This is a genomic window from Okeania sp. SIO2C9 (genome assembly GCF_010672455.1).
In the GTDB taxonomy this organism is placed as follows: Bacteria; Cyanobacteriota; Cyanobacteriia; order Cyanobacteriales; family Microcoleaceae; genus Okeania.
The window spans coordinates 1-40,810 of record NZ_JAAHGO010000080.1; the positions used below are offsets into that span (position 1 = coordinate 1).

The 40,810-nt window shown below is 37.3% G+C and carries 25 protein-coding genes; 15 read left to right on the forward strand and 10 right to left on the reverse strand.

The genetic code is table 11. From position 1 onward, the window contains the following. Positions 1-391 precede the first annotated feature (391 nt). On the forward strand, positions 392-607 hold the full coding sequence (locus F6K23_RS33575; RefSeq protein WP_293164417.1) for a hypothetical protein: 216 nt from the start codon (positions 392-394) through the stop codon (positions 605-607). A gap of 379 nt (positions 608-986) precedes the next feature. Here the strand turns inward: F6K23_RS33575 and F6K23_RS33580 are convergent, their stop codons facing one another. Both F6K23_RS33580 and F6K23_RS33585 read right to left on the reverse strand, forming a co-directional pair. Then, entirely contained in the window at positions 987-1,112 is a 126-nt protein-coding gene (locus F6K23_RS33580) for a hypothetical protein (RefSeq protein ID WP_293164420.1), read from the reverse strand. 73 nt (positions 1,113-1,185) lie between these two features. Further along, positions 1,186-1,452, reverse strand: coding sequence for a hypothetical protein (locus tag F6K23_RS33585; RefSeq protein WP_293164423.1), 267 nt, complete (start codon positions 1,450-1,452; stop codon positions 1,186-1,188). A 314-nt stretch (positions 1,453-1,766) separates the two neighbouring features. On the opposite strand from F6K23_RS33585, the gene F6K23_RS33590 reads away from it, so the two are divergent. Further along, a complete protein-coding gene (locus F6K23_RS33590) occupies positions 1,767-3,035 on the forward strand; it encodes a ribulose bisphosphate carboxylase small subunit (RefSeq protein WP_293164426.1) in 1,269 nt (422 codons plus the stop codon). An 871-nt stretch (positions 3,036-3,906) separates the two neighbouring features. On the opposite strand, the gene F6K23_RS33595 is transcribed toward F6K23_RS33590, so the two are convergent. After that, complete coding sequence (locus F6K23_RS33595; protein ID WP_293164429.1) at positions 3,907-4,767, reverse strand: ABC transporter permease; 861 nt, start codon at positions 4,765-4,767, stop codon at positions 3,907-3,909. Between the two features lie 1,269 nt (positions 4,768-6,036). On the opposite strand from F6K23_RS33595, the gene F6K23_RS33600 reads away from it, so the two are divergent. After that, positions 6,037-7,248 (forward strand): HhoA/HhoB/HtrA family serine endopeptidase, encoded by a 1,212-nt coding sequence (locus tag F6K23_RS33600; RefSeq protein ID WP_293164432.1) that lies wholly within the window; start codon positions 6,037-6,039, stop codon positions 7,246-7,248. A gap of 1,127 nt (positions 7,249-8,375) precedes the next feature. Beyond that, the gene (locus tag F6K23_RS33605) at positions 8,376-10,001 is read left to right on the forward strand and encodes a calcium-binding protein (RefSeq protein WP_293164435.1); all 1,626 of its coding nucleotides are present in this window, start codon (positions 8,376-8,378) and stop codon (positions 9,999-10,001) included. A 324-nt stretch (positions 10,002-10,325) separates the two neighbouring features. On the opposite strand, the gene F6K23_RS33610 is transcribed toward F6K23_RS33605, so the two are convergent. The 3 genes from F6K23_RS33610 to rd all read right to left on the reverse strand — a co-directional run bounded on the left by F6K23_RS33610 (position 10,326) and on the right by rd (position 12,176). After that, positions 10,326-10,463 (reverse strand): hypothetical protein, encoded by a 138-nt coding sequence (locus F6K23_RS33610; RefSeq protein WP_293164438.1) that lies wholly within the window; start codon positions 10,461-10,463, stop codon positions 10,326-10,328. A gap of 13 nt (positions 10,464-10,476) precedes the next feature. After that, on the reverse strand, positions 10,477-11,712 hold the full coding sequence (locus F6K23_RS33615; protein ID WP_293164440.1) for an NAD(P)/FAD-dependent oxidoreductase: 1,236 nt from the start codon (positions 11,710-11,712) through the stop codon (positions 10,477-10,479). Between the two features lie 299 nt (positions 11,713-12,011). Further along, positions 12,012-12,176 (reverse strand): rubredoxin, encoded by a 165-nt coding sequence (gene rd, locus F6K23_RS33620; RefSeq protein WP_293164442.1) that lies wholly within the window; start codon positions 12,174-12,176, stop codon positions 12,012-12,014. Positions 12,177-13,416: 1,240 nt separating this feature from the next. On the opposite strand from rd, the gene F6K23_RS33625 reads away from it, so the two are divergent. From F6K23_RS33625 to F6K23_RS33655, 7 genes are all read left to right on the forward strand, one after another. Further along, positions 13,417-14,523: a CAP domain-containing protein gene (locus F6K23_RS33625; RefSeq protein ID WP_293164445.1), complete on the forward strand. Its 1,107-nt coding sequence runs from the start codon at positions 13,417-13,419 to the stop codon at positions 14,521-14,523. Between the two features lie 25 nt (positions 14,524-14,548). Next, positions 14,549-14,674, forward strand: coding sequence for a hypothetical protein (locus F6K23_RS33630; RefSeq protein ID WP_293164448.1), 126 nt, complete (start codon positions 14,549-14,551; stop codon positions 14,672-14,674). 393 nt (positions 14,675-15,067) lie between these two features. Further along, on the forward strand, positions 15,068-15,754 hold the full coding sequence (locus F6K23_RS33635) for a polysaccharide deacetylase family protein (RefSeq protein ID WP_293164451.1): 687 nt from the start codon (positions 15,068-15,070) through the stop codon (positions 15,752-15,754). A 1,698-nt stretch (positions 15,755-17,452) separates the two neighbouring features. After that, positions 17,453-20,314: an S-layer homology domain-containing protein gene (locus tag F6K23_RS33640; RefSeq protein ID WP_293164454.1), complete on the forward strand. Its 2,862-nt coding sequence runs from the start codon at positions 17,453-17,455 to the stop codon at positions 20,312-20,314. A 596-nt stretch (positions 20,315-20,910) separates the two neighbouring features. Next, positions 20,911-21,804, forward strand: coding sequence for a PhnD/SsuA/transferrin family substrate-binding protein (locus tag F6K23_RS33645; protein WP_293164457.1), 894 nt, complete (start codon positions 20,911-20,913; stop codon positions 21,802-21,804). 35 nt (positions 21,805-21,839) lie between these two features. Beyond that, on the forward strand, positions 21,840-23,618 hold the full coding sequence (locus F6K23_RS33650; RefSeq protein WP_293164460.1) for a sensor histidine kinase: 1,779 nt from the start codon (positions 21,840-21,842) through the stop codon (positions 23,616-23,618). Positions 23,619-23,837: 219 nt separating this feature from the next. Further along, the gene (locus tag F6K23_RS33655; protein ID WP_293164463.1) at positions 23,838-24,017 is read left to right on the forward strand and encodes a hypothetical protein; all 180 of its coding nucleotides are present in this window, start codon (positions 23,838-23,840) and stop codon (positions 24,015-24,017) included. 78 nt (positions 24,018-24,095) lie between these two features. Here the strand turns inward: F6K23_RS33655 and F6K23_RS33660 are convergent, their stop codons facing one another. The 4 genes from F6K23_RS33660 to F6K23_RS33675 all read right to left on the reverse strand — a co-directional run bounded on the left by F6K23_RS33660 (position 24,096) and on the right by F6K23_RS33675 (position 31,642). After that, positions 24,096-26,306 (reverse strand): molybdopterin oxidoreductase family protein, encoded by a 2,211-nt coding sequence (locus F6K23_RS33660; protein ID WP_293164466.1) that lies wholly within the window; start codon positions 26,304-26,306, stop codon positions 24,096-24,098. A 934-nt stretch (positions 26,307-27,240) separates the two neighbouring features. Then, positions 27,241-28,758 carry an MFS transporter gene (locus tag F6K23_RS33665; protein WP_293164469.1) on the reverse strand — a complete coding sequence of 506 codons (1,518 nt, stop codon included), beginning with the start codon at positions 28,756-28,758 and terminating at the stop codon, positions 27,241-27,243. A 478-nt stretch (positions 28,759-29,236) separates the two neighbouring features. Further along, a complete protein-coding gene (locus F6K23_RS33670; protein WP_293164472.1) occupies positions 29,237-29,920 on the reverse strand; it encodes a hypothetical protein in 684 nt (227 codons plus the stop codon). Positions 29,921-30,109: 189 nt separating this feature from the next. After that, complete coding sequence (locus F6K23_RS33675; RefSeq protein ID WP_293164475.1) at positions 30,110-31,642, reverse strand: ferredoxin--nitrite reductase; 1,533 nt, start codon at positions 31,640-31,642, stop codon at positions 30,110-30,112. Between the two features lie 633 nt (positions 31,643-32,275). Here F6K23_RS33675 and F6K23_RS33680 point away from each other — a divergent pair. The 4 genes from F6K23_RS33680 to F6K23_RS33695 all read left to right on the forward strand — a co-directional run bounded on the left by F6K23_RS33680 (position 32,276) and on the right by F6K23_RS33695 (position 39,785). Next, positions 32,276-34,198 carry a PAS domain S-box protein gene (locus F6K23_RS33680; protein ID WP_293164478.1) on the forward strand — a complete coding sequence of 641 codons (1,923 nt, stop codon included), beginning with the start codon at positions 32,276-32,278 and terminating at the stop codon, positions 34,196-34,198. A gap of 2 nt (positions 34,199-34,200) precedes the next feature. Beyond that, entirely contained in the window at positions 34,201-34,650 is a 450-nt protein-coding gene (locus F6K23_RS33685) for a response regulator (protein ID WP_293164481.1), read from the forward strand. 408 nt (positions 34,651-35,058) lie between these two features. Further along, positions 35,059-37,719: a GGDEF domain-containing response regulator gene (locus F6K23_RS33690; protein ID WP_293164484.1), complete on the forward strand. Its 2,661-nt coding sequence runs from the start codon at positions 35,059-35,061 to the stop codon at positions 37,717-37,719. Positions 37,720-38,366: 647 nt separating this feature from the next. Continuing rightward, positions 38,367-39,785 carry a pentapeptide repeat-containing protein gene (locus F6K23_RS33695; RefSeq protein WP_293164486.1) on the forward strand — a complete coding sequence of 473 codons (1,419 nt, stop codon included), beginning with the start codon at positions 38,367-38,369 and terminating at the stop codon, positions 39,783-39,785. Positions 39,786-40,810 lie beyond the last annotated feature (1,025 nt).

Consider the following 40,810-nt stretch of genomic DNA (forward strand, 5'->3'; position numbering starts at 1 on the left):
TCACATGAAGCAATGATACTCACTCCCCTGAGTGATGTACAGATTGTCGGGAGCCGGATGCACGGAAACGGGCACGTCCGGATCTAACTGGGAGTTGCCCTGGGTAATACCAGGCTTCGACCCAACCATACTCACACCATCAAAGCACCAGAACAATTATCATCCTGTAAAGCACTCGGAAAACAACTAGCGACAGGAAAAATTTTCATCCCCATCAATAGATTGATATTACATATTCACAAATCCAGCAAATTATCATCCTGTGAAGCTCAAAAAAAAGGCAAGGATATTCCTCTTGCATCCCCAAAAAAATTATAATAGTATGTAATCATTGGTTGCTATTCGCCCCTGTGCATGACTTTTTATTCAACGCAAAAACAGCATTTCGTTATTGAATATATATATAGAAGAGATACTCACACCATCAAAGCACCAGAAAAATTATCATTGTGTGAAGCACTTGGAGAAAAAAGTAAGCATCGGAAAATTTGCCCGCCCCATCAACAATACCGATATTATTCATGTAGAAGCGATCGCTATATTCACAAATCCAGAAAATCATCATCCTGTGAAGCTTAAAAAAAAGCGACAAGGTATTTCCCCTTGAATTCCCAAAAAAATTATGAGACAATTTAATCATTGGGTGTAGCTCGCCCCTGTACATGACTTTTTATTCAACGCAAAAACAGCATTTCGTTACTGAATATATATAGAAGAGATACTCACACCATCAAAGCAACAGAAAAATTATCATTGTGTGAAGCTCAAAAAAAAGGCAAGGATTTTCCTCTTGCATCCTCAAAAAAATTATAGTAGTATGTAATTATTGGGTGCAATTCGCCCCTGCGCATGACTTTTTATTCAACGCAAAAACGGCATTTCGTTACTGAATATATATAGAAGAGATACTCACACCATCAAAGCACCAGAAAAATTATCATTGTGTGAAGCACTACTAGAAAAAGAACTGGCAACAGGAAAAATTTTTACCCCATCAACAGATTGATATTACTTATGCACAAATCCAGAAAATAATCATCCTGTGAAGCACCAAAAAACGGCAAGGTATTTCTCGTTGCATCTCCAAAAAAGTTATGATATGATGTAATCATTAGGTACTGCTCGCCCCATGTATGACTTTTTATTCAACAAAGAAAAAGCTTATATTTTACGTTGATACTTAATCTAAAAATCATTACCACTCAGCAACGCCAAAAAATCTACTAATACCCAGTATTGCTCTTTGACAAATTCCTTTAATTCTAATAATTCCGATTTACGCCAAATCTCTTGTGAACTATTCTCTTTCTTATAAACATGACGGCTAACAAACTTTTTCTCTGTTTTTGAAGGAGGGTAAACACCAAATCTAACTTCTGGCTGAACTAAAGTTGTATCTTTATACTGATAAACTAATTTAAAGTCACTACAAAGTAATTTAGAGGGTAACATCGAATTTGTTCCTTTAACTTGACACTTGCTAGAGTGTTTTTCAAGCAAGCGTTAGACACTCAAAACATAACTATTAATTATATCGCAGTTACTGTAGAATCTCCTGTATTAGACAAAAACCCTACATCCACAGAAAATTTCAAATTCTTCTTAAAGCTTAAACGAAGGAAATTCAATTCCCAAGAGTAATCTTAAACCTCAACAAATATTAACTCGATAAATATTGCCATAAAAATGATATGGTGACTAAGAAATAAGGTTTGAAACCTACGCTTTAAAGCTGAGTTGCTAATAACTAATAACTAATAACTGAAATGTCATATTACATATCACCCAGATTTATAGATAAACTAGCAGTTCACATTACCAAAAATTTCTTAGACTTACCTAGAGTAAGAGTACCTTTAATATTAGGAATACACGGACGAAAAGGAGAAGGAAAAACTTTTCAATGCCAATTAGTATTTGAAAAAATGGGAATAGAACCTGTCACAATATCTGGTGGAGAATTAGAAAGTAAAGATGCGGGAGACCCAGCACGTTTATTACGTTTACGTTATCGAGAAGCGTCGGAAAAAATCAAAGTTCAAGGTCGAATGTGCGTCTTATTTATTAATGACTTAGATGCAGGTGCTGGTAGATTTGATGGGGGTACTCAATATACGGTAAATACTCAATTAGTAAATGCTACTTTGATGAATATTGCTGATAATCCTACTAATGTACAATTGCCTGGTAGTTATGATGAAACTCCCCTACATCGAATACCGATTATTGTGACTGGAAATGATTTTTCTACCCTCTATGCACCTTTAATTAGAGATGGTCGAATGGAGAAATTTTATTGGGAGCCAAATAGAGAAGATAGAATTGGTATAGTGGGTGGTATTTTTAAAACTGATGAACTTTCTGCGGGAGATATTGAAAATTTAGTAGATGAATTTTCTGACCAAGCTATAGATTTTTTCAGTGCTTTACGCAGTCGGATATATGATGAACAGATTCGTGATTTTATTCATCAAGTAGGAATAGAAAATATTTCCAAGCGGGTAGTTAATTCTGTAGAAAAAGTTCCAGATTTTCCCAAACCTAATTTTAATCTCTCCCATCTTCTAGAATATGGAAAATTTATGGTTAGGGAACAACAAAGAATTCGAGAATTACGATTAGTTGAAGAATATAATCAATCTCGATTATTCGGTGGTAATCATGTAGAGCGCTCGGAAAAAGTTGCGCCAAATTCTAACTATTTATCTCCAGAAACAGCTACATCTAATCAGTTAATAGAAAATAGGATTAATCATAACGTTAAAAATAATAATCTCAGTTCAGAAGTTAGACAAAAAGTGCAACAAATTCTCCAAGATGGTTTGAAAATTGGAATGGAATATGCAGATAAACGTAGATATAAAACTGGCTCATGGAAAAGTTGTGGAACAATAGATAGTCAGGGAGAAAAAGAAGTCATAAATGCTGTAGAAAATTGTTTAGCTGAACATCAAAATGATTATGTGAGGTTGATTGGAATTGACTCTAATATAAAGCGCAGATTAGTTGAGAAAATAATTCATAAACCAAATTAGATATTTGAAGGAAGAAGGAAGAAGGAAGAAAAAAGAGGGAAGAAAAAAGAGGGAAGAAGGAAGAAGGAAGAGGGAAGAAAAAAGAGGGAAGAAAAAAGAGGAAAGAAGGAAGACGGGGTAAATATTAAAAACAAGGGATAAACGATAGAAATAAATATCTAAAATGAACTGGATAGACTATTTTTAAGCATATCCTCCTGACTCATGACTCCTGACCAAAAAATAAGGTCTCAACCCTCCCCTTTCAAGCTATCCCTTATAAGGAACTCCTGAAAACCTTTTGGAGAGGAGGGGAGAAGGGAGAAAGAATCATAGTAGATAGGAAAAACTACTTAAGTTATCAAAAAAAATGTACTTTGTTAATACACTTTTTCTCTGACAAAAATCTTTTCAAAGCTTGTACATAACTTGTCTATTTTGTCAATTTTTATGTTAAGTAAAGATGTTTATAAAGCATAGTCTTTCAAGGGGATGAAAAAGCGGTCAAGGGATGGCGAGGTCTCCTCGCCATATCCAATCGACCAAGATAAAATAAAGTTCAATATTTAAGCCTTCTGACTTTAACTAGAGGTACTGATAACTGATAACTGTTAACGAAGTTCCTCCGGAGGAGGCTAACTCAAATGACTCCTCCTAAATTTTAACTAGAGCTTGCTGAATAAACCTGAAAGTATTGACTGATACTGGTTTTAGCATTTTAGATTTGAAAAAAGTATCAGCTTTTCGGCGGAAAAAGCTCAAAAAGCTAGTATTTTGAGATGATTATGACAGAAAAATTGAGAGACAATTCTTACTCTTACCTCCCCTCTCATTCCCATTTCTCCTGTCTCCTGTCTCCTACAAAGAGCAAAAAGACTTTATTCAGAAAACTCTAACTATCTTTCTGTACAGAACTTTCATGCCAATCTTTTAATAGAAAATCTGATAAAACTGTAAACAAAACAAAAATAACTATTCCTAAACCTGTAGTTAAAAATAAAGCAGCAAACATTCTGGGAATTTCTAAGTTGTAACTAGACATTAAAATTTGATAAGCAATACCGGAACGAGTACCTCCTGTACCTGCAACAAATTCTGCTACTACAGCTCCAATTAATGCTAAACCGCCACTAATTCTTAACCCACCTAAAAAATAAGGTAAAGCACTAGGAAATCTCAAATAAATTAGAGTTTGCCAACGAGATGCTCCATATAGCTTAAACATATCGCTCAAGTTTTTATCAACACTATTTAATCCCAAAGTAGTATTAGAAATAATCGGAAAAAATGCGACAATCCAAGCACAGAGAATTAAAGCTGCAAAAGTATTATTTTTGAGCCAGATAATAATTAGAGGAGCAATAGCAACAATAGGAGTAGTTTGTAAAACTACCGCATAGGGAAACAAACTTCTTTCAATTAATTTATTCTGAGCAAATAACATGGAAATGAACACCCCTGAAACTACTGCCACTGCTAAGGCCACAACTGTAATTTTGATGGTAATTAGCAGAGAACCAAATAATTGATTCCATTCCTGAATCATTGCCTGAAATACTAATATTGGGCTTGGTAATAAATAGGGAGGAATATTCATTACTCTCACGGAAATTTCCCAGGTTAGCAGTACGATAATTCCTAAGATGACTGGAGCAATTATCTCAAGAGAAAGGAGCTTATTCAGAATTTTATTTTGTGGTTTGGTTTGTGTTAATAGTTGTTTTTTGTTCTTAGTAATTTCAGTAGGTATCATCAAAGACTAAATTCTATTCTGTATCTGTAGTTTTTTTTGTATAATACCAATTTATCTAAAAGAAGGCTACAAAAAGGACATTGAAAAATTACAGCGTATTTCATCAAGGGTGAGGTACACCCGTCGCGGGCAAGATGTCCGTACTACAAACACTCGATAGTTCATATTTGTACCTTATGTACCTGCAAAAGGAAAGATAAAAATGAAACCTTATTATTTACTAAATGCTGTTACTTTACCAATTAGTCGTGCAAAGGGCTGTAATTTTGTTTTTATGCGAAAGATATGATCGTAAAAAAATCAAAATTAATTTATTATTGTGCTTCTTCCCAGAAAATGTTTACCTGATTATGTATAAGTATAATGATATTAGTAGACTAAGATGAGTTGTCACTAAACTTTATGGCCAAAAACTCAAGTGTAAGTATCATTAAGCATCTTAAGCTAGTATCTAGATTTTGTTACCTTCCATCCAAGTGCAACAAAGCCTAAAATAACTCTGATGATAGCTGAATTATCAAAATTACAGATATAAAATACACTCACTTTAACAAAAACTTTCATCTGAAAGACATATTAATCAGAGAACTGTATGAATGTGGTGCTTTGGAGAAAAAACTGAAAATTAATGAACCTATCCCACTATTTTTAACAGGCTTATTGATTTAAGTAAAATGTGTTTGAAAAGCTTAATTTTTCGTTTTTAACTCTCAAAATATTTAGGGTTTTTAGCAAAAATCTTATTACTGGGATAAGTCCATATCTTTTAATATGCTTTAAACCAATTAACAAGAAATCAGGTGAAAATCTTACATTTTGTTTTGACAACAATCTGATGCACTAACCTCAATATTAAGTAACTTAAAATCTTATAAAATAGTAGGACATTACAAACTTTTATTTATCTTTAAAATATCGGGAGAAGACCTGCGCCATAAGGTAAATTAGTGTGACTGTTGAATCCCGACCAGCAAAAAAATTAATTAGGAGGTTCTTGCTGTTCAATATATTCTTTGAGTTTTTCAAGTGGTGCGCCACTACAACTAGAAATTTAATATCTGCTGGTCTAAAGCACTTTTTTAATCCAATAAACCTTGTTAATGGAACTTAGACAAAAATTATGCAAAAAAAGTCCTTTGGTGTTGGGTACTTCACAAGTCCTTAAATTACATAAACAATCGAATTACAGTTATTAGCCTGAAAGAGGCCAATTCCACTCCTCTTCTCTCTGAAAATGTCTACTCTATCAGATTATCTAGTAGGAAAAAAATGACTTTATCCTTCAAGCAATTGACTTTATATTTTTCTCTATTATCTATTGGTGGTGGTACAGGATGGTTAGGTCATCGTTATGTCCAAACCAAAGGTTTGACTATAGACTCTAATGTAATACCTGTAGTTAAGCAGCAACCGACAGATTACCCGTCACATTCAAACTCTGAAAATGCTTTACTCGAACCGACTAACTATAACTTTATTGCTCAAGCAGTAGAAAAAGTTGGTCCAGCAGTAGTCCGTATAGATGCAGCTAAAAAATTAACAACTCAAGTTCCAGAAGCTTTTCAAAATCCCTTATTTAAACGTTTCTTTGGAGAAAATTTACCTATTCCAGAAGAACGCGTTAAACGTGGTACTGGTTCTGGGGTAATTATTAACTCTAATGGTCGCTTAATTACAAATGCTCATGTAGTTAGTGGAGCTGATACAGTTCAGGTAACACTCAAAGATGGCCGAGTTTTTGAAGGTCAGGTTAAAGGTGTAGACTCACTAACAGATGTGGCTGTAATTGAAATTGAGGCCACAGGTCTACCAGAAGTGTCCATTGGTAAATCAGAAAAATTAATTCCGGGACAATGGGCGATCGCTATTGGCAATCCTCTCGGTTTAGACAATACTGTAACGGTAGGAATTATCAGTGCTATTGGTCGTAGTAGTTCTCAAGTAGGTATTCCAGACAAACGAGTCCGTTTTATTCAAACAGATGCCGCAATTAATCCTGGCAACTCTGGTGGACCACTTTTGAATAGTCGTGGTCAAGTAATTGGCATCAATACAGCTATTAGAGCTGACGCCCAAGGATTAGGATTTGCTATTCCCATAGAAACTGCAAAAAGAATTGCGGATGAGTTATTTGATAATGGAAAAGTAGAGCATCCATTTTTAGGTATTTCAATGGTCGATTTAACTCCAGAAGTCAGACATGAAATTAATAAACGACTAGAGACGAATATTCAGCAAAATCAGGGTGTTGTGATTATGCGAATTATAGAAGATTCTCCGGCAGCTAAAGCTGGTTTACGTCAAGGAGATGTAATTCAAAAAGTAGGTGGAGTAGCAGTTAAAAGTCCAGTAGAAGTTCAGCAACAGGTAGAACAAAGTTTAGTTGGAAAAGATTTAGCAGTAGAAGTAATTCGTAATCGTAAAATTGCTAAAATTCTCGTGAAACCCGATACTTTTCCCCTCTCAGTCGAATCTGAATAAATAGACATCTCCATAAAATAGGGAATAGGGAGTAGGCAGTAGGGAGAAATAATTGATAATTTCTGTGTGAGAATTGATTTTATTTTTGATTTTTGGAGATGTCTAATAAACATCTCCAAAAAAGAATAGACTTTTTGCAGAAGTAGGCAAAAGCTTATCTGGAAACAGGGAAGAAAATTTATGAAAAAAGTACATAAAACATAATCCATAAGTGTAATTTTCACTCCTATATCTAATGTTGATTTAATTAATAATAATAGAGTTTGTCTTACATTTAATCTTAACTTAATACTTAAGTAGGTAGGTGCAATTAAATGTAGGATTTATGATCATAAAAATAGTAGGGACGTTCCATGGAGCGTCCCTACAAAGGTTTCAGAAGAAGTTTCTTTTGGAGATATAGCACAAGGAAGAAGGTAAAATTAGGCGTTATTTGAGTTTTAAGCTTTTGATATGTCTTAACCTTTCCTTAGACTTCTATATCTATGTTTGACTATTATAGAAATACAGAAACTAAGTATTTTTTAAGTTTAACATTAGCTATTTATCAATATTTATCTTTTTTTTTGGTTTAATACCAAGCGTGAAAAAAGAATGTTACGAATAATAATAGGAATAAAAATACTTTACCGAATTATTAATAATTAATTCTTAATAATTAAATAATTCTGGTTTAAAGCCTCCCCTTTTAAGGGGAAAAAAGCGGTCGATCTTCGCAGCTTCCCGAAGGGTGGGATGGATGGGTTTCCTAACCATATCCAATCGACCAAGAGAAGAAATAATATTTCCTTATATTAAATTCCGTAACGGTTAAAACCCGAGGTAATTATCAATTATCCATTAATGAAAGGATATTCGATTTGACAAAAAAAATGATTTTTGACCTTAAAAATGGTATTGAAGCCATTCCCATACAAATCCTGACTCCTGACTCCTAAGAAATATCCTAGTTATTTGTAGCAAAAATTTATCAATTTGGTTTAATACCCCGCTGTCTACACGGTGTTTATAATTGGTTGGGGTTTGAGTCTCCATCCACTTTTTCCTCCCCCCTTTCAAAGGGGAGCAAGGGGGAATGCCTTCTTCCTTATTCCTTCTTCAGCAAATATCAACTAAAACCATAAATTATGACAACAATTATTACCAGCTCCCAGTTAGAATTAACATTAACAGAAGTCGCAGGAACAATATTTTCTATTACTGGTAATGATACTTTTATTTTGACCGCTGACAATGGTCAAAACTTTTTTGTTGACCTCATAGATGAACTAAATACTTCAATCTTAGGCTTACAAATTGGTCAATCAATCACAGTAACAGGGTTTATAAACTTAGAAGATAACCGATTAAATCTAATAAATACTATTCTGATTAATGATGATTCAACCAGACCTCCACCACCAATTGTCGGACTACAAACTATATTTGGAACTGTTGGTTTTGTAGTTGACGATCGCCAATTTATTTTAAATTCTAATGGTCAAATATACTTTGTTAACTTATTAGATGAATTTAATGCCATAGCTTTAAATTTACAGCCAAATCAACCCATCGCAATTTCTGGAACTGTAACTCTAGAAAATGGCAGAATAGATGTTAATAGTACCAGTATTATTGATGGTGTAAATATTCCTACTCCACCTCCTTTTATACCAGACGGTCAATTTCCACCAGGTTCCATTATTGGCAATAATACTCCTCAGTTTATTCAAGGCACCCCTAACAATGACACCGTTTTTGGACTAGGTGGTAATGATACAATTGATGGGCAAGCAGGTCAAGATAGTTTGTTTGGTAGTCCCGGGAGCGATAGTATCTTTGCGGGTATAGGCAATGACACCATTTTTGGCAATGAAGGAGCTGATACCATTAATGGCGAAATAGGAGATGATAGTATTCTGGGCAACCAAGATAACGATCTTCTAGGTGGTGGTGAGGGCAATGATACTGTCGTAGGTAATGAAGGTAGTGATGAGATAGATGGGGGTGGGGGTGATGATAGTCTGGTCGGTAATGTTGGTAGTGATAGTATATTTGGTAATGTCGGCAATGATAGTATTGGTGGGAATGAAGATAGCGATCGCCTGGATGGTGGAATAGGGAATGATAGTGTTGCTGGAAATGAAGGAAATGATAGTATTTTTGGCAATGATGGTAACGATAGTATTTTTGGTAATCAAGATAATGACCGTCTGGAGGGAAATTCAGGTAATGATACTATTCGTGGAGGTAAGGGTAACGATATAGTTGATGGTGGTTTTGATTCTGATTTCATTTTAGGAGAGTTGGGTAATGATGAATTGAGTGGTGGAGAATCTGAAGATTTGATATTTGGTGGTAAAGATAATGATTTTCTTGATGGTGGTGGAGGAAATGATACCCTCAGTGGAGATTTGAGTAATGATACTATTGTTGGTGGTATTGGTGATGATTTTATTATTGGTGCAGGTCGTCAGTCTGGAGAAAATGAGATTGATTTTTTGACGGGTAGTGCAGGTGCTGATACATTTGTTTTGGGTAATAGTGATGTTGCTTTTTACAGTGGTGCAGGTAGTAGTGATTATGGAGTAATTGTTGATTTTAATAATCTCGAAGGTGATGTAATTATTGAATTTGGTGGTGATGGAGTTGTGTTGGGTCCTTCTCCTATAGAGACTCAAGGAGGTACTGGAATTTTTGTGAATGGGGATCTAATTGCGATTTTTATTGGTGTCACGGAATTGGAAGTTCAAAGTGGATTAATTTTGATTTAGCGTAGGGGCGAATGGCCATTCGCCCTTACAGGTTTTTGGTCGCCCTTACAGGTTTTTGGTCGCCCTTACAGGTTTTTGGTTATGACGATGTGGTTCAAAGATCGGTAAAAGTAAGCGAGGGCGAATACCATTCGCCCCTACAGCAGAGACTCTACATATAGGGAGAGAGAGGGCGAATACCATTTACCCCTACAGATGCAAGACTTACGCAGAGATTCTACATATAGGGAGGGCCAATACCATTCGCCCCTACAAATGGTGGTTTCAAAGTCAATTTGCGTAAGTCTTGATTTAAGTTTTTTCAGGCTTTTATATCAAACCCGCTCAATTCAGCAACGCTAAAAAAGGTTCCATCAGAGCGCCATTGCCAAATCTTTCTCCATCTCCCGACATTCCCCATACCTCCCACACCTCCCACACCTCCCACACTCCCCACACTCCCCACACTCCCCTACTCCCCATCTCCCCATCTCCCTCAACCCCTAATCTTCATCCCCTGACCTGCTAACCATCCAGTTGTCCATGCACTTTGAAAATTAAAACCCCCTGTAACTCCATCAATATCTAATATTTCACCAGCAAAATATAACCCCTGACAACAACGACTTTCCATAGTTTTAAAATTAATTTCTTTCAAACTCACCCCACCACAAGTAACAAACTCTTCCTTAAAAACCCCTTTACCCTGAACTTGATATTTACCTTGAGTTAATTCTAGAATCAACTTGTTAATAGCTTTCTTTGATAACTCCCCCCAACGTTTTTGCGGGTCAATATCCGCAGCAATAATTAAACTTTCCCACAAACGACGTGGTAAAGAAAACGGACAACTATTAACGATCGCTTTCTTTTCCTGAGTTTTAAGTGCTAATAACTGTGTTCGTACATCTTCTGGGTTAAGGTGAGATAACCAATTAATCAATAAATTAGCTTGATAGTCATTTTCATGGAGAAATCTTGCACCCCAAGCAGATAATTTCAAAACTGCCGGACCACTTAAACCCCAGTGAGTAACAAGTACAGGTCCGATTTGTTTTAATTTAGCCATCGGCAATTGTAAACAAACATTCTCAACCGAAATACCTGCCAATCCTTGGAAACGTGGGTCAGAAATCTTGAAAGTAAATAGAGAAGGTACAGGTGCTGCAACCTGATGACCCAATGCTTTTGCCCAACGATAACCAAGAGGACTACTGCCAGTTGCTAAGAGTAGGCGATCGCATTCCACAATTTCTCCCGATTTTAATCTGATTTCAAATAAATTATTATCCCCCACCGTTGACTTTCGTGCTACAGAAACCACTGCTGCACCCGTGCGAATATTCACACCTCGGTCTAATGCGACCCTAGTTAAACACTCAACAATTGTAGCAGAATCATTAGTAGTAGGAAACATCCGTCCATCTGCTTCTGTTTTTAACTGTACCCCTCTCGCAGTAAACCATTCCACAGTATCACGAGCCTGAAATTGACTAAATGCACCCCGAAGCGCTTTACTTCCCCTGGGGTAATTTTGAACAAAAATCCCTGGATCGAAGCAAGCGTGAGTAACATTACAACGACCACCGCCAGATATACGCACTTTAGCCAGAGTTTGCCGCCCTGCTTCTAAGATGGTCACATTAGTGTGGGGGGTGCTACAGGCGATTGCTCCAAAAAAACCTGCTGCTCCCCCACCTACAACTACAATTTTAAGAGATGGAAAAGACATTTGGCGTTGCTGAATTAGTGTATGATATTAGTCTTAATCACTTAGGAGTCAGGAGTCAGGAGTCAGGAGGGAAGAAAGAGGAGTAGAAGGAGAAAGTTTTTTGCTCGCTCTCTTATCCGGACATGACATCATACCTCAAATCACCAACGCCGACATTTTATATATATTAGACATCTCCAATAATAAAAAATAAAATTAATTATCGTAAATAAATAATCAATTCTTTTCCTTTACTCTGTACGGACGTTGCATGCAACGTCCCTACTCCCTACTCCCTCTTTTCCAGAGAGGTTTATTAGTTACTCTTCTACTGGTTCAAAATCATCTTTACCAACCCCGCAAACTGGGCAAACCCAATCATCGGGAATTTCTTCAAAAGGTGTTCCTGCTGCTATTCCTGAATCTTCGTCTCCTTCTTCTGGGTCATATATATATCCACAAGCATTACAGACATATTTTTTCATTTTAATCTATTCCTCTCTAATAGTTCACCTGGATTTTACAAGTTTGTGGGTTAGAGGTTCCACTGTCAAATTGCAAAGTTTTGTTAATTTTTTGGGTTGTCCTGCTCGCGTAATGGTGAAGAGATATATTTTTTAATTTCTTCCCAAATTCCCCACATTCCCCTCTCAGGAAAGGTTAGGGGTGGGTCTCCAAACTCCCTACACTCTCTCTAACATTACTATGTACCACCAGCACTTTTTGATGGTCTTTTACTCACTTCGGTCAAAGTAGACCAAAGCAAGAATGTTTTCCGGAATGTCTGTACTGTTAATTGTAGTTTTGGATTTGTGGTTTATCTATCTGAAAAATGGGGGATGAAGGGTCAACAATTAATAATTAATAATTACCTCTGCTTGAAAACGGATAGGATTGACGTGGTAGGGAAAATTTTTTCTTTTTTCTCCTTTAAAGAAGAGGCTTTATACCTTAATGATTCAGTAATTTTTACTACTATCTTCTGACTCTTTTTTTCCAGATATCTAAATATGTGTTTTTACAGGCAGATGTATGAATTTAATTTTAATTTGCGACAATTATTAATTGTTAAATTAAATCAGCTTTGACCAGAATTTAATTCTAACAGGACTTACGCAAATTATTAGACAATACGCTATCCGTAGGGGTTCATTAATTGATAATGGATAATTGATAATTACTTCTGGTTAAAACCGTCCTTGATTGAAGATAAGGAAATATGATTTATTCTCTTGTTCGATTGGATATGGTTAGGAAACCCATCCATCCCACCCTACGGGAAGCTACGAATATCGACCGTTTTTTCCCCTTAAAAGGGGAGGCTTCAAGGCGCGAATTATTTAATTAGGGTTTGCTTAAAAAGTCTCATGGGTAAGGGTAGGATACAGGATACAGGATACAGGATAAATGGGAATTATAGAGGAGGTAGGAGGAAGAATAATCCCTTGATTATTCTGCACAACTATGAGCCTAAAATATGCTTTTTTTTGAGCATTAAGAGCTGAATAAAAGGCACTTTTCTCGACCTCAAAAAGGCTAAAACATTTATCTGTCAATCCTTTGATATTTAATCAGCAAGCCCTAATTATTAATTATTAATTATTAATTATTAATTATTCGGTAAATGCCTATGTGTAGAGGGCGAATGCCATTCGCCCCTACTAGATATAACGGTTCTGCGTAAGTCCTGTCTAAGTAAAAAAAAACTAATAAAACAGGTAACAAATGGAAACTGAACTCACGCCTAATGGCAATAACTTACTCGCCACCGATAATGCAGAAGCGATCGCTCTTTCCTCTGGAGAACTCGCTAATTTTCCCGATGGGTTAGCTGCTCTTGGTGGCAACGATACAGTTACGGGGTCTTCAGACTCAGAAGTTATCATGGGAAACCGGGGTGAAGATAGTATTGTTGGTGGAGGAGGCAATGATACTTTAATGGGTGGTAAAGACAATGATACAGTAGAAGGAGGTAATGGTAACGACTTAGTCCGTGGCGATCGCGAAGCTGATGTTGTTAGAGGGGGCAATGGTGGGGATAGTTTATTTGGTGGCAAAAATAACGACCGCCTCTTTGGGGATGGGGGCAATGATATTTTATTTGGCGATCGGGATAATGACACTCTCAGTGGTGGTTTGGGGCAAGATACTCTTAATGGTGGAGCAGGTAGCGATGTCTTTGTCTTAGAAAATGGTGCAGGTGTGGATGAAATAGCTGACTTTGAAAATGGTATTGATATAATTCAACTACCTAATGGTTTAAGTTTTGACAATATCAGTTTACAAAATAGTGGTGGTAGTCAGCAAAATACTGCGATAGTCGATCGTCTCACTGGAGAAACTATAGCGCTAGTAAATAATGTATCTGCAGAGAGTCTCAGCAGCGGCAATTTTTTATTTGAAGGGGGTTCAAATACTGAAACAGATAATCAAAATTTCATTAATAGAGTTGTCGATCTGACCAACCAAGAACGCACCCAGTTGGGTTTGTCTCCCCTGAGTACAGACCCATTGTTAGGTCAGGCAGCGCAGACTCACACAGAGAATATGGCACTGCAAGACTTTGTTGAGCATACAGGGTTAGATGGTTCGTCGGCAGGCGATCGCATTGAAGCTACCGGTTATGATTTTTCAGCTTGGGCAGAAAATATTGCGGCAGGGCAGTTGACACCGGAAGAAGTAGTAGAAGGATGGATGAATAGTCCAGGACATCGTGCCAACATTCTCGATCCAAATTTGCAGGAAATTGGTGTTGGTTACTATTTCTTAGAAAATGATACTGGTAACGTTAATTTCAATCATTATTGGACACAAGTATTTGGAACACCTTAGCGGAGGAGCGGGGGAGTAGGGGAGTGTGGGAGTGTGGGGAGTGTGGGGAGTGTGGGGAGTGTGGGGAGTGTGGGGAGTGTGGGGAGTGTGGGGAGTGTGGAGACCCACCCCTCGCCCCTCCCCCTCCCAGGAGGGGAAGATGGGGAGATAAAGAAAGATTTGACGGCGCTATGAGTGGAATACCCCACACCTCATCCGCAGTGTCTACAAGCTTACCCTTGGATCGATCCAGTGGAGCTGCAACTTTTCAGTATCCCCATCCACTTTTCCAGTCTTTCCTTCTTCCTTCTTTCTTCTTCCTTCTTGCTTCTTTAAGATATAATTTAGAGCAAAATAACTTCCATTTATCAAAATAATTGGGTCACGCAACCCCACCTTTTAAGGCGAAATATTTTTGGAGAGTTGCTCAAATCCCCTACTTCCCCTCCTGGGAGGGGGAGGGGCGAGGGGTGGGTTAACTTCTGACTCTCTTGGTGCGCGTTCCCTTGCGACTGGCGTCGTCGCGGGGTCGCACCGCTTCTAACTTCTAACTTCTGACTTCATTATGGCACTAGCACCTTTATTTCCTATTTTACATCCAATATTAAAATCGGCTTTTCCTAATTGTTTATGGCAAGGAAATACACAAAAATCAGAAATTACTCTTACTTTTGATGATGGACCACACCCAGAATATACACTTCAATTATTAGAAATTCTGGATAAATATCAGATTAAAGCTAACTTTTTTTGGTTAGGTATATGTATAGATCGTTATCCAGAAGTAGCTAAAGCTGTATATGAAAAAGGTCATTGGATTGGTTTACATGGCTACGAACATATATCATTTCCTAAACTAACTCCTATTCAACTTAAATCTAGTTTAAAAAAAACACAGCTTTCTATTTACAATGCTTGTGGATTAGAAGCAAAATTAGTTTGTGATGTTCGTCCTCCCAATGGCGTATTTCTACCTCAAACTTTAAAACTCTTACAGGAATGGGGATATCGAAATGTTATGTGGAGTGTAGTACCTGAAGATTGGGTCAGACCAGGAATTTCAGTTGTAGCTAATCGAGTAGTTCAGCAAACCTCTAATGGTTCTATTATTGTTTTGCATGATGGATGTTATGGTGGTCAAGATGTGGCAAAAATAGCTGCGGAAATAATTCCAATTTTACTAGAAAAAAATTACGATTTTATTACTATAGACCAAATGTGGCAAACAAATAAAGCAGATAGAATTAAGTAAGGAAAGATAGATCGATAAATAAATATATTTATCATCTTTCTCTTCTTGCCTCTTATACCAAGCGTGAAAAAAGAATGTTTAGAATAATCAGGACGCTCAAAAAAATCTACAGGAAATTTTCCTGTGACTAAAAAGATAAGTTACGACCTAAAAAATGGTATCAAAGCTATTCATTCCGAATCTTGACTCCTAAGAAGTAGCCTAGTTATATCATATTCGGACGGGTCAGTTATAAATAAAATTTAAGAACTGATAGTACCGAAGAAATACTGAAATTATCTTTACCAAATAATTAATAATTAATAATTAAATAATTCGTAAGCATTCAGCGGTCAGCTATTAGCTATCAGCTATTAATTTTGGGGAAGGTAAAAATAATTGAGAAATTGAGACAGAATAAAAGTTACTGTTAAAGTCACCGGACTAAACCTGAGAAGTAATTATTCATTACTAATTGCTGTTTGCGTAGCATTCCGTAGGAATAGCTGACTGCTAATAGCTGTTTGCGCAGCAGTCCGTAGGAAATGCTTACAATAATTCGTGCCTTGAAGCCTCCCCTTTTAAGGGGAAAAAGCGGTCGATATTCGTAGCTTTCCGTAGGGTGGGATGGTGAGGTCTCGGAGCCATATCCAATCGACCAAGAGAAAAGAAAATATTCCTTATATTCAATTCCGTAACGGTTTTAACCAGAGGTAATTATCAATTATCCATTATCCATTATCAATTAATGAATTTTGTTCCTTCCTTCTTTCTTCCCTACTGACTTCTGAGGACTGACTCCTAACTCCTCGCTAATTTATTTATAAGTATTCAACCAAACATGATATTATTTGTAGCAAATAATTGTCAAATTGGTATTACTTATTCAATAGACATCTGGTGATCATAAAAAATCAAATCAACTATCGCACAGAAATTATCAATTCTTTACCGAAAAATTGTGGTTTAAAGCCTCCCCTTTTAAGAGGATAATAAGCGGTCGTTTGCGCAGCATGACCTAGGATGGGATGGCGAGGTCTCGGAGCCATATCCAATCGACCAAGAGAAGAAAAATTTCCATGAATTTGTCAATCCTCTTCAATTCATAGAGAGGTAATTATTCATTATTTATTATTCATTATTAATTGTTGAACCTACGACCTACGGACGTTGCATCCAACATCCCTACCTACTCCCTACTCCCTCTTTTGGAGGAGATGTCTAATAAATAGAACTCTCCATAAATTATCGAATAATTAAGTTTTAAAATCTCTCCTTCGCTGGGATATTGGTTGTCGCCCTACAACGATAAAAATCTTTTTAATCAATCCTACAATTTCAAGAAAAGGTAATTATTAATTGTTGAAATAAGCCTTTTCTCATAATCCCGAATTAAACATTCTAAACAGCACCCTTTTTTTTGATTGACAAATGTCTAATAGACCACTCCAAAAATCAAAAATAAAATCAATTATTATCCATAAATTATTAATTACTTCTCCCTATTGCCCATTGCCTATTCCCTATACCTTATTTTCTGGAGATGTCTAATGAAAATGGAACCAAATATAATTTTATTTGGTCAGAGATAGAATAAACTGGCTAGAATAAGGAATTGTCAGTCTGTAATCAAAGCTTTCTTCTCAAGGTAGTCTTGAGTAGTTCAGATGACAAAAGTTGAGCTATTTTTTAGAACTCAAAAGTGGTGGAGGAAAATTAATGATAAAAATTTATAAATGGCATCCTGTAGTTGCTTTAGTCGTAGCATTAAGTACCATAATCAATCCCAAATTATTTGACCATAAAATTATCAAACCAGCACTTGCTGAAACGACCTTAAAAGATATACAAAATCATTTTGCTCAAACTTGTATTGAAGATTTATTAGACCGAAAAATAATATCTGGCGACTATGAAAGTCAAACATTTCGCCCTAATGCACCTGTAACTAGAGCGGAATTTGCTGCAATGATTACTAGGGCTTTTCCAGATGCAAAATTAGTGCGCGATCCGATTAAATTTGTAGATATTCCTCAAAATTATTGGGCTTATAATGCAATTCAAAAATCTTATGAAATGGGTTTCCTCTCAGGATATATTGGCAAAACCTTTAACCCTACTCTCAAGATTACAAGATGGCAGGTATTAACAGCTTTAAGTCAAGGATTAAATTATCGAGCAAGTGCATCTGTAGAACGAAATTTAAACGCAATTTTTGAAGATGCAGAAGCAATTCCTGAAGAAGCAAAAAAATCTATTGCTGCAGCAACAGCAAAAGGTATTGTTGTAAATTATCCAAATGTGAGGAAACTAAATCCTAATCGAGATGCTACTCGCTCAGAGGTGGCTACTTTTCTCTGTCAATCTATTGCAAATTTTGAAACAAATAATGATAGTTTAGTTTCTAAAGTTCCCTCAGAATACATTGCCAAAATTGATATAGATACTCAATCAACAACTACCGCAACTGCACCAGAAACTACTCCAGAATCTACGGCAAATGCTAACTCAGAAACTACTCCAGAATCTTCTACAGAAAATACAGAACCACCAGGAATTGTAGAAAGGTTTGGCAATGGTAATTTACAAGCAGAAATTATTTACGAACAAGCAAATAATACAGACTTAGTAAGTAACTTAAATCTGAAAATTATCAGAGGTGGAGAAATTATTTTAAATGAACCAATACCAGTTAAATCTTTAGCAGGTGACTCAGAATCTGAGACTGAAATGGAAGTATTAGCAGGTAGATTTGTGAAAGTACAGTTACTAGACTTAGATGGAAATGGAGAATCAGAAGTATTAGTAGATTTAGTAACTATAAATAATAGTGATGTTGTATTTGATAGTGGTACTTATTCATTGATTTATCTCTACGAAGCAACACGAAATAAATATTCTATGTTGCGTCATTTCTGGGGAAATGTAAATTATAGACTGACAGATTTAGATCAAGATAATATTCCAGAATTTAAAAGTGTTGATGGTAGATTTGCTAAGGTATTTTCTAATAGAAATAATGCTCGATTACCTATTCGTATTTGGCAGTATCGTCAAGGAGAAATGGTAGATGTTACCAGGCAATATCCAGTACAAATAAATACTAGCGCTTCAGAACTTTGGCTAGAATTTTATCAGCGTTCTAGTCAAAATCAAAATGTCAAAGGAGTTTTGGCAGCTTATCTAGCAAATAAATATTTGTTAGGTCAAAAAGAAGATGGTTGGAAATTAATAGAAAAGGTATATCAAAACAGCGATCGCGAAGTATATTTTGATAATTTGCGTCAATTTTTAGTAGATAAAGGTTATGATAGCGATCGACAAATTAGAGGAAATGTAGTTGCGCCTGAAAATACTGCTACAGAAAATCAAGAAACCGTTACCTTTGCGACTAATGATACGGAAGAAATTTCACCTCAAGCAACCACAGAAACAGAAAATACACTGCCACCAAGAACACTTACACCAGAAACAACAGAAACAGAAGACAATACTGAAACACAACAACCCGAAACTTCACCTCAAACAACCACAGAAACAGAAAATACACTGCCACCAAGAACACTGACACCAGAAACAACAGAAACAGAAGACAATACTGAAACACAACAACCCGAAACTTCACCTCAAACAACCACAGAAACAGAAAATACAGAAACTCAGCCAGATATTAGTAACGATCTAGTGCTAGCACCAAGGTTAGTTCGCTCTCTATCTAATCCGCAAGCAGATTCTGCTTTCTCTGTAACCATTAGTTTTGATGGAGAAATATTAGCTAGTAGTCGTGGTCAAGATATCCTACTGTGGAACTTACAAACAGGCACATTGCTAGATACTTTATCCAGTCATCAAGGCAATGTGCGCTCAGTAGCAATTAGTCCAGATGGAAAAACTCTAGCTAGTGGAAGTGGAGATGGCACAGTCAAATTGTGGGATATTCCTACAGGAGAAATGCTCGTCAGTTTCTGGCATTCTGGCGTTGTGACTGCTGTTGGTTTCACTGCTGATGGCAGGGCAGTAATAGGATGCAGCGCCGATCGCGGAATGAAATCTTGGGATATTTATACAGGGCAACTACTGCACAGGATGAATGGTACTCAACCTATTGCTTTTGGTGCTGGTGGCCTGCGCATGGCAGCTAGTGGAGGACCGAGGTATATTCGACTGTGGAATGCAGAGCAAGGGCAATTGTTGAGAAATCTTTCTATACCCAATACAAATAATAATCGTGGCATAGAGGCGATCGCTTTCAGTGAAGATGGGCAAACTATTGCTCATGCGATGAAAGGAGAAAGTAAGATTTTAGTCTGGGATGTGGAAACCTGGAAAGTACGTTATACTCTAGAAAAACATTCTCAGGCAATTAAGGCGATCGCAATTAGTCCAGATGGAAAAATACTTGCTAGTAGTAGTGAGGATGGTAATATTAATCTATGGGATCTTGGTACTGGAAAATTGTTGAGAAGTATCAAAGGTGATGGTGCAATTGTTTTTAGTCCAGATAGCAAACAACTTGTAAGTGTTTCGCAAGATAATCTTATTCAGCTCTGGCAAATTTATGGGTCTGCGATCGAACAGTAGACATAAGCTTCAAGAATTTAGAATTTAGAATTTAGAATTTAGAATTTAGAATTATCTCTTCTTTTCAAGGAGAGGATTGACTAATCATGAAAATTTTTATTTATTATCCCCTTAAAAGGGGAGGCTTTAAACCACTATCCAACAGTTATTACTCTGCTGATTTGCGTATGCTCTGTTTCTATAGAACGAATACATAACAATAAGATAACTACCATATTTTATACTTTAAAGGAAAACTTCAATTCTCACATCTGATTCCTGATTGCTATATATAAGTTTTGATTGGGAATAGAGTAAACTAAGACGCATTTAGATTTTATGTTCTCTGTTCCCTTTTTCCTTTCAAAAAAATCGTATAGCAGGGAAGGCGCACAAAGATAGGCAACAGGCAAATAGGGAAAAGCATTGATTTCCCTGTCGATCGTCAGTCTATGTCAAACACTAACTCGTTATTTGCTATATTATATATTATATAGTTTAAATGCTGAACAGATTACATAAAAAATAGCTTGAAGTCAGAAGTTATGTACTCCAAAATCAAACAATTAACCTCTATATTTTCTATATATAATTTGAGTAAACAAATAAATAAAACTATGTTACGACGCTATTTTCTTGGGTATATTCTCCTCTTTGTTGCTGGTTGTACTACAGTTACAAACAATCAGCGTAGCAACTCTAATAATTCTCTTCTTAAAGATCAAGAAAAACTACGATTTGCGGTGAGCGGTATTCAAAGTCTAGCAAATTGGCAGCGTGATTATGCCCCATTTAGAATTGCCTTGGAAGAAGTATTAGAGACAAAAATTGAGTTTGTTCCCATTGATAGTTTGATGGAAGCAACAGCATTACAGTTGGCTTTAGTAGATATAGTTCTGGCGGGGCCATCAGAATATGCGATCATTAAAGCAAGAACTAATGCAGTGCCTATTGTCGCGGTAACACGACCTACTTACCGTGCAGTCATCGTCGTTCGTAAAGACAGTGAGATTAAGTCATTAGCTGACTTAAAAGACAAAACAATTGAGTTAGGTAAGATTGGTAGCACGGGGAGCTATCTTGGACAAATTAAAATGCTGATGGATGCTGGATTAAATATACAATCTGATGTGAACATTCTCAACTCAAAAGAGTATAATTTCAAAGCATTAAAAAATGGTGAAGTTGATGCATGGGGAAGAACTTCGCACAGATATGAAAAAACTATGCAAAAAGAAGGTGTCTACCAGAATGATTACCTCCTACTTGCCGAAAGTCCGCGACTGCCCAATGATGTATTTATTGCTAGTAGCAAACTGGAACCGATGCTGGTGGCAGAAATTCGCGAGCGGATGCTGAAAAATAAGGAAAAAATGCTGCAAGCAATCCTATCTATACCACCTTTACCTTCTAAGTATGAGGGTGGTACCTTGGTTGCTGCTGAAGATAGTGATTACGACATGATTCGCGAGGTGTATAAAGCTATCGGAGAAGAGAATTTTATTAAGTAATTAGGAATATATAGTTTACTGATGAGGTACAGAGTATGAAAACAGGGAAACTTTTTTCGGCGATCGATAAGTGGAGTAGAGGCTTAAGTATTGCCAAAAAAATTGGCTATGGCTATTCCCTGGTGATTGGTATTTCTGTGCTAGGGACAAGTTTAGGGCTAATGGTAGGAGACTACTATCAAAGACAGGCCCAAGAGCAGCTAAGATTAGTACAAAAAAATTATGGTCTGTTAAAAGAGTTAGAAAGTGCTACTTGGGAGGCGCAATCTCATCCCCAACAGCTAGCTGCTGTAGTTGGTAACCCTGTATGGTTTCAGTATGAAACGACTAAATTTTTGGCTCGGAGTAAACAATTAAAACAAGTAATAAACTCTCTCAAGAATATAATTGATTTTCAATCAAGTCAATTAGTAGCAGAACCAGAAAAATTTAAGAAAATATTACAAAGTTACACTCAGACATGGAATTCATACACTCAGTTAATACAGGGAATTTGGCAGGAGACAAATCCAGCTAATTTGCAACCAGAAGATATCCCAGTTGCCAAGCAAAGAGTGTTGGCAGCTAACACGGGGAAAAAGGCAATTGAGATTCGCATTGAGTTTGAAAAACTATCAGAAAGCTTAAATCAGTTAATAGATATTGTAGAAAAACAACAAAATCAAGCTAACAAACGATTTATGCATTCACAAATATTACGAATCCAAATTATTATTGGTAGTATGACACTATCAGTAGCGATCGCTGCTTGTTTAGCATTTTATACCAGCAAAGCGATCGCCAGTCCACTCAAAACGTTAACTAAGACTGCCCAAAGGGTGACAGCAGAATCGGATTTTAACCTGCAAGCTCAAGTCACCACTACTGATGAAGTTGGCTTATTAGCTATATCCCTAAATCAGCTTATACGATGGGTAGGAGAGTATACTCGAGAATTAAAGTTAACTCATCAAAAACTAGAAAAACGTAGTACTGAACTCACACAAGCTTTGCAAGACCTAAAACAAACTCAGACGCAATTAATTCAAACAGAAAAAATGTCTAGTCTTGGGCAAATGGTGGCGGGAGTTGCCCATGAGATTAACAACCCAATCAATTTTATTTCTGGTAACATCAACCCACTTCAGGATTATATACAAGAACTTTTGGATTTACTAAATCTTTATCAAAAACTATATCCTGACTTACATCCAGAAATAGAAAATTTAATCAGCGAGATCGATCTTAATTATATAATCAATGATTTGCCCCAGATAATTTATTCTATACGGATAAGCACCAACCGAATTAAAAATATTGTACTCTCGCTACGGAATTTTTCTCGTCTAGATCAAAAAAACGTGAGGCCAGCAGACCTTCACATAGGGATTGATAGCACTCTATTAATCCTCAGTCATCGTCTCAAAAAGGGAATTGAAATTATCAAAAACTATGGAGATTTACCTTTGGTAGAATGTTATCCAGCTCAATTAAATCAAGTGTTTATGAATATCATTGCTAATGCTATTGATGCGATGCTAGAGTCAGATATTCAACCAAAACAGATTGTGATTCAAACAGAAAAGGTGGCTGAAGATAAAGTCATGGTGAAAATCCAGGATAATGGCCTGGGAATACCACTAGAAGTCAAAGATAAGATTTTTGATCCATTTTTTACGACAAAACCATCAGGGAAAGGAACAGGTTTGGGTCTTTCTATTTGTTATCAAATTATTGAAAAGCATAGAGGTAGCATAGAAGTAATCTCCGAACAAGGAAAGGGTACAGAGTTTGCGATCGCTCTTCCTATTCATTCTAGCAATCTATTGACTTGAAGAAGGAGGAGTCAGGAGTCATATCATGTCCGTTGGTATCGTTTGTGTATAAAGTTGGGGAAATATCTAGCGCCATATCAAGGTTTTTCCTTCTCTTAAAGCTTCTTCCTTCTTCCTTACCTTCTCTATACAATACCGATGCTACCGGACATGATATCATATCACGTTGGCTTCGGAGTAATATAATTCCGTCGATTGTCATACAATGCGTAAGGGCGAATGGCCATTCGCCCCTACAATCTTAGGTGGTGGTGCATAGTAATGGTAAAGGAAGTGTGGGGAGATGGGGACTCACCCGCGCACCCCTCCGGTGGAGGGGAATGTGGGGAGATGGGGAGTGTGGGAAAAATTAAAAAATATATATCCTCACCATTACCATGCAGGACTACCCAATCTTAATAATGCTGAATAACACCGATGCTACCGGATTTGACATGACTCCTGATTCCTAACTCCTGACTTGCGCGTAGCGCCATATCATCCTCTCAAAGATAGCGCTGACGATCTTTCTACAGAATACTCTGATTCCATCAAATCTTCCATAGCAGCAGTTTCAAATTTAATTGGCCTCAACTGCACCGCACAAGCTTTTAACTCTGGTTGCCCAGACTCAGGACAAACTTGAGGATGAGTCAAAGCATTTGCCTCTGCTTGATTTGCCCATAGTGCTCCCCAGTGCATCGGCACAAATACAGTACCTGGAGTAATAGCTTTAGTCACTTTTGCGGGAAATCTTGCCCAACCTCGTCGCGATCGCACTTCTACCCAATCATTTTCTTCAATCTCTAACTTCTGAGCATCCTTTGGATGAATTTCTAGAAAAGGCATCGGGTGCATTTTTCTAATTTTATCAATGCGTCCTGTGCGTGTTTGAGTATGCCAATGACCATATAAACGCCCTGTTGTCAACACAAAAGGATAATCAAAATTTGGTGGTTCTGCTAAACCTTGGGAGTAAAATGCAGCAAACCGTGCCCTGCCATCAGGAGTATTAAATCGTAAATCAGTATACAGACGCTCCTGAGATACTCCACTACTATCAGGGCAAGGCCACTGGACCGGACCCTTTTCCCGTAACCGCTCGTAGGTAATATCAGTCTGGTCGCAAGGACGATCGCGTGTCAATTCAATAAATTCAGCTCTCACTGCTTCCGAATCAGCAAAATCAAACTGATTTGTAAATCCTAAACGACGACCCACCTCTGCAAAAATTTCCCAATCTGCTTTTGCTTCTCCCAAGGGTTCGCGGAATGCAGAACACAAAGTCACCATTCGCTCGGAGTTTGTCATCGTTCCTGTTTTTTCTCCCCACTGAGCAGCAGGTAACAACAGATGAGCATATTCCGCTGTTTCAGTAGGATAATAAGCATCCTGATAAACAGTAAAAGGCGATCGTAACAAAGCGGCCTTAGTCCGCTCTAAATCTGGCATACTCACAGCAGGATTAGTCGCTGCAATCCACAAACAACCTAATTCCTGGCGTTCCAAAGCCGTAATCATCTCCCAAGCAGTACGACCAGGAACAGCAGAAATTTGCCCAGGAGTCAATCCCCATAACTTTTCCAAATCAGCCCGATGTTGGGGATTTTTCACTGCCCGATAACCAGGCAAAATATGAGCCAGTCCTCCTGCTTCCCTACCACCCATAGCATTAGGTTGACCAGTCAGTGAAAACGGTCCTGCACCCGGTTTACCAATATTACCTGTCATCAAATGCAGATTAATCAGAGTCCGGACTTTGGCCGTCCCCTCAGAGGACTGATTCATCCCCATTGACCACAAAGATAAAACTTGCTTTGACTCACTCCAATAACGAGCTGCCTTTTCCAAATCATCTAAACGAATACCGCAGTGCCGTGCAACTAAGTCAGGTGGGGAATGACGAATCACATCAGTGTATTCAGGAAAACCAGTTGTACATTCATCAATGAATGTTGCATCGATCGCTCCCCAACGCATGAGTAGATTAGCGATACCGTTGAGTAGATCGATATCAGTACCTGGTCGAATTGCCAAATGCAAATCTGCTGCTTCTGCTGTTTTAGTACGACGGGGGTCTACCACAATCATTTTCACTTTCTTATTTTTCTTGTGGTAAACCCGCAGACGATTAAATACAATGGGGTGACATTCAGCTGTATTAGTACCGATTAAAAATGCACAGTCTGTTTTTTCTAGATCGTCGTAGCAACAGGGGGGACCGTCGGAACCAAAACTTTGAATATACCCCGATACTGCCGAAGACATACAGAGACGAGAGTTAGCATCAAAGTTATTAGTTCCCAGACATCCTTTGAGTAACTTCTGAGCTACATAATAATCCTCTGTTTGAAACTGACCAGAACCGTACATACATATTGCATCTGGTCCTTGAGTGAAGCGTACAGTTTGAATCCGATTAACAATCCGATTAAAAGCTTGATCCCAAGTAACACGACGAAAAGGCTCATCTAGAGTATCACGCATCATTGGATATTTGAGGCGACCTTTATCCAATGCTTCAGCAACAGTGGCACCTTTAACACAAACTTTGCCTTGACTTGAGGGATGAGAGCGATCGCCCACTACTCGCCAAATAGGATTACCTTTGCTATCTCGATTTGTTGCTTTTCCAGGAATTGCTGGCGGTAATACATCTAAGCCACAGCCAACTCCACAATAAGGGCAAAGAGTTTTGGTAGGTTCCATAGTTTACTTTAAAAATAATTTTCTTGGCAGACGAATGAGTGAAATTCAAGCGAATATCATTTATACTTAGATGCTAAATCATTTAATTTTGTATTCCAGCAGAAGTTATTCTCCTGCTAAATTTTCCCTGATTTTTTGCTATTTATAATTAATATAATATAATGCTTAATCTCAATATTTAAGTTTAATGGTATAGAATTTAATTTTTGTTTATTATTGAAGACTTTATGAAAAATTATCTGTCACATTGGATACGTTTTCATAAATTATTACCCGCTTTTCCTATACGGTAGACCACAGTAGGGACGTTGCATGCAACGTCCCTACTGGGTTTTATTTATGGCAATGTGGTTGATCAATTTGAAAAGCGCTGTCAAATAATATCATGTCCGGTTGAACAGTTATAAATAAACTACTCAGGAGTCAGAATTCAGGAAGAAAGAAGAAGATAAGGAGAAAGGCTCTAGATATAGTTAACGGCCGTTAACCCCTACAAATGGTATATAATTTCCGGCGTTGCTGAATTGAAGTATGAATGCGCGATTGTTTGGTTCTCGCCTTCGCCCCCGCGCATCCCCCAACTTTGGGGGACTTTTAGAGTTTTATTCCCCCCCAAAATTGGGGGGTTAGGGGGGCTTGCATCATACCCAGAATCAGCAACGCCTAATTTCCTGTTTGGCTTGACATCCTCCCCGGCCTAAAGGCACGGGGATTCCTACTAAGCCGTAGCTCCTCGGCGGGTTGACGCTTCACAGGGTGCTGCTTCCTTGGCGGTAGTCTAACGCTTCCCTCCACGTCCGCGCACGAGTTTCCGAGTGCCCCCCGGCAACTAATGACACAATAGCATATATTCAATTCACTTGCATGCTCAAATAAAAAGTCGCCCTACAAGGGCGAGGCTTTAAACCCAATTTTTCGGTAAGTTCTATTAGTATTAGTCTTCAGCAAATATAGGAGCAGATTCTAGATTCACTTCCTCTTCATCCTCTTCATCCTTATGGTGTTCAGCAAATGAACCCTCTGGCTCTTTCAAGAAGAAAGCACACAGGAACGCAACAATTATTGACATTACACCGAGAACTTCAAAGAAAATTCTGTTACCAACAGCACCTTCAGGCAATAAACTAAACGTAGTCAGATAAACCACCGCACCTACGTTACCATAAGCACCAACATTACCAGCAATTTGACCTGTAACTCGGCGCTTAATTAAAGGAACTATAGCAAAAGTAGAACCTTCAGCCGCTTGCACAAAGAAAGAACACATCATAGTAAGTACCACAGCAATAGGTAGCCACCAACCTCCAGTTACACGACCAAATGTGAGATAACCAATTCCCATCCCAGCAGTCAATACTGTCATTGTCAACTTCCGACTACCAAGTTTGTCTGAAATTAAACCACCACCAGGACGAGATGCCAAATTCATAAAAGCATAGCTAGCTGCTATCATCCCCGCCAAGGCTTTATCCAGGCCAAAAGTATTTTCAAAGAAAGCAGGAAGCATAGAAACTACTGCTAGCTCAGAACCGAAGTTAACAAAATAAGTAAGTTCTAAAATTGCTACTTGGGAAAACTGATAGCGGTCAGCAGGAGGATAACGCTTCTCACCTGCTACCAATTCTTTATTAACTGCCCAACAGTTATAAGTTTGGAAAGCGTACAAACCTAAGAGCAATAGCCAGACAATATAAAGTTGACCTTGAGATAGGAAACCAACTTTACTCAAGCGCCAAGCTAGTAAACAAAGAACTCCTGTTAAAGGAAGATTCATCAAAATTAGGAAGAGAAAATCTTTCTGGGTAGTAACTTCTAAACCTGTGGCACGCTTAGGCTTTTTATAGACCTTACCAGGAGGGGTATCTTGAACATTGAAGAAATAAAACGCACCATAAGCAGCGGCGATAATACCTGTTAGAGCGATGGATAACCGCCAGTTCAATATCTCACCGCCACTAAAAGTTAACACAGCAGCTACAGTAGGAAGGGTAAAAGCAGAAGCAGCAGAACCAAAGTTACCCCAACCGCCGTAAATACCTTCTGCCAAACCTATTTCTTTAGGGGGAAACCATTCAGCTACCATACGGATACCAATAACGAAACCAGCACCGACAATACTCAGTGCTAGACGGCTGATAACTAACTGGCTGAAGTTTTGGGCAAGAGCAAAACCTATACAGGGAATAGCTGCATACATTAGTAGCAGCGAATAGGTAATTCTTGGTCCATATTTATCTAACAACATCCCAATGATAATTCGGGCAGGTACTGTTAGTGCAACGTTACAGATAGCAATAGTTCTTATTTGAGAAGTTTCTAAACCAAAATCTGCTTTTATTGATGTTGCTAATGGGGCTAAATTAAACCAAACAACAAACGATAGAAAAAAAGCAAACCAAGTAAAATGGAGGATACGATAACGGCCTCGAAAAGACCAAAGTTCTGTTAACATTTTCTGTTGAATTATAATTATTAAGGCGATGTAAGGTCACAAACAAAGATTAATTGGCGTTGCTGAATTGAAGTATGAATGAGCGATTATTTGGTTGTGATCAAGCCCCCTAAATCCCCCAATTTTGGGGGACTTTTAGAGTTTTATTCCCCCCAATTTTGGGGGGTTAGGGGGGCAAAATCATATCCAGAATCAGCAACGCCGATTAATTTTGCTGACAAGTCTAACTAAAAATAATTTTAGGCAGTTATGAAATTAGTGTCAGAGTTAGGTATTAGTTTAAAGCGAACAATTCAATTTTTTTCTGATAACATAGTAGGCTAGCAAAAATTCTAATTTATGTATTTTGCAGATTTTTCAGCACTTTAGCATTAAAAAGTTTCTTACTTTCATCACCATCAGTGCAATTTTTAGTTAGTAGTGAATTATATATAAATTTCTACCTAAAACCTACTATGTATCACTCCAAACAAAAGACCTATTTGGTTACCCATTGGTTAACTTGAAGTACACCATTGGGAGTTAGTAGCACTAAATATTCTGCTGTTGGTTTGTTAGCATCAACAGTGCTAGAGTTAGTCAACTTAGCTAGAGGAGTTTCTCCAATGTAGTCGGAAGCTGCTTTATTGATATGTTCACACTTGGCAACCATTCCTGCGGAGTTAACTGTGACTCGATAGGCTAAATTTTCAGAAAAAGTTGGATATTGTTTCCAAGCTTGGTCGATCTGGTTGTACAGCATCGAGTTTAATTTCTCAAGAGTATTTGAGTCAGTAATAACTTTTGGTGCTGCTTTAGTTTCTGGAACTGCCAAAGTTACTTCAGTTTGTATTGGTGCAGTTTCTGCAACAGGTACTGTATTGACTGCTGAGACTGACTCGGTAGTATTAACTGCGGAAGAAACTACAGCAGTTGATGGAGCAGTAGTAGGTTTTGATGTGGGTGCGCTGGCTATAATAGTAGGAGTATCAGTAGTAGATGTAGCAACTATTGTTTCTTCTGCTTCTTGTTCTTGTTGTTGAGCATATTCTGCTAGAGAACGCTGCCAACTATTGACATAAAAACCAGCAAATAGTGTTAAACCGACTACAGATAGAATTTTCATACCCAGAGATTTTGCAGTTTCGGGTGAATTGTTAGAAGTATTAACTGTAGTAGACATTTTTGAGATTCTCCTTGTTGTTTTTTTGCTTTGAGTGTAATAAATAAATTTTTGCTGTGAGACTAAATTTGAGAGGCTATTTAAGCTTCTCCATTTATGGAGAAAAAAGAAAAAAAATCCTTTGCTCCAATCCTCTTAACTCTATCAGAAGAGGTAATTCTAAATTCTAAATTCTTAATTCTTAATTCTTCAATTTGGTTGACCACCAAAATTTTCAATTAGCAAATTCCGCAAAACAGGTTTGAGGTCTTCACAGGCAATGCCTTTTTGAACGCAATTGCCAAGTTTAGCATCTTTGCCAACTGTGCCTCCCATGTATAGGTCAACACCCTCAACCATTTTGCCATCTTTGCGTGCTTTAGTTCCCATCAAACCGATATCTGCAACCTGTGGCTGTCCACAAGAATTGGGGCAACCAGTCCAGTGAATGCGTACTGGTTTTGGTATTGACAGTTCAGCTTCGAGTTCCTTTACCATTGCCATGGCACGATTTTTGGTTTCAATCAGAGCAAAGTTACAAAACTGTGCCCCCGTGCATGAAACTACGGCCCGAGTTAATGGTTGAGGATTAATAGAAAATTTTTCTAGGAGTGGTTCTCCAAGGAATGGTTCTATTCTAGACTCAGGAACATTAGGAATAATAGCATTTTGTTCCACAGTCAGCCGAATTTCTCCATTGCCATAAACCTCAGCTAGCCGTGCTAGGTCAAACATATTGTCAGCATACAGCCTACCAACCGGAATGTGCAACCCAATATAGTTTAAACCTGGTTGTTTTTGTTTGTAAACCCCTATATGGTCCCGTTTTTCCCAGATAATTTCGTCTTTTGGAGCTTCTGTCTCTAGAGTTTGCCCCATTTGTTGCTGAACTTCTGAGCGGAATTTATCCAGACCCCACTCATCTATCAGCCACATTAACCTTGATTTTTGGCGATTTCCTCGGGAGCCATTATCGCGAAATACTTCTAGAATAGCTCGACAGATGGCAACAACTTGATTTGGTTCTACCCAAGCTTTAAGGGGTATAGCTGCTGCACAACGTTTGGCCGAGAAAAAGCCACCAACTAGAACATTAAAGCCAAATTTATCGTTTTTGTAGGCAGGAACAAAAGCAATATCATTTATTTCCGCATGGACAGAATTATCACGGCATCCGGCGATCGCTATATTGAATTTCCGTGGTAAATTGGTAAATTCGGGGTTGCCTTTGCTATTGCCAGTGATCATGTCTTGGACTTGCTGCACTAACTCACGGGTATCGTACAGTTCCTCTGCATCTATTCCAGCTACTGGGGAACCTGTGATGTTGCGTACATTATCCATACCTGATTGAACGGTGGTTAAACCTACTTGTTCAAATCGACGGAAGATGTCTGGGATATCTTCTATTCTAATTCCCCGCAGTTGCAAGTTTTGTCTGGTGGTGATGTCGGCGCTACCGTCTTCCCCGTAACGTTGGACTATTTCTGCCAAGACTCGCATTTGTTGACTGGTAATTACTCCATTTGGCATCCGCATCCGCAACATAAATTTGCCTGGAGTTACTGGTCGGAAGAATACACCTAACCATTTTAGTCTGTGGTCGCGGTCAGTTTTATCTATTGCTTCCCAGCCAATATTGGCAAATTTTTCTAGTTCTGTTTTCACTGCCAGACCATCTTTTTCTGCTTTAAATTTCTCAAATTTATTTAGTTTTTCTTGGCGCTCTACTGTGCCAGTCATCTATATTATCCTCATTTGTAGGCAGTCTCATAAATTTTTGGGCAACTCACTTAAGATGCTTTAATTAACTCAATTACTAATTTTTTTGAGCCGACAACTAGAAAATCAAAATGTTTAAAATTTCTGCATCTGTTGTCACCATCTAACGTCAAATTCTTATTAATTTGTTGTTGAATAATGTAAATGAGTTTGAATGAAATATTCGTATCATTTGTTACAAAATATATAGTTTTATGAACTTAATGTATATATTTAATGCGTTTATTGCATTTTAGATGTAAAAGAGATAAAGAGATTATAGGGACAAAGCCTACTAACTGTTCCATATTTTTTGTGCTGTAATTAAGATGTGGGTCAGCTAAGAAATCTAGAAGCTACAAGTCAGTCGTCATTATTAATCAGACAAACAGCGAAATAGCCAAATTGTAAATATACAGAACTTTTTAGGGTGCTCAGGCGCACTCTAATAATAGTCGAAGGAAAGAGCGCGGACATATCAAAAGCTTAAAACTGAGACAACACAAGGTTTTTCCTCCTCTCCTAGATAACTAAAGCCTTCTCCCTTCTTTCTTCTGCTATAAAATTTATCTCTTTGTCGCTGTTTCCTTTTCCCTATTGCCTTTCACAAAAAATATGTTTAAATATATTCCTCATGGACACTGCTATCTATGGAACCCTAGTTTAGTCAGCTTGCATTTAGTCTCAGATATTCTGATTGCTATTGCTTACTTCTCTATCCCTCTAATGTTGGTTTACTTTATCCAGCAAAGACAAGATTTACCTTTTCCTTATATATTCTGGCTATTTAGTGCCTTTATAGTTTCCTGTGGGACAACTCATCTTCTAGATGTGTGGACCTTATGGCATCCCACTTATTGGTTTTCAGGAACTTTGAAGGCTATAACTGCCATAATTTCATTGTTTACAGCTTTTGAACTCCGTATTCTCATACCTCAAGCTTTAGTATTGCCTAGTCCAGCAGAACTAGAAAAAGCAAATCAGGAACTACACAGACAAATAGTAGAACGCCAGGTTATAGAAACTCAATTACGAGAAAGTGAAGTTAAATTTCGTGCTGCTGCAGAAGCAAGTTTAGATAGTTTATTTATATTTAATACTCTGCGGGATAAAACTGGACGTATTGTCGATTTTATTTTTGCAGAGCTAAACTCCCGTGCCGAACAACTCATTTCTATGCCTAAATCAGAAGTATTGGGACAAAGACTCTCCGAACTAATTCCTATCAACGGTACCGGAGATTTCTTGGAAAAATACGTTCAGGTTGTGGAAGCAGGTAAAGTTTTCCAAGAAGAGTTTTCCACAAATATTTTTACCCCCAATATCTCCTGGTTGCAACACATGGTAGTTCCTCTAGCAGATGGTATTGCTATTACTGCTAGAGATATCACCGAACGCAAACAGATGGAAAAAATATTGCAAGAAAGAGAACAACGCTTCCGTCTAGCTTTTGACGATGCACCTATTGGTATGGCCCTGGTATCACTAGATGGAGATTTTCTCGAGGTTAACCATGCTTTGTGCGAAATGATAGGTTACAGTGAAGCTGAATTGATCCAGTTAACTTTCCAAGAAATTACTTATCCTGATGATCTAGCTGCTGACCTTGCCTTTGTGCATGAACTCTTAGAAGGAAAAAAAAGCAAATACAATATGGAGAAGCGCTATATTAGCAAGCAAGGTAATATTGTCTGGGCAATTTTGAGTGTTTCTCTAGCAAAAGATCCATCAGGCGAACCTCTGTATTTTATTGCTCAAATTCAAAATATTACTCCCCGCAAGCAAAATGAAGCTCAACAGCAAAGACTGATTACTCAGCTAAAAATCAGTAACCAAGAACTAGAAGATTTTGCTTATGTAGCTTCCCACGACTTGCAGGAACCACTGCGGAAAATTCAGACCTTTGGCGATCGCGTCAAAGCTAAATATAGGGAAGTGTTGGATGAAAAAGGGCTAGACTATCTACAAAGAATGCAGAGTTCTGCCAACAGGATGCAAATTCTAATTAGGGATTTATTAGACTTCTCACGCATTACGACCAAAGCGCAACCCTATGTACCTGTAACCCTTTCTCAAATAGTAGCAGAAGTTATTGAGGACTTAGAGAACCGCATTGAACAAACAAAAGCTCAGGTGGAAGTAGAAGAATTACTTACTATTCAGGCCGACTCGATACAAATGCGACAATTGTTCCAAAACTTAATTGGCAATGCACTTAAATTTCATCTACCAGAAAATCGCCCCATTGTCAAGGTAGAAGCAATTTTACAGTCGGAAACTAATCAAGTTCAAATTATGGTATCCGACAATGGAATTGGTTTTGAGGAAAAATATTTAGACCGAATATTTACACCTTTCCAACGCCTGCATAGCAAGCAACAATATCAAGGCACTGGTATAGGACTGGCAATATGTCGTAAAATAGTAGAAAGACACAATGGTAATATTACTGCTCGTAGTATCCCTAATCAAGGAACTACTTTTGTGATTACTTTGCCCATTGAACAAAGTTTAGATAAGCAAAAGGAGCATATCTAAAGTTGAATAAAACACCAGTACCAATTCTCATAGCTGAAGATGATGAGGACGATCGTCTCCTGGTAATGGAAGCTTTTGAGGAAAGTAAATTACTGAATAAATTATATATTGTTGAGGATGGGGAAGAATTATTAGATTTTTTATATCATCGAGGTGCTTATACAGATATCACAACTTCACCTCAGCCAGGAATAATTTTGTTAGACTTAAATATGCCTAAAAAAGATGGCAGAGAAGCTCTCAAAGAAATTAAAACTGACCCTAATTTACGTTTGATTCCTGTTGTAGTTTTAACTACTTCTAAAGAAGAAGAAGATATCTATACTTCTTATAAATTAGGAATTAGTTCATTTATTGTCAAGCCAGTAACATTTGAGGAATTAATAGCAGTAATTCAAGGTTTGAGTAGATATTGGTTTGAAATTGTTGAACTACCTGCTCGAAAAGATTGAATCTGCTGGGGCAATTTTTCCATCTATTATTTCTTGGAAAAATTATATGTCTTAGATGATTTATGTTATATCATGTCCGTTGGTATTGTTTGTGTAAAAGTTGGGAAAATATCTACTGCCATATAAGTAAAATTTTTCCTTCTCTTAAAGCTTCTTCCTTCTTCCTTCTTCCTTACCAAAAAATGAGGGTATGTGCCTCCCCTTTTAAGGGGATGAAAAAATATTCAGTTCAGTATTTCAAGCCTCCAGCTTTAGTCGGAGGTACTGATAACTGATAACTGATAACTGATAACTGAAATGACCTTCTCTATACAAGACCGATGCTACCGGACATGATATTAGTTACAATGACAATTGTTTAACTGAATATAACGATGATTCATAGTATATAAATTCAAGCAGATTTTTATGCAAAAATACACTATTAATATTCTACTAATAGAAGATGATGAAGATGATTTTATCGCCATCAATGACATTTTATCAGAAGTAGAGTCACCAAAAATATCTCTGGATTGGAAAAATACTTATGAAGAGGGATTAGATGCAATACAAATAGGAGAATATGACGTTTGTTTGCTTGACTATCGTTTAGGAGAAAAAGACGGAATAGAATTACTAAAAACAGCAATAGAACTTAATTGTCAGACACCAATTATATTCATTACAGGTCAAGGCGATCGAGAATTAGACCTGCTGGCCATGAGAATAGGAGCAGCAGATTACTTGAATAAATTAGAAATTCGAGAACATACATTAGAGCGAGTAATTCGTTATGCAATTGAAAGAAATAAAAATTTAATTGCCCTCCAAGAAATTCAAGCCAAACTACAAGAAGCTCAAAAAATTCCTCATTTAGGTAACTGGGAATTAAACCTAAAAACACAGAAAATAACTTGGTCTGATGAAGTATTTCGGATTTTTGGTCTGAGTGGGACTCAAAAGCAGCCAACTTATGCAGAATTCCTGCAAATGTTCGTTCCCGAAAGTAGAAAATTATGGTCAGAAAATATGACTTTAATCTTAGAGAAAACACAAAAGTGTGAATGTGAATATGAAATAATTCGCCCGGACGGAACACTGAGATATCTTTATACTAAGACGACTGTAATCACAAATAGTAACTTAGAATCAATCAAAATATTTGGCACAATTCTAGATATTACAGAGCGCCAACTAGCCGAATTAGAAGTCAAAAAAATTAGAAAACAAGAGCATTTATTAAGTCTGGTGATAGACAGAATTAATCGGTCTTTAAACTTAGAAGAAATATTAGAAACTACAGTAGAGTCAGTGAGAGAGTTTTTGCAATGCGACCGCGTAATAATTTACCGTTTCTTATCAAATGGTCATGGTCTTGTAGAAAAAGAATCTTTAGCACCAAATTGTCTTTCACTGTTAGGAATGACAATAGTCGATCCATGTTTTCGCAACAGCGATATTTTAGAACGTTATAAACAAGGATATTTTAGTATTATTCATAATATTAATCAATCGGAGATGCAACAATGTCATATTGATATGCTCAGGGATTTTCAGGTGCAAGCAAATATAGTACTACCTATCTTAATTACAAACGAAACTGAAAACAAAAATCATACTGACAAATCAGAAATTAATGTATGGGGGTTATTAATAGCTCATCATTGTCGAGAAAATAGACAGTGGAAAATATCGGAAACCGACTTATTAAGACGCTTGGCAGCTCAGACAGCGATCGCTATTCAACAAGCTCAACTTTATCAACGCTTAGAAAAACTTAATCAAGAATTAGAAGCAATTGCATATATTGATGATTTAACAGGAGTGTTTAACCGTCGTCATTTTGAGCAAAAATTTAAACAAGAATGGAGAAGGTTGGCGCGAGAAGAAGCTCTCATCTCAATTATTATGTTAGATATAGACTACTTTAAACCTTATAACGATACCTACGGCCATCAACAGGGAGATAAATGTTTGCAACAAGTAGCTAAAACTATTAAAGCGACAGTGAAACGACCAGGAGATTTTGTCGCCCGATATGGTGGAGAAGAGTTTGTAGTTGTGTTGCCAAATACCCCCATGGAAGGAGCACTTAAGGTGGCAGAAAATATCAGAACAGAAATTGAAGCTTTAAAAATTCCTCATCAAGCTTCAGCAACAAGTCAGTGGGTGACAAGTAGTTTAGGAGTTGCAGATACTAATTGCTCAAAAACATCTAATCCAGATAGATTGCTAAAAGCAGCAGATACTGCTCTCTACAATGCTAAAACTTCTGGCAGAAACCGTATAGGGATTTATTATGTATGTATGGAAAGTCTAGAGAAACAACAGCAAGAAATTAATTTAGTTACACAACTACGAGATGCTTTAAGAGAAAATGGTTTTTGTCTGTTTTCACAAGCAATTGTCCCATTGCATGAAGGTGTACAAGCAAGACTTTATGAAATTTTGCTCAGATTTAGATATCCTTCAGGTAAAATTGTTTCACCAGCTGCTTTCCTACCAGTAGCGGAGCGCTATCATCTAATGCCAAGAATTGACCGTTGGGTCGTAAAAAATCTACTATATTTCCTGTCTTCGCAGAAAATTGATAATTCACACCTAGATTGTATTTTTACTGTTAATCTTTCTGGTGCTAGCATCAACGACAGCCATTTTCTAGAATTTATCGAACATCAATTTGCCTATTTTGAAGTGCCCCCCCAAAAAATTTGTTTTGAGATTACTGAGACCATAGCCATTACTAATTTAGATAAAGCAGCAAAATTTATTCACTCTCTCAAACAAGTTGGTTGTAGTTTTGCTTTAGATGATTTTGGCAAAGGAATGTCTTCTCTTTCTTATCTCACAAACTTGCCAGTAGATTATCTCAAGATTGACGGGATGTTTATTAAGAAGATGGAAAAAGATACTGTCACTCAAGCAATAGTAGAAGGTATTCATCATATTGGCAGGGCAATGAATTTAAAAGTAATAGCTGAATATATAGAAACAGAGTCAATTCTCAACAAAGTCAGTAGTTTAGGAATAGATTATGGTCAAGGCTTTTATCTTGACAAACCCAGCGCACTTTTGTCTTCTGTTTAAAGAGTCAGGAGTCAGGAGTCGGGAGTCAGGAGTCAGGAGTCAGGAGGAAATAAAAAGAAGAAGGAAGAAGAGGAGAAAATTTTTTCATCACTAATTATCCGGACATGATATAAATATTATACCAAATTGAAATGAAGCTGCATAGAATAATACTTAAAGCACAATTGACTGTAGATAGGCATAGATAAATATAGATTAATGAATGAATTTCGTAATTCTATGCAACCTCATATAAAATTGGTATTAGATATCTCCAAAAATCAATTCTCATAAAGAAATTATCAATTATTTCTCTCTACTGCCTACTGCCTACTGCCTCTTTTGGAAGAGATGTCTATTAGACATCTCCAAAAATCAAAAATCAAATTAATTCTTATCCATAAATTATCAATTCTTCCTCCCTATTCCCTGTTCCCTGTTCCCTGTTCCCTGTTCCCTGTTCCCTGTTCCCTCTTTTGGAGGAGATGTCTATTGTATTTTATCAAGATTTCTGCTATTGAATTACCAATATAAGCACCTCTTCCAAAAAATAGAAAATTAAAGCATAGTTCTCAGGGGACGAGGGTCTGAAGGATGAAAGTAGTCTTTTAGACTTTAGCTAAATTAGAAAAAAAGTAGTATAAAAATGAGAATAGGGAAAAAATATTATGAGCAAGCAACACTGGTTAGATATAAGTGAATATGTCTGCCTAGCAGGTTCAGTTTTAGGAACCATTGCTTCAGTTACTTCTGGACAGGCAATATACACAGCAGCACCTTTAACTTTGGCCTTATCTGCAAGTGTAGCGAATAGAAAGCGGATAGATAAATTGCAACAACAAGAACAAAGACTAGCGCTTACAGATATTCAGAAAACCTTCTTAGAAGATGTGGATAGAGTTGATAGTCAAACATCTAAATTGCAAGAAAAACTGAATCTTCAAACTGAGGAACAAGAAAAGAAATTAGAAGTAATAACAGAACAGCTGAATCAAAAATTAGTCGCTGAAAGGGAAACCTTACAGTGGCAAACTCAGCAACAAAGGAATAAATTACAAGAAGTTATAGAGTTAATACCAACTGAACTAGAACAACTCATTCAACGTTTAGATCCATTAGAACGTCAGCAGAAAGAAATCATCAGTCAACGCTTACCTTGGGCAGTTTCAGCCATTGAGGAGTTGCAAGATAAAGCTGCTGCCATAGCACCCTTAGAAAGTAACTTTGGTCATATTAGCAGAAATCTGCAAATTTTGAATAAGCGTGTTGGGAGTCTGCCTCAACCAGAGTTTTTTAGTAAAATTGAAACAGCTATTACTTCAGTAGAGAAGCGACTTGATTTGAATCCTATCAATCTTCAAGGTGCAGTGCTGACAGATGCAGATTTCAGTGATATTTATCTCAAGAATGCAAAACTAACAGATGCTAATCTCAGTGGTGTTAACTTGGGTGGTGCTTGTTTAAATAATGCCAATCTCACAGATGTTAACCTCAGCAATGCTAATTTAACAGGTGCAGACTTGGCAGTTGCTAATCTATCCTACGCAAACTTGAATCATGCTGAACTTGGTGAAGTTGATTTGTCTGGTGCTAATCTTAGTGGAGTAGATTTATCCTCAGCTAATCTCAGTGGTGTTAATCTTTCGTCTGCTAATCTCACAGATGCAGATTTATCCTCAGCTAACCTCAGTGGTGCAAACCTAACTAACGCTAACCTCAGTGGAGTTATTCTCAGTCATGCAGATTTAAGTAATGCTAACCTCATTGGTGCTAACTTGTCTCATGCAGGTTTAAATAATACTAATCTTAGTAATGCAAATCTTTGTGCTGCACAATTGTGGTGTCCTGATATAAGTAACGCTGACTTAACTGGTATATTAATAGATCGTAACACTAAATTAGACGAAAAAACTCAAGAGCAATTGCAAAGAGCAAGTCATAAAACAAAGAATCAAAATCTTCGTCGTTATGGTACGAAAGTAACTAATATTAATCATAATGGCGTTCATCTGATGGGTCCTAATTTTTTGGAAGGAAAATCAAATGATAGCGTTGTGATTCAACCTTCAATTATTGATACAAAATAAGACCTCTTATATCATTAAGACTTACCGAATAATTAAGGTTTCAAGCCTCTCCTTGGCTGCGCCACGAGCTGTCGCTCTACAAGGAGAAGCAAGAAAAAATTTTCAAGGAGAGGTAATTGTTAATTATTAATTATTAATTATTACAGCGCTTTTCGCTCTTGATGAACCACATCTTCACAAGCAAAACTTTGTAGGGACGTTCCATGGAACGTCCCTACTGTGGTCTACCCAAATGAAAACCGCTGTAATTGTTGAAGCACCTGCAACGTATTTTCCTCTGAAGCGACCGACAGGGTTTGCGGAGCAGTCCGGAACGGAAAGCAATCTCAAATCCTAGTTTTTCAAACCTCATGGGTAAGTCCTGATCATCACAAAAAGTCGGGAAGTTGGAAACCAGAAAGTTTCAACGGCTGGATGAAAACGACGGGCGCGGGTTTTAACCCGTAGTCACATTGACAGTTCGAGTTCTTAGTCGCTAATATAGGTATTATACAGCGAAAACGAAACTATGTACCTAACCCAAAAGAACAAAATTAGAAATTTGTCTATCACTGAATTTAAAGCCTTAAAAGAATTGTGCAGATTGTCTAAAAATATGTACAATGTCGGCCTGTATTCTGTGCGACAGTTTTATTTTTCTGAGGGAGGGTATCTGAGGTATGAGTCAAATTACCATTACTGCAAAGAAAATGAAAATTACCGGCTACTTCAAACCGATATTGCACAGCAAATTTTAAAAGTTGTTGATAGGTCTTTCAAGTCATTTTTTAATTTGATTGAGAAGGCAAAAGAAAGTGTATATCGGTTTGAACAAATACGAATGCCTAGATACCTCAAGAAAGAGGGTGGTTAGCTGTTGAATGAAAATTGTATAAAATAGTGGCTATTTGTAACAAATGTGTGTTAATATTAAATAGGCAACTAAAGCTTAGGAAATAATTCATGTGAATGCGACTTGTTGACAGACATATTATTAACCGAACACATAACTTTTGGCGAGTGTGTGATGAGTTAGCCTTTAAGTC

Excerpts from the sequence above, each read along its gene's own strand:
- F6K23_RS33640 (WP_293164454.1), top strand. The coding sequence starts at position 17,453 with ATGATAAAAATTTATAAATGGCATCCTGTAGTTGCTTTAGTCGTAGCA.
- rd (WP_293164442.1), bottom strand. The coding sequence starts at position 12,176 with ATGAAAAAATATGTCTGTAATGCTTGTGGATATATATATGACCCAGAA.
- F6K23_RS33605 (WP_293164435.1), top strand. The coding sequence starts at position 8,376 with ATGACAACAATTATTACCAGCTCCCAGTTAGAATTAACATTAACAGAA.
- F6K23_RS33680 (WP_293164478.1), top strand. The coding sequence starts at position 32,276 with ATGTTTAAATATATTCCTCATGGACACTGCTATCTATGGAACCCTAGT.
- F6K23_RS33615 (WP_293164440.1), bottom strand. The coding sequence starts at position 11,712 with ATGTCTTTTCCATCTCTTAAAATTGTAGTTGTAGGTGGGGGAGCAGCA.
- F6K23_RS33650 (WP_293164460.1), top strand. The coding sequence starts at position 21,840 with ATGAAAACAGGGAAACTTTTTTCGGCGATCGATAAGTGGAGTAGAGGC.
- F6K23_RS33625 (WP_293164445.1), top strand. The coding sequence starts at position 13,417 with ATGGAAACTGAACTCACGCCTAATGGCAATAACTTACTCGCCACCGAT.
- F6K23_RS33660 (WP_293164466.1), bottom strand. The coding sequence starts at position 26,306 with ATGGAACCTACCAAAACTCTTTGCCCTTATTGTGGAGTTGGCTGTGGC.
- F6K23_RS33600 (WP_293164432.1), top strand. The coding sequence starts at position 6,037 with ATGACTTTATCCTTCAAGCAATTGACTTTATATTTTTCTCTATTATCT.
- F6K23_RS33610 (WP_293164438.1), bottom strand. The coding sequence starts at position 10,463 with ATGGGGAGTAGGGGAGTGTGGGGAGTGTGGGGAGTGTGGGAGGTGTGG.
- F6K23_RS33695 (WP_293164486.1), top strand. The coding sequence starts at position 38,367 with ATGAGCAAGCAACACTGGTTAGATATAAGTGAATATGTCTGCCTAGCA.
- F6K23_RS33595 (WP_293164429.1), bottom strand. The coding sequence starts at position 4,767 with ATGATACCTACTGAAATTACTAAGAACAAAAAACAACTATTAACACAA.
- F6K23_RS33590 (WP_293164426.1), top strand. The coding sequence starts at position 1,767 with ATGTCATATTACATATCACCCAGATTTATAGATAAACTAGCAGTTCAC.
- F6K23_RS33675 (WP_293164475.1), bottom strand. The coding sequence starts at position 31,642 with ATGACTGGCACAGTAGAGCGCCAAGAAAAACTAAATAAATTTGAGAAA.
- F6K23_RS33655 (WP_293164463.1), top strand. The coding sequence starts at position 23,838 with ATGGCCATTCGCCCCTACAATCTTAGGTGGTGGTGCATAGTAATGGTA.
- F6K23_RS33635 (WP_293164451.1), top strand. The coding sequence starts at position 15,068 with ATGGCACTAGCACCTTTATTTCCTATTTTACATCCAATATTAAAATCG.
- F6K23_RS33645 (WP_293164457.1), top strand. The coding sequence starts at position 20,911 with ATGTTACGACGCTATTTTCTTGGGTATATTCTCCTCTTTGTTGCTGGT.
- F6K23_RS33690 (WP_293164484.1), top strand. The coding sequence starts at position 35,059 with ATGCAAAAATACACTATTAATATTCTACTAATAGAAGATGATGAAGAT.
- F6K23_RS33580 (WP_293164420.1), bottom strand. The coding sequence starts at position 1,112 with ATGATTACATCATATCATAACTTTTTTGGAGATGCAACGAGAAATACC.
- F6K23_RS33670 (WP_293164472.1), bottom strand. The coding sequence starts at position 29,920 with ATGTCTACTACAGTTAATACTTCTAACAATTCACCCGAAACTGCAAAA.
- F6K23_RS33665 (WP_293164469.1), bottom strand. The coding sequence starts at position 28,758 with ATGTTAACAGAACTTTGGTCTTTTCGAGGCCGTTATCGTATCCTCCAT.
- F6K23_RS33585 (WP_293164423.1), bottom strand. The coding sequence starts at position 1,452 with ATGTTACCCTCTAAATTACTTTGTAGTGACTTTAAATTAGTTTATCAG.